Genomic DNA, 57143 nt, shown 5'->3' on the forward strand with positions numbered 1-57143 from the left:
TCCATGATTGAGGCCCAAGCCGCGGCTCGAGGCTTGAAACTTCAAACTTGTTCGATCGAGGTAGAGTTTAACCTGCCTCGGAATATCATTGATTCTCCTGTCTGCTCGGATGGCGAAAACGGGTTTAGGTGCTGGCTGACGATCGTGGATGATCGGGGGAGGGTTTGGAGCCATATGATCTCGGGGTGTTCCCACCCTCACGATCCGAAAAGAGAGTCACGCAGCTTACGAGCTTCATAAGGCGACTATGTCCGATGTGACATCCTTTGGGTTGCAATCACACGGGTCCCGACCTCGTTATGAAGGCGTTGGCAAGGCCTTGGCCGCCCACGGCCTCATCCTGCGCGGCGGCTTCAATTTTGCAGGCGGCGAGCAAGCACCTTCCGGTCTCTCCGGCGCTGCCGCCAGATCCGTCCTGCTGGTGGGGCAGGCGGGCGCCGCGCCATGGCCGCATTTCCTACGCTGGCGGGAAAATCAATCACGGAACATCGGCGACCCGCTCGATACATGGTCGCGCGAAGTGATCGGTGCGGTGGCGAACGACTTCGGCGCGCGTGCCGTGTCACCGTCCGACAAGCCATATCTGCCGTTCCAGCAATGGGCGATGCGGGCGGAGGGCTTGCGGCCGTCGCCGCTCGGCATCCTCATGCATCCGCAATACGGGCTCTGGCACGCCTATCGCGGCGCGCTGCTGTTCGACCACGAGATTGCGCTTCACGAACCTCGCGGCGTGGTTCACCTTTGCGATGCATGTGTCGACAAACCTTGCCTGAAATCCTGTCCGGTCGATGCGTATTCTGCGGATGGTTTCGCGCATGAAACTTGTCTGGCGCATGTGCGTGGGCAAAACGGCGCGCCTTGCCGAACCGGCGGCTGTCTCGACCGAAACGCCTGTCCCTATGGCACGGACTACCGCTATCCCCCAGAGGCTCAAGCTTTTCACATGGCGGCGTTTGCGCGTCTGTAGCGTCGCCGAATGCCGCACGGAATCTTGAATGCGGTTGCCTCATTACGACTTGCCCTGACGGACTGCGCGGATATCTATCGCACGACAAGTCAAAGGAGTGGTGATGGCGAAGCGGGACATTCAGATCAAAACCATTGACGGCTTGGCAAAAGCCGGTCTGTTCCGCTCGGCAGCCCCGGCCAAGGCCGCTGTCATCCTCTATATGGACGCTTTTGGCCCGCGGCCGGCGCTCGACCAAATGGCGGAACGGCTTGCAGGCGACAATTACGCGGTATTGGTCCCGGACCTTTTCTACCGCAACGCGCCCTACGGCCCTTTCGAGGCCAAGACTGCATTCAGCGACGAGAAGAGCAAGGCCGTCATCACGGGTCTTCTCAGCGGCACGACCCAGGACATGACCATCCGCGACAGCGGCGCTTTCCTCGATGCGCTCGATGCCGAGGGCGTGACCGGACCGGTCGGCACCGTCGGCTATTGCATGGGCGGAGCGCGGGCGCTGAATGCCGCCGCGGCCTATCCCGGCCGCATCGTTGCCGCCGACAGCCCGCATCGGAAGGCTGCGTCGATCCAGGCGCGGGTCTATGTCGGCACGGCTGGTGTGGACCGCAGCTTCCCACCCGAACAGTCGGCGCGGCTGGCCGAAGCGCTGCGCACGGCCGAGGTCGACCACGTCATCGAAAACTATGCCGGCATGGCGCATGGCTGGTGCGTGCCGGACCACGGCGCCTTCGATGCAACCGGCGCCGAGCGCCACTGGAAGCGGCTGACGACGCTGTTCGCGGAGACGCTCGGGTAGGGCGCAGATGGTCTTCAAGTGACCGCCTCCCAAAAAATTTCTTCCATCACTCCAAGGAATCGCCATTAGCCTTCGTCCAACAGGCAATGATGGCGATGATGCTGGATGAAAGCGAAGCCTCCGACGCCGAATTGATCGGGCGGGCGAAGGGCGGAGACAGGGGGGCTTTCGGCAAATTGCTCGAAAGGCACTATGACTTCGTCTATCGCGCCGCCTATCGCTGGTGCGGGAAAAAGGCCGATGCCGAGGATGTCGCCCAGGAAGTCTGCGTCCGGCTTGGCCGGGCGATCCGCGATTATCATGGCAGCGGCGCCTTCACCACCTGGCTCTACACCATGACGCTGAATGCGGCACGCGACGTGATGCGCAAGACCGCCCGCGAGACGGTCAAGATCGACGCCTACGGCGCTTACGCACTGATCTCGGGAGAAGCCGAGCCTGAAGATCCGACCGAGGCGCTTTGGGCGGCAGTGCGGATGCTGCCGGGCAAGCAGCGCGACGCGGTGCTGCTCGTCTATGGTGAAGGGCTGAGTCACGCAGCCGCTGCCGAGGCGATGGGGATCTCGGAGACGACGGTTTCCTGGCACATCCATGAAGCGAAGAAACGGTTGAAGACGCTCATGCGTTCAGCCGGGGAAGTGTGATCATGGTCGACGATAACGAACTCAACAGGCTGCGCGACATCGCAACACCGGCACCGGGTGCCGAGGCGAAGGCGCGTGCCTTCGAGGCTGCCATGCGCGCCTACGACCTGGACGAAAAAACTTCACCTGCCACCCAAGGATCGGCGAACGGGCTTCGTCTCACAGAGCGAGCACAAAAGCTCTGGAGCGAAATCATGCAAAAGAAACTCTTCGCCACGCCGGCCATTGCCGGGCTCGTCGCCCTGCCGATCGCCGGATACGCCACCATCTATATGCTGCAGCAGCAGCCGTTCCATTCCGGCGGGGACGAGAAGATCACCGAAACGCTGGCCGACAAACCAGCGGCTAAAGCGCCGGCCACGGTGAGGCCGCTCACCGTGGCCGAGGCCGACAAACAGAAGAAAGCTGATGTCGACGCCGAAAGCCGCGCCGCGGCCGAGGCGCTTGCGCCGGCATCGCCGCCGAAGCCCGAGTCGAATGCGCTTGGTGGCCTGGTGCAACAGGATATGCTGGCTCGCAATGCGCCCGAGCCCTCGCCTCGCGAGGCGCTGGCTGGCGGTTCAAGTGCCACGGCTCCTGCAGTCGATGGCGCCGCGCAGATTGGCCGTGTGCCCGGTACTGTCGCCCAATCCAGGTTGATGGCTCAGCCTTCGACCGCACCAGCCGATCAGATGCTGCTGCCGGAGCAAAACCGCGACCGCGTCGAGGATTTTAAGACCAATCCGGTGCGTGCCGCGCTCGAAGACCCGGTCTCGACCTTTTCGATCGATGTCGATACGGCCTCCTATTCCTTCGTGCGGCGTTCGCTCAGGGAAGGTGTTGTGCCGCGGGCCGACACGGTCCGCGTCGAGGAGATGATCAACTACTTCCCCTATGACTGGAAAGGACCGGACACTGCCTCGACGCCGTTCAACTCGACCGTCAGCGTCATGCCGACGCCATGGAACGAGCATACCAGGCTGATGCATGTCGCCATCAAGGGTTTCGACGCCAAGCCGGCCGAGCAGCCCAAGGCCAATCTGGTGTTCCTGATCGACGTGTCGGGCTCGATGAACGAGCAGGACAAGCTGCCGCTCCTGCAGTCGGCCTTCCGGCTTCTGGTCAGCAAGTTGAGGCCCGACGACACAGTCTCGATCGTCACTTACGCGGGTGATGCCGGCACTGTCCTGGAGCCGACCAAGGTCTCGGAGAAGGACAAGATCCTCAATGCCATCGACACATTGACGCCCGGCGGCTCGACGGCCGGCGAGGCGGGCATCAAGGAAGCTTACCGGCTGGCGCAGAAATCCTTCGTCAAGGACGGGGTCAACCGAGTGATGCTGGCCACGGACGGCGACTTCAATGTCGGCCAGACCGACGATGACGATTTGAAGCGGCTGATCGAGCAGGAACGCAAGACCGGCGTGTTCCTGTCGGTGTTCGGTTTTGGCCGCGGCAATCTCAACGACCAAATGATGCAGACCATTGCCCAGAACGGCAATGGCACCGCTGCCTATATCGACACTTTGGCGGAGGCCGAGAAGGTGCTGGTCGAGGATGCGTCCTCGACGCTGTTCACCATCGCCAAGGACGTGAAGATCCAGGTCGAGTTCAACCCGAACAAGGTCTCGGAATACCGGCTGATCGGCTATGAGACGCGGGCCTTGAACCGCGAGGACTTCAACAACGACCGCGTCGATGCCGGCGAGATCGGGTCCGGCCATTCGGTCACCGCGATTTACGAGATCACGCCGAAGGGCAGCGGCGGCGAGAAGATCGATCCGCTGCGCTACGGCCAGGCGTCGGTGAACAATGGCGGCGTCGCCAACGCCGACGAATATGCCTTCGTGAAGATCCGCTACAAGCTGCCGAACGAGGATGCCTCGAAGCTGATCACCACGCCGGTGACATCAGCCAACGAAGTGGCTGATTTCAACCAGGCCAGCACCGACCAGCGGTTCTCGGTTGCCGTCGCGGCGTTCGGCCAGAAGCTGCGCGACGAGGATGCGACCGCGAAGTTCGGCTACGACAAGATCGTGGAGATTGCCACTGCCGCCCGGGGAGCAGACCCGTTTGGGTACCGCTCCGAGTTCCTCTCGCTTGTGCGCCTTGCCTCGGCGCTGGGCGGCAATCGGTAGTGGCGATGATGGCCGGTTTTCTTCAGATGGATCGTTCTGATAGGGGAAGCCGACCCACGGGCGGGTGAGGCGGGCCGGCAGGGGAAACCTTGCCGGCCTTTTTCAGCATTGTAATTCCGACATTGGTCGTGACGCCTCGACGAAAGTGCCGGGTAGCCGAAAGCGTCAGGCGCGGCTGCGCCGACGCTCGCGGCGGGCTTCGCTGGTCTCGGTGGCGTTGACCGTCGCCTGCTTGTTGCGCATCGGGCCGATGCGCTCGACGATTTTCTCGACGGTCGGGCGATCCGACTTGGTGTGTGCGTCGAGCGCCTTGCGCATGGCGGCCAGGTGGGCGAACGAGGTGCCGCAGCAGCCGCCGACGATCTTTGCGCCGGCATCGACGGCCAGCCTGACATAGTCGGCCATCAGTTCGGGCGTGCCGGAATAGTGGATTTCGGCGCCACGGAATTCCGGAATGCCACAATTGCCCTTGACGATCACCGTCGCCTCCGGCTTCGCCTCGGTCATGTCGAGCAGCGAAGCGAGGATGTCGGAGGCGCCGACACCGCAATTGGCGCCGACACCGAGCGGCGCCTGCGACAGTCCATCGGCGACGCCATGGATGTCCTTCGGCAACAGCCCCATCATGGTGCGGCCGGCGGTGTCGAAGGAGCCGGTATAGGTATAGGGCAGGCCGACGCGGATCGCGGCTTCGGCGGCGGCGCGGATTTCGTCCGGCGCCGACATTGTCTCGATCCAGGCGACTTCGGCGCCGCCGGCCTTCAGGCCCTCGATCTGTTCGGCAAAGGCCTCGACCGCCTCGTCATAGGTCATGGCGCCGAGCGGCACCAGCAACTCGCCGGTCGGGCCGACCGAGCCCGCCACGATGACCTTGCGGCCGGCTTTATCGGCGACAGCGCGGGCGATCTCGGCGGCGCGCTTGTTCAGCGCATGCACGCGGTCCTGCGCATGGTGCAGCTTCAGCCGGTGACGGGTGCCGCCGAAGGAGTTGGTGAGGATGATGTCGGCGCCGGCATCGACAAAGTTCTGGTGCAGGCTGGTGATGGTGTCCGCCGCGGTCTCGTTCAGCAACTCTGGAGCCTCGCCGGCCTCGAGCCCCATGGCGAACAGATTGGTGCCGGTGGCGCCATCGGCGAGCAGAACGCCCTTTTCGGCAAGCAGCGCGTCAATCGGGTTGGTCATTGGAAATACGCCTTCCGGGGAACTCTTTGTCGAGATAAGGATATAAAGAACTCTTTATATGGCGTCAATGTCGACGCAGGAAACAGGCCATCAAAATCGCATTTCCGCCAGCCTTTGTGTGAAGCTGGCCGCCTCATGCGCGTTGATGTCGGCGGCGCGGATCAGATTGTCGAAATGGCTGGTCAGCGTGCGGACCGGCTGGGTCGCATTCAGCACCAGATACATGTCGCCGACATAGATGGCGGCGCGATAGGGTCCGAAGATGGTGTAGGGGATCGAATAGCGCATCCGCCCATCATAGAGAAACAGGCGGAAAGTGGGATAGAGATCGTCGAGCAGCGTCGCCATGTGGAGAAGCTGCTGGTGGCGGTCGGCCTCCGGGAAACGGTCCCACACGCCTAGGCCCCGCGCAAAGATCTCCAGCGTGTGGCGCGGCATGCAGACCTCCATGTCGGTTTCCGGCCGCCGGTTGTAGTCGATACGGTACTGCGTCTCACCGGCCTGCGCCTCGCGGCTCTTGTTGGCGATGCCCGCCTCGTAGTCGACAAGCGCCTCGGTGCGCAGAAGATCGGGAATGCCGGCCGGCACGTAACGGATTTTCGTGCCTGCGGCCTCGGCATGCCACCTTGCCAGCAGCGTGCGGTCAAAGCCATCGGGCGCTTCTTCGATCTCCAGGCTCTCGCGGATTTCACCGGTGACGCCTTCGTCCTGGCTGAGGCCGAGCAGCCAGTCGAGCGATACCTTGAATTCGGCGGCGATGTTGAGCAGCGTTTCGGCGCGAGGAAGGCGTGTCGAGGCGCCGGACAGCAACTGCGAAAGCGCCGAACGGTCGATGCCCACCGCCGTCGCGAAGGCGGACTGGTTCAAGTCGGACCGTGTCAAGAGCATTTTCAGGCGCTCCCGAAAGATCGTCGACAGGTCGCGTTTGTCCATATCGTCATTCCGGCCATTGGGAGGAAAAAAATCCGCCGAAGCCACCGAAGCGGCACCTTAGGCGTAAATGAATCCTCCAGCTTGTTTACAAAATATAACATATGCGGCTGAAAATGCGCAATCGCAACATCTTGTGCGCTTTGTCGCGTTGCAGCGATTCAACGCTCCTGACACAATGCTGTCAGGAATCAAAAATGATTCCGGCGACTGGAAGGGCAGTGGTCGATCCATGACGAGCACGAATAACAGACGACGCAATGCACCGGCCATCGAATGGCCGACCGTGTTTCTGGCGTTTTTCTGTTACGGCACCTGGCTCGTCGCCGGCTCGCTCTTCTGGCCATCGTACCCGCTGTTGGCGCTCGCCGTTCTGGCGTTGGTCGCCGCACTGCAATCCTCGTTGGCTCACGAAGTCCTGCACGGCCATCCGACCCGCAATGCACAGCTCAACGAAGTTTTCGTCTTCCTGCCGATAGGCCTCGTCTGGCCGTTCCGCCGGTTCAAGACCATTCACCTGCACCACCATGCCGACGAACGGCTGACCGATCCGCTGGACGACCCCGAAAGCTACTACAAGGCGCTGTGGCACCATGACGAGTTGCCGCCGGCGATGAAATTTCTGCTGAAGATCAACAACACCATGGTCGGCCGCTTCGTGCTTGGCCCGTGGCTCTCCTGCATCGGCTTCTTCATCGACGATGCCAAGCAGATGCTTGCCGGCGACAAGGTGATCCGCAAGGCGTGGTTGCTGCACGCGATCGGCCTAGCCGTCGTGTTGCCGGTCGTGCAGTTCGGCTTCGGCATCCCGTTGTGGCTCTACATCCTGGTGCCGGTGTGGCTCGGCCAGTCGCTGATTTCGATCCGCACTTTCGCCGAGCACCAGTGGTCGGAGCATCCGGAAGGCCGCACGGTGATCGTCGAGCGTTCGCCGCTGTCCTTCCTGTTCCTCAACAACAATCTGCATTTCGTCCATCACAAGAGCCCGACGGTGGCCTGGTACCGGTTGCCGAAGCTGTTTGCCGACCGCCGTGACGAGTGGCTGCGGATGAACAATGGCTATGCCTATCCGAACTATTTCGCGCTGCTCAAGGCTTATGCGTTCAAGGCTAAGGAGCCAATCGTCCACCCCGTGCTGCGGCGCGCGCCGGAACCAGGCCGGGCGTTCAAGCCGCGCGTCAGGGCGCGCAGCCTCAATGGCCTTGGCAGCGCGCCGGTGCCGGCCGAGCCGCCGAAAGAATGAATTTTGCGGCATCGCCGCGGCGATAGCCAGGTGCGCGTCAATGGTCTCGTCAGTTTCTCAGCGTAACGATCAAAGTCCCGGCATGAGCGATTTCGTTGCCGCCTTGCCGATGTATGACTGGCCCGAAATGCGGAGCGAGGTCGATGCCCAATGGGCACGGCTGCGTGATGCCTTTCGGCAAAATGGCATCGACGCGCCGCAGACGATCGCTCGCGTCAATGCCGATCTGCGGCCTGTCGAAGGCGGCATCCGCGACGCCGCCGGAAAGGTCATCGCGCCCGATCCGGCGACGCTGCCGCCGGACGAACTGGATTTTCACGGCCTCTGGCTGCATCCGGCGCTGCTGTTCGCGCAGACCTGCTGGGGGCCGATGGAACTCGGCCTGTCGACGCATGTCCAGGTGATCGGCCAGCCGAGCTACGACGCATACGAGGGCGGGCAGGGGGAACTCTATTCGAGCGCGCTCGTGATGCGGGCAGGTGAGGCGCCATCGGTTGGTTCACCGTCCGATGGCAGCCCTCTCATCCCGCTCGATGTCCTGCGTGGCAAGCACTTTACCTTCAACAGCCTCGATTCGATGTCCGGCTTCGTCGGGCTAACGCGCGACCTGGAAGCAATGGGCGAAAGCCTGGACATCTTTACGGCGCGCAGCGAAAGCGGCGGCCACCGCGCATCGATCGTCGCGATTGCCGAGGGCAGGGCCGATGTCGCGGCCATCGACTGCAGGAGCTGGGCGCTGGCGCAACGCTTCGAGCCAGCGGCGCAAGCGGTGAAGGTCGTTGGCTGGACGGGAAGGCGCAAAGGCCTGCCCTTCATCACCGCCAGATCGACGCCGGAAAAGATCGTCGCCGCGTTGCGCGAAGCTCTCGCGGCAGTTGGCTGAAATCCGATCCGGAAGCGATTATCTGCCGAGCAGTCGCTCATCCAGCGGGTAGCTTGAAAGCTGCTCGTTGCCGGTTTCGGTGATCAGGATCTGGTCCTCGATCTTGACGCCTTCGCGTCCGCCGAGCCGGCCGATGTAGCTCTCGACGCAAAGCACCATGCCTGACACAAGCACGCCGTCGGGCGTGTCGTCGGTCCAGTCGATCGCATGCGGCAGCGTCGGGTATTCGTCGGCCAGGCCGACGCCGTGATAGAGCACGCCGTAGCGCGTCGGGAAGCAATCACCAGGCGGCACCGCCGATCGCTCGACTAGGTCGCGGAACGAAGTGCCCGGCTGCATCAGGCCAATGTTGTGGGCGATCTGGTCGGCGGCGGTGCGAAACAGGTCGCCTTGCTCGGTGGACGGCTCGGTTTCGCCGCAGAGCCAGGTGCGCGACAGGTCGGCGCAGAAGCCGTAAGGGCCGATCAGATCGGTATCGAAAGCGACGAGATCGCCGGCTTCGATCATTCGCGAGGAGCATTCCTGGAACCACGGATTGGTGCGCGGGCCGGACGTCAAGAGCCGGGTCTCGACCCATTCGCCGCCACGCGCAATGTTGCCGCGGTGGAGTTCGGCCCATAATTCGTTCTCGGAAATTCCTGGCCGCAACGCTGTTTCCATCTCGCCCATCGCCGCCTCGCAAGCGACGATCGACCGGCGCATGGCCAGGATTTCGTCGGGCGATTTGATCAGGCGCGCATTTTCCATCAGCGCTTCTCCATTGCCGATGGAGATGCCGAGGCGGGCGAGTTCCTCGACGCCCTCAGGATTGATGTGATCGACGGCGATGCGGCTGATACCGCCGCCATGCTCCCTCACCAGATCGGCTATGCCGGCCGCCCAGCGGCGGGTCTTTTGCTCGGTCAGCTCGCCGCTATAGAGATACATCCACGACACAGCCGGCCGCACCTCGTCGACGACGCCGGAATGGTCGGAAAGGTGCTCGCAGGAAAAATAGTCGAACAGCACCACAGGGCCTTCGGTGGCGACGAAACAATGCCTTGTCGGATTGTGCGCGACCCAGAGCTGCATGTTGGTCGAGTCGGTCGCATAGCGGATGTTGATCGGATCGTAGAGCAGGGCTCCCGCATAGTCGCGGCGCTTCAGCTCGGCGCGGATGCGGTCGAGCCGGTACTGACGCATGGTGGGTAGGTCGGGAGCAGCAACGCCGGCGGCTTGCCACTCGGCTTCCGCCAGTGCGCCGTAGCCAAGCACATGCTGGTTGAGTTCAGCGGCCTTCTGCCGCGACTTCAGGCGCAACGCGTCGATAGAGCCCGCGTCGTCCGGCTCGAACGGCATGATCTTGCGGTGGCGACCGAACCGTCGCTCGACGCCTGGCTCGCTCACTTTCCTATCCTCCCGATCTCAATCGGCCGCAGGAGCATTGGCATTTCGCTTTTTCAACTTGACGACGGTCACAAGCCTGCCTTCGCTCGAACCCAAAAATTCGGGAACCCTGAGGCTGCGGCTTTCACTATCCAGGACGAAACCCGCCTGGTTGATGCGGTCCAGGATTTCCGGTTCCGGGCTGGGCCTGTCGAGCCAGATCAGAACGGCGGGTTCCTGCAGCAACGCGGCGAAACCCGGCACCTCTTCTCCGAGGACGACAAGGTCGGGATCGACGAGCCTGAGATTGCCCACCCAGTGCCAGTCCGACATGACCGTCTTGACTGCGCCATCCGCGGTCAGATCATGATACAGCGTCGGGTAGTCCAGACGGACGACGCGCCCCTGGCCCTTTCCGCCATAGACCTGATAGGCCCACGTCGCCGGCAAGATCAGTATGACCAGTGTGGCTGCAACGGTGATGGTGAGGTTTTGCGCCGTCCTGCCTTTGTCGCCGAGGGAGTCCATGCGGGCGGCGAAGGCGGCAGGCAGAAAAAGCAGGACCGGCAACAACCAGCGCGCCTTGAACGTGGTGGCGCCGCTGGCGATCACCAGGACAATGGTGATGCAGAGCCCGAAGCCGAGAATGCGCCACAATAGTTTTTCCGAATCTGGAAGCCGTAGGCGGAGCGTCGATGGACTGACCCGTCCCGCCAGCATCGCCACTGCGAAAATCACGACCGGCAAGATGGCAAAATTCATTACGGCATCGCCAAAGCCGATGATGCCTTTCAACGCGACGAGGAAAGCACCGTCGCCTTCATTGATGCCGAACTTATAGCTGCGCGCCAGCAATTCGCTCGGATGCGTGGCGGTCCAATATAATGTCGGCAGGCAGACCAGCAGCGCCACGGCCATGCTGATCATGATTTGCGGACGCAGGATGACCTGGCGGGTCTCGCGCAGCGATAAGGTCGCCGCCAGCATCGCGGCAATCAGGATGAAAAGATTGTATTTCGCCAGCACAGCCGTACCGATCGCCAGGCCGAACAAGGCATAGGTCAGCAGCGACTTGCGCTGCAGAAGCTCGACGAGCGCAAGCAGCAGCAGCCCCGAAAAACAAAAGGCGGCAACGGTATGCGATAAGGTGTGCTGCATTTCCCAGACCAGCTGAGGAAACAGCAACAGACCTAGAATGGAGGCAACTGCGGTGCGCTGGGAATAGCTGAGTTTGCGCACCGCGACGAAGACCGACGTCAAGGCCACGAAAATCAGGGAATACTTCAGTAGTTTAAGCGCGAAGATGTTGGTTCCGAAAACCGACGACGTCAACCAGCCGAGCCAGGAGTAAAGCGGCGGCTGCGAGCCGCCATAGCCGGCCCACAAAAACCGCATATACATCAGCTGTTCGGAGTCATCGACACCGACCCCGGTTCCCGCCCACAGGCTCGCCAGCGACAGCACGACGACCTGTGTGCAGCAATAAAGCGCGACCAACACGATCGCCGCGGGGAAAGGGCCGATCCTGCCCTCGGCAAGCCATTCGGCCCATTTCATCGAATACTTCAAGGAGTTCTCATCGCCCGTGCCGGTTGCACCGGCTGCGCTAGCATGAGACCGGGTCTTGCACAACGTTGTAGCAGCCTTGGGATGGGCGGCGGCCTTGGGCAGCAACCCTGACCGCCTATGCCCGCATCTTCTCGCCACTCGGATCGAAAGGCGGCTCGACATTGATGCGGGCCGGCCGCCGGTGTCCGAGGATTTCAATCTCGAACAGTCCGGCGCTCTCGTTCTCGGCCAAGGCGGCCGGCACATAGCCCTGCGCCATCGATTTCTGGACGTAATGCGCATAGCCGCCGGAGGTGATCCAGCCGACCACGCGCCAGTCGCCGTCGACGATGCCGCGCACGGCCGAGGCGCCTTCCGCGGCCCTGGAGCCGCGCACTTCCTTGCCTGATATATCGAAGCGTGGCGCGCCATAGCCATGCAGCTTTTCCACCGTGCCAAAATCCTTGCCGCCGACCTTGGCCCAGATCGGCTCGTCGCCCATCACGTCAGCATCCGCGGCATCTACGATGAAGGAGACACGGCGCAGTTTCGGCCCTTCTGTCTGTTCCTTTGCCGCCGCTTCGCGCCCGATGAAGTCGTTCTTCTCGAGCTTGATGAAACGATCCATTGCCCCTTCGAACGGCCCGTAGATCGGGCGCAGCTCGCGGAACCACGTCGGAAAATTCTTTTCCAGGCGCATCGAGAGCAAGGCGCGCATGCCGAAATCGACAAGACCAAACTCTTCGCCGGCATCCTTGATCGCCTTGTAGACCAGGCGCTGGTAGGCCGGCGCCATCCAGATCTCGTAGCCGAGATCGCCGGAATAGGTGATGCGATTGACCATGCAGGGCGCGCCGCCGACCGCCATCTCGCGGAAATCCATGAAGCGGAAAGCCTTGGTCGAGACATCCACGTCAACAAGCTTCTGCAGCAGATCGCGCGATCTCGGCCCGGCGATCGAGAGGCCGACAAGCGTCTGGTCGAAGCGGTGGATGCGGACGCTACCATCCCTCGGCAGGTGCTTCTCGAACCAGCGCATATGATATTTCTGCGCCGCCGACGAACTCCAGATCATGAAGCGCTCTTCACCAGCCTTGGCGATGGTGAAGTCGCCGATCAGCCTGCCGAACTCGTTCAGCATCGGGGTCAGCACGATGCGGCCGATCTTCGGCATGCGGTTGGTCATCAGCCGGTTGAGGAAATCTTCCGATCCCGGCCCGGACACTTCGTATTTGGCGAAGTTGGCGATCTCGGTGACGCCGACCCTTTCGCGGGTCGCACGCACTTCCTCGCCGATCGGCCCGAAATCGTTGGAACGGTGGAACGAAACGATATCCTTCGGCTCCGTGCCTTTCGGCGCGAACCAGAGTGGCGTTTCGAGGCCCCACGAATCGCCCATGACGGCGTTGTTGGCCAGCATCGTGTCGTAAAGTGGCGTCGTCTGCGCCGGTCTGGCGGCCGGCAATTCCTCGTTGGGAAAGCGGATGGAAAAGCGGCGCGAATAGTTTTCGCGCACCTTGGCATTGGTGTAGCGCAGGCTCGCCCATTCGCCGAAGCGAGCGACGTCCATGCCCCAGACGTCGAAGCCGGGGTCGCCATTGACCATCCAGTTCGACAGCGCCAGCCCGACGCCGCCGCCCTGCGAGAAACCGGCCATGACGGCGCAGGCGCACCAGAAGTTGGTCAGGCCCTGCACCGGGCCGACCAGCGGGTTGCCGTCCAGCGCGAAGGTGAAGGGGCCATTGATGATCTGCTTGATGCCGGCCTTCTCGATGCCGGGGAAATGCTTGAAGCCGATTTCGAGCGACGGCGCGATGCGGTCGATGTCGGGCTGCAGCAGCTCGTGGCCGAAATCCCATGGCGTGTTGACCGGCGACCACGGCTTGCAGGCCTTTTCATAGGTGCCGAGCAGGATGCCGTTGCGTTCCTGGCGGGTGTAGATCTCGCCCTTGAAGTCCATCACGCCGATCATCTCGCGGCCGGTCGACTTGTTGAATTCCTCGACCTCCGGCATCGGCTCGGTCAAAAGGTACATATGCTCCATGGCCAGCAGCGGCAGCTCGACACCGACCATGCGGCCGATCTCGCGCGCCCACAGGCCGCCGCAATTGACGACATGCTCGGCCTTGACCGTGCCTTGCTCGGTGACGACGTTCCAGGTGCCGTCGACTTCCTGCGTCAGCTCGACGACCCGGTTGCGCAGCACGATCTCAGCGCCGAGCTTCCTGGCCGCCTTGGCATAGGCGTGGGTGGTTCCGGAAGGATCGAGATGGCCTTCGACCGGATCCCACATGGCGCCGACGAAATTCGTCTCGTCCATCAGCGGGAACATCGCCTTGGCCTCCGACGGCGTGATCAGCTCGGTGTCCATTCCGAGATAGCGGCCCTTGGCGTGGGCAAGGCGCAAAAAGTCCATGCGCTCGGGGGTGTCGGCCATCATCACGCCGCCGGTCAGGTGCAACGAGCAGGACTGGCCGGAAAGCTCTTCGATCTCCCTGTAGAGCTGCACCGTATAGGCCTGCAGCTTGGCGACGTTGGGATCGCCATTGAGCGTATGGAAGCCGCCCGCTGCGTGCCAGGACGAGCCGGAGGTGAGCTCCGAACGCTCGATCAGCATGATGTCGGTCCAGCCGGCCTTGGCCAGATGATAGAGCACCGAGCAGCCGACGACGCCGCCGCCGATGACAACCGCTTTTGCATGAGATTTCATGAAGATAGTTCCGTTTTTGAAGAGATTGAATCGAGTGAGCGGGGCGTGAAAACAAGGCGGAGGTCGGATACAGCGATGTCTTCGGCCAGCCTGCCATCAAGCGCGGCAAGGATGGTTTCACAGACGGAAGTACGATGTTTCAGGACGTCATGGTTCCAAACACGCAGGATCGAATAGCCTTGGGCGCGCATGAAATCGTCACGGCGGCGGTCATATGAACTGCCGGCATGTTGGTGTCCATCGACTTCAACGACAAGCCATTTTTCGCGGCAAGCAAAGTCTGCAAAAAAGGGGCCGATGGAGAACTGACGCGTAAAGTGGTAGCCGCCAAGCTTGCGCGCCTTTAGTTCAAGCCAAAGCAGTGCTTCCGCCTGATTGCCCGCTTGCCGAAGGCTACGCGCTCGCTTCGTTGTCCCTGTTTTGCGGCGACTGCGCGTTTCATGAACGGCTTCCCCCACTCCGTCGCCGCTTCGCGGCGCCACCTCTCCCCCCTCCGGAGGGAGAGGAAGGGTGCCAGCCGGAATCGCTTCGCGCCCTTCCTCTCCCCCGTCGATCGGGGGAGAGGTGTCGAGCGTAGCTCGACGGAGTGGGGATCGACCGTTCATCAAATCCATACAAATGATCAGTTCATCAACGACACAATCATCAAAAATCGGTCGGCGCGCCGCCTTCGGACCGGCGTTTCTCGACGAAGGCGTTGAGTTCCTCTCGGATAGCCGGATCCATATACGGCTCTTCATAAGAGGCCAGCCGCTCCTTCCAGACCCGATTGGCTTTTTCGATAGCCGTCGGCGATCCGGCTTCCGCCCAGGTCTCGAAATTGCGCCAGTCGGAGATGATAGGCGAATAGAAGGCGGTCTTGTAGCGGTCCTGGGTGTGCTGGGTGCCGAAGAAATGGCCGCCCGGACCGACGGACTGGATAGCGTCGAAGCCGAGAGCCTCCTCGGAGAGGTCGAGCGGGGTCAGGAATTCCGCCATCATCTGCAGCAGATCGATGTCCAGAATGGTCTTCTCGTAGGAGCAGCGCAGGCCGCCTTCCAGCCAGCCGGCCGCATGCATAATCAGATTGCCGCCGCCCTGGATGGCGCCCCATAGCGAAAACACGCTCTCATAGGCGGCCTGCGCGTCGACCGTGTTGGCGGCGCAGGTGTTGGAGGTGCGGTAGGGGATGTTGTAGCGGCGGGCGAGCTGGCCGCCGACCAATTGCGCCTTCATGTATTCCGGCGTGCCGAAGGCCGGCGCGCCGGACTTCATGTCGACATTCGAGGTGAAGCCGCCATAGCCGACGGGCGCGCCTTTGCGCACCATCTGGGCGAATGCAATGCCGGACAGCGCTTCGGCATTCTGCTGCACCAGCGCGCCGGCTATCGTCACCGGCGCCATGGCGCCCGACAGGGTGAACGGCGTCACGATGACGACCTGGCCCTTGCTCGACATCTGGATAATGCCTTCCATCATCGGCACATCGAGCTTGAGCGGCGAATTGGTGTTGATGATGGTGAACACCGACGGCTCTTCGAGCAGTTGCTCGTGGCTGATGCCGCGCGCGATCCTGGTGATCTCGATGCCGTCGACATTGCGCTCCTTGCCGAGCGAATAGATGTGGAACACCTTGTCGGTGAGCACGCTCAGATCGCGGATGCATTCGAGGTGCCGGACGGACGGATGGATGTCGATCGGCTCGACCGGATAACCGCCTGTGCAGTTCAGGATGTTGTGCATCTGCGCGAGCTTGAGGAAGTTGCGGTAGTCCTGCTGGTTGCCCGGCCGGCGGCCGCGGTCGACGTCGGAACAATTGGGCGCCGACGCCATCATCGAGATGATCAGATTGTCGCCGCCGAAGCGGACATTGTGCGCCGGATTGCGGGCGTGGATGGTGAACTCCGACGGACAATGCGAAACCAGTTCGAGGATCATGTCGCTGTCGAAGCGCACTCGCTCGCTGCCTTCGCGGACATCCGCGCCATGTGCCTTCATGATGCGCCTTGCTTCGTCGTGCAGCACGTCGACGCCGATTTCCCGCAGCACGCGCAACGAGGCGAGGTGGATCGATTCCAACTCGTCGTCCGAGACCAGCTTCGTCGGCGTCAGCGGGATTTTCAGCTGACGGAAAGGCGGCTGCTCGAACGCCGCCGCTGCGCCGGCACGTTTGCCCGCGCGGCCGCCGCGACGGGCGCGATCGTTTGCCAATGCCGGTTCGGCGGGATGAAGGGCGGCGGTCATGACAAGCCTCGTACGCTGCGACAGTGCGGCGGCATAATGGACCGCCGGCTGTCCCGCCATTGCGGAGGCGGCGACCACTAGGACGAGGGAAGCGACATGTCGGAAGGGCAGCTGACCGATCGTTGGGCACACGCACGGAGCGGATGACGTGGCGCAGCAGATTTGCCCGGGCGGCCCTTCCTTTTCCCAAACCGAACCGCTAGCCGGGTAGCTTGCCGACCCCCCGAGGGTGGGCGATTCACAGGGATGGCGGATGGTCGCGACCGGTTCGAGCGATGGCGAGGCGGCAACGCAGTGGGCAGCGCTTGCCGGCGTCACTGCCGCTTTGGCCATGTTCGGCGCCGCGCAGGGGCTTAGCTATCCGCTGTTTACGCTGTTGATGCAGCGGCAAGGCATGTCTCCGGCGCTGATCGGTCTTTCCGCGGCGATGATGCCGGTTGGCCTCATCCTGTCGGCTGCGTTCGTGCCGGCGGCCGTCCGCCTGGTCGGCGCGCGCAACCTCGCCGTCGGCTGTTCGCTGGCCGGCGCGCTCTGCTTCCTGACGATCGGCTATCTGCAGGATTGGGTGGCGTGGTTCATCATCCGCTTTCTCGTCGGCGTGGTCATCAATCCGCTCTATGTGCTTGGTGAGGTGTGGGCGCTGTCGCTGGCGCCGCCGACGCGCCGCGGCCGGGTGATGGGGGTGTTCAATACGCTGCTGGGCGCCGGCTACGCGGCGGGGCCGCTGATCCTGATCACGGTCGGCACATCGGGATGGCCTCCCTTCGTCGCGGCGATATCAGGCTTTGCGCTCTGTGCGCTGATCCTGCGCGCCGTCTCGTCCAAATTGACCGGTTTCGAGGATGACGGCCAGGTCTCGGGCGGCATCGTAGGCTTCGCCAAGCTGGCGCCGGCGCTGCTGCTGGCGGTCCTGGTTGCGGCCGCGGTCCAGCAGAGCACCTATGCGCTGATGCCAGTCTTCGGCACCGGCTACGGCTTGCCGGAAGCGACGCTGGCGGCTCTGGTGACGGCGCTGTCGGCCGGCAATATCCTGCTGCAGATTCCGCTTGGGCTGATGGCCGAGCGCTTCGGCGGCCGGGCGATGATCGTCTTTTGCGCGCTGGCGACGGCCGCTTGCGCGCTCTCGCTGCCGCTCCTGATCACGACGCCGTTGGTCTGGCCCGTGCTGGTGGTGATGGGCGCAGTCGGCTACGGCGTCTATACAATGGCGCTGGTCGAGCTAGGCAGCCGGTTCAAGGGAACCGCACTCGTCGCCGGCAATGCAGCCTTCGCGCTGATGTGGGGCGCTGGCGGCATTGTCGGCCCGCCCGGCGCCGGCGCGCTGATGCAGGGGATCGGTCCGCTCGGCCTGCCGGCGGTGATCGCCGGCCTCGATGCGCTGCTGATCGCGTTCGCGCTCTACAGGTCGTCCGGACGCCGGAACCGTTGAGCCGGCGATCCGTTGGCGCAAATGGTTTTTGCTGGCCGGCCCTTTCTTTCGCGGAACCGGACCGGTAGCTGGGTGACTCGCCGAGCAGATCTCCAATGCAGGGATGGCAGAATGATTGCGACCGGCGCCAGCGGCAACGAAACGGGAATGCAGTGGGCGGCGCTCACCGGGGTGATCGCGACCGTCTCGGTGTTCGCCATCGCGCAGGGGCTCTCCTATCCGCTGCTGAGCTTCATCCTGCAGCGACAAGGCATCTCGCCGGCCATGATCGGGCTGTCTGCGGCGATGACGCCGGTCGGCTTCATCGTCTCGTCGCCGCTCATCCCAGCGCTGGCGCGCCGGTTCGGGGCAGGGCGCACGGCGCTCACCTGCGCTGCACTTTCCGCGATCATGCTGGCGCTGATCGGCTGGACGCAAAATGTCTATTTATGGTTTCCGCTGCGCTTTCTGATCGGCGTGGTAACCAATCCGCTCTACGTGCTGAGCGAGATCTGGGTGATCGCACTGGCGCCGCCGGCGCGCCGCGGTCGCGTGATGGGGATCTATTCCACAGTCATTTCGGCAGGTTTCGCGGCCGGCCCGCTGTGCCTGCTTGCCGTCGGCACCGAAGGATGGCCGCCGTTTCTCGTCGGCATCGCCGCATTCGTTTTTTGCGGCGCCTGCCTGGCGCTGGTGCTGCGACGGCTTCCGAAGGTCGATGAGGCCGGGCACCGGGTTTCGGTGATGGGGTTCATGCCGATGGCATGGCTGCTGCTGTCGGCGGTCGTCGTCGCCGCCGGCTTTGAGCAGGCGGTGCTGGCGCTGCTGCCGGTCTACGGGACCTATTACGGCATCGCCGAAGCCCGCATGTCGGCGCTGCTGTCGGTGATGATCGCCGGCAACATCGCCATGCAGGTGCCGCTCGGCCTGCTGGCGGAACGGCTGACGGCGCGTCTGGTGCGGTTTATCTGCGTGTCACTGACCGTGCTCGGATGCGTGCTGTTGCCGGTTCTCATCGAGACGCGGCTGATCTGGCCATGCGTCTTTATCTGGGGCGCGGTTTCCTACGGCATCTATACGATGTCGATCATCGAGCTCGGCGAGCGCTTCACCGGCTCGGCGCTGGTCGCCGGCAACGCCGCCTTCTCGCTGATGTGGGGCGTCGGCGGTATCGCCATGCCGCCGCTGGCGGGAGGTGCCATGGATATTCTTGGTGCGGACGGCCTGCCGATCACGCTTGGCGCCATGTGCCTGGCGCTGGCGGTTACAACGGTCATTCGAAGGCGGATAGTGTGACTTCGAAAAGCAGCGGGCGTCTTGAATATCGGAGCCGCTATGTCGATGTTGGCGAGGCCCGACGTCTGATTCAACCGGAGACCACATGACCAAATCAGCCACAAGCAGGCAGCTAAATTCGGCGACCGAGGATCCCTTTCTCTGGCTGGAGGACAGGACAGGCAAGGAAGCACTCGACTGGGTCCACCGTCAGAACGCGGTTACAACAGGTGAATTGCAGGGCGATCCGTCCTATCAGGCCGCCTTCCAGACCGCGCTGGACCTGATGACGGCCGAAGACAACATTGCGGTCGGGGCCGCGCTCAATGGCCACGTCTATAATTTCTGGCAGGACAAGACCAACGTGCTCGGCCTGTGGCGGCGCACGACGGTCGCTTCCTACAAGACCGAGAAGCCGGATTGGGAGACGATCATCGACTTCGATAGTCTGTCCGCCAAGGAGGGCGTGAAATGGGTGTTCAGCGGCGCCAGCCGGCTTTACCCCGACTTCAGCCGCTGCCTGCTCAGCCTGTCGCCGGATGGTGGCGACGCCAGTGAGATGCGTGAATTCGACATCGACACCAAGTCTTTTGTCGAGGGCGGTTTTCGCGCGCCCGCCTCGAAGTCGGGCTTCAGCTGGCTGGACAAGGACACGGTCATCGTTTCGGCTGCCTTCGAGGAGGACGAAAAAACCCAGTCCGGTTATCCACGCGTGGTCAAGCTTTGGCAGCGCGGCACCAAGCTGGAGGATGCGACGCCGATCTTCGAGGCGCAGAAGCAGGATCTCGCCGCCGGCGGTTCCCTCGAGTTCGACGGCGACAAGCGGCATCTGTTCCTGACCCGGACGCTCGACTTCTTTGCCTCGCACAGTTTTCTGCGTCTGCCTTCCGGCGAGAACAGGCGCTTCCCGCTGCCGGACGACGTCACCGACACGGCGCTGTTCCGGGATCAGTTCGTCTTCGGGGTGCGCAGCCCGTGGACGGCGCCGGATGGCACGTTGTGCCAGCCTGACGGCCTTTATTCGCTGGATTTCGCCCGCTGGATCGAAACCGATGCGTTGGGACCCATCGATACCGTGCTCGAGCCGGCGCATAGGGTTTCGATCGCCGGCATCGCCCGCACGCAGGACCGGTTGTTCATCAACCTAATGGATAATGTGCGCGGCAAGGTCGTCGTCTGCGAGCGTGATGACGGCGGCTGGTCGCTGAAGCCTGTCGCGTTGCCGGAGAATGGCAATGTCGGCATCGCCCATGCTGAACATTTCGGCTCCAGCGTCTCCTTCTCCTTCACCGATTTCCTGACGCCGAGCTCGATCATCTGGTCGGACGACGATGCTGCGACGCTGACAACAGTGAAATCGCAGCCGGCGCGTTTCGATGCTTCGTCCCTTGTGTCGGAACAGTTCGAGGCACGCTCGAAAGACGGCACCATGATCCCTTACTTCGTCGTCAGGCAACGCGACCAGGACGGTCCGGTGCCGACATTGCTTTATGGCTATGGCGGCTTTGAAGTGCCGCTGCTGCCCGGCTATGCTGGCGTGCGCGGCAGGCTGTGGCTGGAAAAGGGCAATGCCTATGTGCAGGCCAATATCCGCGGCGGCGGCGAGTTCGGTCCGAACTGGCACCAGGCCGCGCTCAAGGCCAATCGCCAGAAGGCCTTCGACGATTTCGCCGCGGTCGCGCAAGACATCGTGAAACGCGGCATCGCCACGCCGGCCATGCTCGGCATCCAAGGCGGCTCGAATGGCGGCCTGCTGGCCGGCGTTTCGCTGACCCAGCATCCCGAGCTTTTCGGTGCGGTGATCATCGACGTGCCGCTGCTCGACATGCTGCGCTACACAGAGCTGCCGCCTGGCGCCTCCTGGATGGCCGAGTATGGCGATCCGGCGAAGCCGGAAGACGCCGCGTGGCTGGCCGCTTACTCACCCTATCAGCATGTGAAGACCGACGCTGCCTATCCGCCGGTGCTGCTGACGACATCGACCGCCGACGACCGCGTCCATCCCGGCCACGCGCGCAAGATGGCCGGGCGGCTGCAGGCTGCCGGCCATGCGAAGACGCTGTTCTTCGAGGAGACCGAGGGCGGCCATGGCGGGCGCGGTGATCGCCGGCCGCAAGCGGCACAGGCCGCAATGAAGTATGTCTTCCTGCAACGGGCGCTGACCGGTGTCGCTTGAACGGAACGGCTTGAACTGATCGCATCAGGCGACATAAGGTGCTGCATGGCTCGGATGGGGACATGTTGCGCGTTTGGGGTGGCGGTGACGCCGTCGCCGCGCACGCTTCGCGCCGAGCTTTTGCGGCTTTGCGCTCGCATCGGCTATTCGCCACCCGCGCTCCTCTGACGAATCCGCCCCGGCTGCAAAACGCCGGATTGGTTCAAGAGGAAAGATCAGACATGACTTATCAAAATTATTCGCTGAAGCAGCTTCAGCAGATCGATGCTGCTCATCACCTTCATCCGTTCACCGACCATAAGGAGATGCGTGAGGCCGGCTCACGCATCATCACCCACGCCAATGGTCCGTTCATCTACGATTCCGAAGGTATGGAAATCCTCGACGGCATGGCCGGGCTATGGTGTGTCAATGTCGGTTACGGACGCGACGAGTTGGCCGACGCGGCTTACGCCCAGATGAAGGAACTGCCCTACTACAACTCCTTCTTCAAATGCTCGACACCGACCCCGGTGCTGCTGGCCAAAAAGCTGGCGGAACTGGCGCCGAAGCACGTCAACCAGGTGATCTACGGCTCGTCTGGTTCGGAGGCCAACGACACGGCGCTGCGCCTTGTCCGCCACTATTGGGCACTGGAAGGCAAGCCGGAGAAGAACCGCATCATCTCGCGCAAGACCGCCTATCACGGCTCGACCATCGCCGGCGCCTCGCTGGGCGGCATGGAGCCGATGCACAAGCAGCTCAACGGCGCGGTTCCCAACATCGTCCATGTGATGATGCCCTATGCCTACGAGCTGGCTCTGCCCGGCGAAAGCGACCATGATTTCGGTCTGCGCGCGGCCAAGGCCGTCGAGGACGCCATCCTCGAAGCCGGCGCCGACAAGGTCGCCGCCTTCATCGGCGAGCCGGTGATGGGGGCAGGCGGCGTGAAGATACCGCCGATGAGCTATTGGCCGGAAGTGCAGCGCATCTGCCGCAAATACGATGTCCTGCTGATGCTGGACGAGGTCATCACCGGATATGGCCGCACCGGCGAGTGGTTCGCGGCTCAGACCTTCGGCATAGAGCCCGATACCATCACCACCGCCAAGGCGCTGACCTCCGGTTATCAGCCGCTGTCGGCGCTGCTGGTCGGTGACCGCATCGCCGCGACGCTGGTCGAGAAGGGCGGGGAGTTCAATCACGGCTATACTTATGCCGGCCACCCCGTGGCCTGCGCCGTGGCGCTGAAGAACCTCGAGATCATCGAGCGGGAAGGTTTGGTCGATCGGGTCAAGAACGACACCGGACCCTATTTCGCCAAGGCGCTGCAGGAGCACATCGGCGGTCACGATCTGGTCGGCGAGGTGCGCTCGATCGGGCTGATGGGGGCGATCGAGATCGTCAGGGACAAGGCGACCAAGGAGCGCTTCCTGCCGGCCGGGAGTGCGGCCGTGCTTGTCCGCGATCACGCAATTGCCCAAGGCATGATGCTGCGCGCCACCGGCGACACGATGATCCTGTCGCCGCCGCTGATCTGGACGCGCGAGACAATCGACATGGCTTGCGGCCGCATCGCCAAGGCGCTTGATCTGGCCCAAGCGGATTTGCGCAAGCGGTAGGGTAAAACGATCGCCGGGCGTCCTGCAGCCAGACGCCCGGCGTTTGAATACTGCCGAAGATCTTGCCAGGCGAGGATCGGCCGTGAGGTCGGCAATCAGGTCTCCTACACCCTGAGCACGAACCCCAAGAAGGTCAGCTTCCAGAAGCATTCGATGGGTCATCGACCGCAACATCAATCTGATGCGCGCCATGTCGGTCCTGCCCCAAGGCCGACGGGCTGTCCTGCGAGTATCAACCGGAGGAGCCGCTCACCAAGGGTCGCTACGAGGAATGCGGCCGCGACGCGCCGTATTTACCTTAACGTGCGAGAAGTAGAGAGACATCGACACGAGGCGCGAAAAAGCAACGCCAATACAGCTGATTGGTTACGACGTAGGTATTCTCGCAGATATGGTATTGGCCGTCCGGGGATTCCTGTACACGGTCCCGTGGGATGGTGAAATTGTGCGGCAAATAAGTGTAACCACCGTCTATCCTGGACCGCACCGAAGACCGAGGTATGGCGCGGCAATCAGAACCACCGCAACACCTGAATTTCGTCTGTGGATCAATCTTGTCTTCGTACCAATCATGGGCGTTAGCGGCCGTTGCGGCGGCGATACACATTGCCGTGAAGATGAACCTTCGCATGGCATTCCCTCAGGGATTTGGCAGGCGCTGCTCGTTCGAACGTCCTTTTATATTAGCGTTCCGTTAAAAACGCCATTAGCCTCCGACTGACTAACGCAGCTCCAGCAAGCGACGCTCGCAAGGTGTGCGGACCGTCCTAACGATCTGCTCTGTATCCTTGTTTCTATCGCCCGGTTGCTCTGTGACAGATAGGCGCTTTATGATGGCTGCTTGAAGCGCCGATTGGGCCCGTTGTCGGAGCGGCTCATTGTGCGGGAGGGACGCTATGGCCCGGCAGGAGCAATGGCAGCTGGAAGGTAGCGCCGCGGAACTCTACGAGCGCTACCTGGTTCCGGCAATCACAGCCCTGTGGGCTGCCGACCTGGTGGATCGTGCTGCGCCTCGATCTGGTGAGCGGGTTCTGGACGTAGCTTGCGGCACAGGCGTGGTGGCACGCTCGGCGGCCGAGCGTATGGGAAGTGGGCAGGTCGTCGGCCTCGACATCAACACGGGCATGCTTGCCGTTGCTCGATCGCTCCCTAGCGGCGCTGGACCGCGTATTGACTGGCACGAGGGAAGCGCGCTCGAAATGCCGTTCCCTGACTCCACCTTCGATCTGGTTCTTTGCCAGCTCGGACTGCAGTTTTTTCCGGACCGATCGAGTGCGCTGCGTGAGATGTTCCGGGTTCTGCTGCCTGACGGCCGGCTGGCCTTAAGCGTTTTCAGCGCTATTGAGCATACTCCTGCGGCAAAGGCGCTGGCGGATGCCCTGGATCGGCATCTCGGTCCAGGCGCTTCGGCGACGAAACGGTCCGAGCATTCACTCGCCGACGCGGACGAGCTTTACCGATTGGTGACCGGGGCGGGATTTCGTCAGGTGACCATCCACACGACGACACAGAACATCCGATTCCCCTCGTCAAAGGAATATGTGCGACTACAGCTGGCAGCGACTCCGCAGGCTGGGCTGGTCAGCGGAATGGATGCCGGACAACGGGACGTAGTCATCGCAGCGATCATGGGGGATGTAAGTTCCTCGCTGGCAATCTATTCAACTGGAGGGGAGCTGACATTCCCCCAAGAGGCTCACGTCGTGCTCGCACGCAAATAGTGCAGCTGACGCGGTGGTCGTCGACGTAGGTCAGGACCGCCGCCACCAGGCCGACGATCATCTGCCATCGGGGCCGGCGATGCGCCCGAAGTTGTCGGCCAAGCCGCCATCGCCAAGCCATCGAGCAGACGTCGGACTTAGTTCGCAGTGCGCGCGGCGCGGGCTGCTTTCTTGCTGCCCTTGACCCAGGCCCGCCCGGCGGACTTCACTTTTTGTCTCGGGCAGCGCCGCTTTGCTCAATGTCGTGCTGCGTTTCGGTAGGCGCGCCGGCGCCCGAGAAATCGCACAAGCAAGTTCCGTCTGCTCTTACGCTGGACAAGATCGACGTCGCTGACAAGCTTTGCGCCGCCCTCGCGCCGCTCCAATGTGATCTTGCGGCTATGGAAGGCTTCCAACTCGGCGCGATGCGCTACGCTTATGATGGTGACCTTCGGCAATTCGTGAATGATCATCTCCATCATCTTGTCCTGACTCTTTTCATCGAGTGCTGACGTTGCTTCATCCAGCACGATGATATCGGGGCTGTGCAGCAGAAGACGTGCGAAGGCGAGCCGCTGCTTTTCGCCACCCGACAAGGTCTGGTCCCATGGCGCGTCGTCCTCGATCTTGTCGTTCAGATAATCGAGTCCGACCTTGTTGAGGGCAGCCTTGATCTTACCCAGCGTCCAGCGATCGGCGGCGCCTGGATAGGCGACTGCGCGGCGAAGCGTCCCGGTAGGTACGTAAGGCCTTTGCGGCAGCATGAACAGCCGTCTGTCGGCGCGGATGTTGACGCTGCCGCCACCCCACGGCCACAGACCTGCGATGGCCCGCACCAACGTACTCTTGCCTGAGCCGGATTCGCCGGAAACGAGCACCCGCTCGCCTGGTTCGATCACGACCCTAGTTTCCTTGACCACGGCGGTGCCGTCGTCGAGCGACACGGACAGATTGTTCAGGCTGAGCATCGCATCGCCTGCAGTTTCGCCGCGCTTTATGCGTCCCAGTGTGTTGCTCTGTTCCGCGCGCTCGAGTCCGTCGAGTGACATCATCAGTGAGGCGATGCGCCGTGCGCAGGCGTTCCAATCGGCGAGACGGGGGTAGTTGTCGACCAGCCATCCGAACGCGCCCTGCACGATGGCAAAGGCAGAGGCAGCCTGCATTACCTGTCCAAGTGTCATGCTGCCTTCGAGAAACTTTGGAGCGCAAAGCAAAACGGGCACGACAGGCGCAAACAAACTTGCCCCCTGCGACACCAGCGCTGTGCGCATGTGCTGGCCTGTAAGAAGCGCCCATTGCTTGAGCACATGGGCGAACGTCTTGTCGATGCCGCTACGCTCCTCCTCCTCGCCACCGAGCAATGCTATACTCTCGCCGTTTTCCCGCACCCGCGTCAGCGTGTAGCGGAATTCGGCTTCCGCCTGATTTTTTTCCTCGGAGAGGCGGACGAAGTGGCGGCCAATGACCGCCATCGAGGTGGATGTGATCGCGGCATAGGTTACCGCGGTGATGACGAGAAAGCCGGGAATGGTCACGGTCGAACCTGCGATCGTCAGGGTCAAGGCCCCACCGATCGTCCAGAGCACCACGATGAAGGTCGAGGCCGACAGAAACGCGTTGATGACGCCGGCGATGAAATCGACCGGAGATTCGGTGGCAATCCGCAAATCCTCGGTGATGCGGGCTTCGGGATTCTGGTGATCGCCGCCGACGAGGTTCAACTGAAAGTAGCGGCCGCTTGCAAGCCAACGCGCGATGACCGCGGTGGCGAGCCAGGAACGCCAGCGGCGCTGAATCGTCATACGAAGGAAGACTTGCGCAACGACAAGGCTGCCGCTTCCGAGCACGAGCGGCACGAAAACGGCGCTCAGGATATAAACGGTGCGGGCATTGCGTTGCTCAAGGGCGTCGAAAATTGCGCGGTTCCAGACATTGATCCCATACTGGAAGCCGACATTGATGATGATCAGGACCAAGAGCCCGATCGTGAACGGCCATGCGAGCCTATCGCCTCCGCGGCCCCAATAACCGCGCGCGCTGATCCAGAAACGCCTCAGCAAGTATCTCTTGCGTGCCTGCTCGGCCTCCTCAGGAGTGAGCTCTGGATCGGGTTCGATGAAGTCCGGCGGCGGGGCCGCGCCGGCGACCTCAGACGCGACTTCGACAGTCGATTGCTTCTCCTGGCGCGACTTCTCGGCATCGCGCGATTTGGAGATCGATTTCGGCTTGAATTTAGCCTCGGACATACCGGCGATAACGGCTTAAAAATGAGAAGGTTTCATGATGTTCGATCCAATGAGCTTCAGGAGCTAGGTCATCTCAGATCGTGCTCACGGCGGCGGGGGGATTCGATCGCGAGGCCATGGAACGAACATGACGAGCGACCGGAACCCTCGCGCTCCACCTGTGGGTCGACGTAGCTCAGGATCGCCGCCACCAGGCCGACGATCATCTGGAGGCGCGCCGGGGCGATCGTGTCACTGTCCTTGAAGAATACGAAATGCAAAAACCGCGCTCCATCGGGAACGCGGCTTTGCCAGATACGCATGGCGCTTCGCTAACGGAACACTTGCGAAACTTACGGGCTCCGGTACGCGAGACCTGATCCGGAGCGCCGGGCGGATGCGATATGCCGCCTCGCATTCCGTTTTACAGGCACATCGTTACCGGGGGGTTATCGAGAGTTTAAGCAAATCTAAATTTGCGATGTTTCTTTTGCCGGGAAATCGAAAAGCCTCGTCGAGTTCGAGGCTTACGCCGGGGTACCGCGCAAAAAGTTTATGATGCCGGAAAAATCGGCACCGGCGTGTCCTTGGGCGTTGAACAGCGCATAAAGCTGGGCGGCTCCGGCGCCGAGCGGCGTCACCGCGCCGGCACTTTGCGCGGCTTCCTGTGACAGTTTCAGGTCCTTCAGCATCAATGCTGCGGCAAACCCAGGCCTGTAGCCATTGTTGGCCGGCGATGTCGGCACCGGACCAGGCACCGGGCAGTAGGTGGTCAGCGACCAGCATTGGCCGGAGGAGGTCGAGGCGACGTCGAACAGCGCCTGATGCGACAGGCCGAGCTTTTCCGCCAGAACGAAGGCTTCGGCGACGCCGATCATCGAAATTCCGAGGATCATGTTGTTGCAGATCTTTGCCGCCTGTCCGGCGCCGTCATCGCCGCAATGGACGATACGGCCGGCCATTGGCTTGAGGACTGGCTCGGCTTTGGCGAAGGCGTCCTTCGAGCCACCGGCCATGAAGGTCAGCGTGCCGGCGGTGGCGCCGCCGGTGCCGCCGGAAACCGGCGCGTCGATCGACAGAAGCTTATGTCTTGCGGCGATCGCGTGGGCCTTTCGGGCCGATTCGACGTCGATGGTCGAGGAATCGATGAGCAGCGCGCCTTTTTTCGCCTTGGGCGCGATGTCTTCGTAGACCGACAGGACGTGCTTGCCGGCCGGCAGCATGGTGATGACCACATCGGCGCCCTTCACCGCGGCAATGGCATTGGCCATGACGACGACGCCATGATCCCTGGCGATGACGAGGTTTTCCGGCATCAGATCGAAGCCGTGCACGGTATGTCCTGCCTTGACGAGGTTGGCGGCCATCGGATTACCCATGTTGCCGAGGCCGATAAAGGCGATGGTGGTCATCGTTTTCTCCCGGTTTTGTCGTCAGCGGCCGATCAGGGCGCGTGCGATGATGACGCGCATGATTTCGTTGGTGCCTTCGAGAATCTGGTGGACGCGTAAATCCCGGACCAGCTTCTCGATGCCGTAGTCGTGCAAATAGCCGTAGCCGCCATGCAGTTGCAGGGCGTCATTGGCGACGTTGAAGCCGATGTCGGTGACGAAGCGCTTGGCCATCGCCGACCATTTCGAGGCATCGGGCGCGTTGCGGTCGAGCTTCGAGGCGGCGGCGTAGAGGAAGATGCGCGCTGCTTGCAGCTCGGTCTCCATGTCGGCGAGCTTGAATTGCAGCGCCTGGAACTGGTTGATCTTGGATCCGAAGGCCTTGCGCTCGGCGGTGTAGGCCAGCGCCTTGTCGAGCGCCGATTGGGCGCCGCCCAGCGAACAGGCGGCGATGTTGAGCCGGCCGCCGTCGAGCCCGGCCATGGCGATGCCGAAGCCAGCGCCTTCGGCTGATAGCAGGTTTTGCGCCGGCACCTTGCAGTCCTCGAAGACGACCTGGCGGGTCGACTGCATGTGCCAGCCCATCTTGTGCTCGTTGGCGCCGAAGGAGAGGCCGGGCGCGTCCTTTGGCACGACGAAGGTGGAAATGCCCTTCGGCCCGTCGGCGCCGGTGCGCGCCATGACGATGTAGATGTCGCTGTCGCCGGCGCCCGAGATGAACTGCTTGACGCCGTTCAGCATATAGTCGCCGCGGCTTTTCACCGCGCGCGTCTTCAGCGCCGCGGCATCCGACCCCGAGTCCGGCTCGGTCAGGCAATAGCTGGCCAGCCATTCCATCGAGGTCAGCTTCGGCAGGAAGCGCCGGCGCTGCTCGTTGCTGCCGAAGCGGTCGATCATCGACGCCACCATGTTGTGGATCGAGATGAAGGACGAAAATGCCGGATCGGCGCGCGAAAGCGCCTCGAAGATCAGGACGGCGTCGAGCCGGCCGAGCGCCGAGCCGCCGACATCGTCGCTGATATAGATGCCGCCAAGGCCGAGCGGGCCCGTCTCGCGGATCACATCTGCCGGAAAACGCTTGTTGCGGTCCCAGTCGAGCGCATTCGGCGCGACCCGATCGGCGGCGAAGGCCTCGGCCATCTCCTGGATGGCGCGCTGGTCCTCGTTGAGCTCGAACTGGCTGGTGCTCGCATCGACAGCGGCGTCCATAGCGTGCTCCCTGATGTTTCCGGCCTGCTGGCCTGTCGTTTTTGGCTTTGCGCGCCGCTCAATCTAGACCAATGATGCCGCCGCGCAAGCCGACCATCTGTGAAGCGGGTGTGCGCTAATGCGTGTCTGGAGCAAGGCGTGACGACAAATTTCGATGAGCTGCTCAAACGTTCCCATGCCACTCTCGAAACGTTCGATGATGCGCTGGTGCGCGATGCCGTGGCCCGGATCGGCTGGGCCATGCCGGCGCGTCCGCTCGAGCCGCATCCGCTCGCTTGCCTGCGCCAGCTCGACCGAATCGTCGAGCTCGCTGCAGCGAACGCCCAGCCATTGGTGCGGCTGGTTGCCGAGCGTCGCGGGGAGTTGCACTGGGGGCAGACCTACGGCGAGGCGGATTTCGGCAAGACGTTCATCGACAATTACGGGTGGCTGGAAGTATTCGGCACGCGCGGCCATTTCGTCAACGACGAGGTTGCGGCTGGCCTGCTGATCCTCGGGCCTGATATCGTCTATCCCGACCATCATCACGTCGCCGAGGAGATCTACATTCCGCTGACCGGCGGCGCCGAATGGCGCATGGGCGGAGGCGAATTTCGCAGGCGCGAGGCGGGTGAGGTGATCCACCATGCCTCCGATGTCAGCCACGCCATGCGCACCGGCAAGGAGCCTCTCTTGGCGCTCTACATCTGGCGCGGCGGCCCGCTGGCGGCCAAGTCGACGATCACCGGAACGACGGCACAGGGCAAGGACTGATGGCCAGAGCGATCATGCTGCAAGGCACGGGCTCCGATGTCGGCAAGACGGTGCTGGTCGCGGGGCTATGCCGCGCAGCGAAAAAACGTGGGCTGAAAGTGCGGCCGTTCAAGCCGCAGAACATGTCGAACAACGCAGCCGTCGCCGACATTCCGGGTGCCGGCGGCGGCGAGATCGGCCGCGCCCAATGGCTGCAGGCGATCGCCTGTGGCGCGGCGCCCTCCGTCCACATGAACCCGGTGCTGCTCAAGCCGCAGACCGATACCGGTGCGCAAGTGGTGGTGCAGGGCAAGGTGTTCGGCGAGGCGCGGGCGCGCGACTACCAGGCGCTGAAGGGTCAACTGATGGATGCGGTGCTGGACTCCTGGGCGAAGGTCGGCGAAGGCGCCGATCTCGTCATCGTCGAGGGCGCCGGCTCGCCGGCCGAGATCAATCTCAGGAGCCGCGACATTGCCAATATGGGCTTTGCCACGCGCGCCAACGTGCCGGTGATCCTCGTCGGCGACATCGACCGCGGCGGCGTCATCGCCTCGATCGCCGGCACCCATCTGATCCTGCCGGAAGAGGACCGGCGCATGATCGTCGGCTACCTCATCAACAAGTTCCGCGGCGATGTCTCGCTGTTCGATGACGGCATCAAGGCGATCGAGAGGTTCACCGGCTGGCACTGTTTTGGCGTCGTGCCGTGGCTGAAGGCGGCGGCGCGGTTGCCCTCGGAGGATTCGGTTGTGCTCGAACGGCTCGCGTCCGGCGAGAAGCGGGCGCTGAAGGTCGCCGTTCCGATGCTTTCGCGCATCGCCAATTTCGACGATCTCGACCCGCTCAAGGCCGAACGCGAAGTCGAGGTGGTCTTCGTGCCGCCCGGCCAGCGCTTGCCGGAGGACTCTGGGCTGGTGGTCATTCCCGGCTCGAAGTCGACGATCGGCGATCTCCTGAGATTTCGCGAGAATGGCTGGGACCGTGATCTTGTCGCCCATCGCAAGCGCGGCGGGCATGTGGTCGGCATCTGCGGCGGCTTTCAGATGCTCGGCCGTATCGTGCGCGACCCCGACGGCATCGAGGGCAGCGTTACCGAGACCGAAGGGCTTGGCCTGCTCGACGTCGAAACGGTGATGGAGCCGGAAAAGACGGTGCGCAATGTCAGCGCGCGCTCGGTGCAATTCGACCTGCCGCTCGAAGGCTACGAGATCCATCTCGGCCGCACCACCGGTCCGGACACGCTGCGTCCATCCGCGGTGATCAACGGCGTTGACGACGGCGCCATCTCGGCCGACGGCAAGGTGTCAGGCACCTATCTGCACGGGCTGTTTTCCGCCGATGCTTTTCGGGCGAAATTCCTGGAAAACCTCGGCGTCAAAGGCGGCGGCATCGATTATCGCGCCGAGGTCGAACGGGCGCTGGACGAGGTCGCAGCGGAGCTGGAGATCCACCTCGACTGCGACGCCACTTTTGGTTTGGCGCGGTAGAGCTCATGTCCCTTAGCGCAGAAGCTTGGGTAGGCCGAATGTGCCCATGGCTTCGTCATCCTGGGGCGTAGCAAGGAGCGAAGCGACGCGGCGCAGACCCCAGGATCCATGCCGTGACATTCGAGCGCTGCTACAGTGCAGAATTTTCTCCGCTGTACTCTTCGGCTAAGGTCACGGCATGGATCCCAGGGTCTCCGCGACGGAGCTTCGCTCCTGCTTCGCCCAGGGATGACGAAGTTGGGGAGCACTGCCAATTCAGGCCTTTTCACCGGCCTTCGGCCAGTAGGTGCCGAAGGACCAGACATTGCCCTCCGGATCGCGGCAGATGAACTCGCGGCTGCCATAGTCGCGGTCAGTCAGCTCTTCCAGTATTTCGGCGCCGGCCTTCTTGGCTTTGGCATAGGTGGCATCGGCATCGTCGACGGCAACATAGATCGATCTGCCGCCACCTGGCCCCGGTGCGCCGATCATCTGGCCGAACTTGTCGTCGCGTGCAGTGCCCAGCATGATCATCGAGGAGCCGAAAGTCAGTTCGGCGTGATGGACGATATCGCCTTCGCCGTAGCGGGCATGAACGACAAAGCCGAAGGCCTCGCCCAGCCAGTCGATCATCTTCGCGGCATTGCGGTAGCGCAAGGTGGGATAGAGTCTGGGCGGTTCGACGGACATGGTCATGGCGATTTCCTTCAGTTGGGTTGGTGATAACCCAGTCTGGGCGAAGCCTGTTGCGGCGTCTTGAAGAAATGTTACCTGAGTGTCCTGCAAAGGACCTGGGCGGTTTATGCCTGGGCGGCAAGCGTCGTCGGCGTTTCGCCGGCAAGATCGCGGAATTCGCGAACCAGATGCGCCTGGTCGGCATAGCCGCAATCGGCGGCGATATCAGCCCAACCGGATTGGTCCTGTCTTGACAGCCCGAGCGCCCGGTTGAAGCGGACGATGCGCGACAGCGTCTTAGGGCCGACGCCGATCGCGTTGGAGAATTTTCCTGCGAGATGCTTGCGGCTCCAGCCCAGCCCGTCCGCGAGCGATGAGACACGAATGCGGCCGCCCGAAACGATGATCCGGTCATAGGCCCAGACGATTTCGGCCTGCGTTTCCCGGGTCTCAGTCAGCCGTGTCGCGACGAATGCCTCGACGATGGCAAAGCGTGCGCTCCAGTCGCGCGCGTTTCCAAGCCTTTCGCACAGCGCGATGCCTTCAAGGCCGAGCACATCGTCGAGGCCGACCATGCGATCGGTCAGTTCGCTCATCGGAAGGCCGAAGAAGCGGCGGGCGCCAAGCGGCGTGAAATTGACCTGGACGCAGCAGGCACCGCCGAAGGATTCGATCACCACCGGACCGGCATAGAGGCCGGCGGCGAAACTGGCGAAGCGATCATTGTCGCCGGGGTTCTTGCCGAGCCCGATGGCGAAGGGTTCGGCAAAGCTGATAACCAGTGGGACGATCAGCGATGCATATTCGACGTTGCGGAAACGGCCCGGTGCCGTTTCGCGATAACCGCAGATGTCGGTAACTGCGCCGTGAAGCCCAGGGCCAGGCGCACGCCGCACCATCTCGAACCGGTCGAGGCCGGGATTTTCATGGCGGCTGCCGTCTTCGCTCTCGGCGGGCATGAGCTTTCCTTCCGCCCGTGGAGTCTAACAGACCATCCCTCAAAATCAAAAGCGCCCGGCTTGTGGCCGGGCGCTCCGAGTTGCCTGAGATCTGAGTGCTTAAGCGCCGCGCATCAAGCAGCCACCGGCAAGCACGATATAAGCGATGAGGGCAATCCAAACCGCGGGTATGGGAATAAACGCAAGGACGCCAAAAGCGGCAAGAAGGCCGAGAATGGCGATAACAAGGGATATGATGAAAATAAGCTGTGTAGGCGCACTGAGATTCATGTGTGGCTCCTCCAACATGATTCGTACAACCGCATACTATCAGGCGCGCCGTCACACACCAATCAGCGCGCGCAGCGGGTTCGCCGGATCGGCCAGCAGCTTGGTGGGAAGTGGACAGAAGGATGCGGCGCGTTCGATCACGAGGGGCAATCCCTTCAGACGGATGACAGTTTCCAAATTGTGGCGGAGACCACCAATTGTCGATCTTGGCGCCGCCCCTCATCGCCCTGCCGGGCAGGAGAAGGGGCTGGCCGCAGCTTCGGCGCCCTTCCTGCGACGCTGGTGATTGGCGAAACCGGTGACGAGAGCGCCCCTCTCCCCGTCGCTATACGGGGAGAGGATGCCGGCAGGCAGGTGAAGGGCAGCGCCAATGCCCGGAAAAGGATGAGGAGGCGAATTAAAAACCTGAAGCGATTGCCCCGTTCGAACCCAGCCGACCCGTTTGCGCAAGGCCGATTCCGCGCTACCTATGCCAAGCGCGCCGCGACGCGCTTGGCTCTTTTGTTTTATGCATGTCGTTATCTCAAAACCGCTGCGCACTTTTGAGCGACATGCATTTGACGAATCGGAAAGGGACGCTGATGGCATTCGCTTTACTGGACCAGATACGCTTGATCTTCGACGGCGACCCCGGCGTGCGCAAGGTTGCGGACGATCCTGTGCTGTCGGCGGAACTGCTCATGCTGTTTCGTATGATTCTCGCCGACGGCTCGGTCAGCGAGAGCGAAATGGTCGCGCTCAGGCGCATCTGCCGGGAAGCCTTCGGCATTCCGGAAGCCAGCATCGACAGCGTCATCGAATATCTCAACGAGTTCGGCTACGAGACCAACAGCTCGCAAGCCATCGCGCAGTTCCGTGACCTCGACGTCGAGCGGCGCAAGCTGCTTGCCCGCCACATGGCCGAGATCGCCAAGGCCGATTCACAACTTGCCGGGAACGAGATGAAGCTCTTGCGCCGCACGCTCGACCTGCTCGACATCAGCCCTGCCGATGCGGTGAAGCCGCAAACGCAAGCCTGAAGCGGCCCGCCGCTCACCCTTGTTCCTGTAACCGGCGCGCTATTGCCCTGTGCAAATCGGGCGCCGCGGCGACCAGCGCCTTGGCGGCTTCGGATTGCGGATGGTCGAGAACCTCGCTCGTCCTACCGCGCTCGACGATCTTGCCCTCATGCATGACCATCACCGCGTCGGTGATGGCGCGGGCGACGGTCAGATCGTGGGTGATGAACAGATAGGCGATGCCGAGCTTCTGGTTGAGCTCGGCGAACAAGTCGAGCACCTGGGCGCGGATCGAGACGTCGAGGGCCGAGACCGGCTCGTCGGCGACAACCAGTTTGGGGCGGGTGATGATGGCGCGGGCGATCGACAGGCGCTGGCGCTGACCGCCTGAAAATTCGTGCGGATATTTGTCCATGTCGCGTGGGCTGAGGCCGACCTCGTGCAAGGCCTTTGCCACCATCTCGCGCCGCTCCGCATTCGTCGGCTTCTTCTCCAGGACATGCAGTGGCTCGGCCACCAGCTTTTCGACCTTCAGGCGCGGGTCGAAAGAGCCGTAAGGGTCCTGGAACACCACCTGCATGTCGCGGCGCGCCGGCTTGAGCTCAGCCTCGCTCTTGCCGGTGATGACCTGCCCCCGAAACCGGATCGTTCCCGATGTCGGCCCGTCCAGCGCCAGGACCATGCGGGCAAGCGTGGACTTGCCGCAGCCCGAACGTCCGACCAGAGCCACTGACTGGCCGGGATCAATCGAGAACGAGACATCGTCGACGGCGCGGATCGGGGCCGCCCGCTTCAGCAGCGATTTTCGACGTCCCGGATAGTCCCGCGTCACGCTGTCTACCTGAAGCAGGGGTTTGGCACCCTGGAGCAGGGGGGTGTCCGGGCCGACCTCATGTGTCCTGGCGCGCGCCGGGACATGCATAGAGGCCTGCGCCAGTTGTCGCGTATAGGGATGGAGCTGCTCCGACAAAGTGCGCGCCGTGTCGCCGGCCTCCATCACTTCGCCATGGCGCAGGATGGTGATGCGATCCGCCATCTCGGTCACCACCGCAAGGTCGTGCGAGATCAAGAGCAGGCCCATGCGGTTTTCCGCGACCAGGTCGCGCAACAGGTCGAGGATCTGCGCCTGCAGCACGACGTCGAGCGCCGTCGTCGGCTCGTCGGCGATCAGCAGCTTGGGTTTCAGCGCGCAGGCAATGGCGATGACGACGCGCTGGCGCTGGCCGCCGGAAAGCTCGTGCGGATAGCGTGACAAAGGAAATTGCGCCGCCGGCAGGCCGACCCGGTCGAGCATTTTTCGCGCGTGGTCCTCGGCGTCGGCTCGGCTTGCCCTGGTGTGCCAGCGGATGCCTTCGGCGACTTGCTCGCCAATGGTCTTGACCGGATTCAGTGCCGTCATCGGCTCCTGGAAAACCATGCCGATATCGTCGCCGCGCAGCGCGCACATCTGATCTTCGCTGGCCGCAAGGATGTCGATGCCGTCGAAGATGACACGCCCCGTGGCGCGCGCCGCCCAGGGCAGAAGCTGCATCACCGTCAGCGCCGTTATCGACTTGCCCGAGCCGGATTCGCCGACCAGCCCCATCACCTCGCCGGGGGCGACTGAGAGCTCGACATCCCTCAGGATCGGTGTGTTGCCGATGCTCAGCGACAGTTTCTCGATTTCGAGCAGGCTCATCGCTGCCGCCGCGACTTGGGATCGAGGATGTCGGCAATACCGTCGCCGAGCAGGTTCAGGCCAAGCACGGTGACGACGATCGCCATGCCTGGAAAGATCGCCATCCACGGCGCCACCACCATGCGGGTCTGCGCGTCGAACAGCATCCGCCCCCAGCTCGGCATTGGCGGCTGTGTGCCCAGCCCGACATAGGAAAGCCCGGCTTCGGCCAGGATGCCGAGCGCGAACTGAATGGTGCCTTGAACCAGGAGCAATGTGACGATGTTGGGCAGCACATGTTCCAGCGTGATCAGCGTTTTGCCTTTGCCGGCGGCGCGCGCGGCAAGGATGAATTCGCGCGGCCAGATCGCCAGCGCACCGGCCCGGGCGACGCGGGCAAAGACCGGGATATTGAAGATGCCGATGGCGATGATGGCGTTGAGCGCGCCCGGCCCGAAAATGGCGGTGATCATGATCGCCGAGAGCAGGGCAGGGAAGGCGAAGACGAGATCGTTCAGCCGCATCACCGCTTCGTCGACGATGCCGCCGCGCGCCGCGGCAAAGGCGCCGAGCGGCACGCCGATGCCCATGCCAATGCCGACCGCCACCGACGCCACGGCGATCGAATTGCGCGCGCCGACCATGATCATGGAAAGAATGTCGCGGCCGAAATGGTCGGTGCCGAACCAGTGCGCCGGCGAGGGTGCTTGGGTCTTGTCGGCGATGATCAGCCTGGTGACGTCAAAAGGCGTCCAGAAAAACGAGACAATGGCGACCGCTGCTACCAGTGCGGTGATGACGAAGCCGGCGAGGAACGAGCGGTTGGTGAAGGCCTTGACGAGGATGTCGGCAAAATTTTCTTCCGGAATGTCGAAGCGCAGCGTCATTGGCGGCTTCTCAGGCGCGGATCGACGACCGCATAGGAGAGATCGACAAGCAGGTTGACGGCGATGACGGCGGTGACCAACAGCATGACGACGCTTTCGACGACGATCAGGTCGCGCTGGGTGATCGCCTGGAACACCAGCCGGCCAAGGCCGGGCAGGTAAAAGACATTCTCGATAATGATGGTGCCGGCAAGCAGGAAGGCGAACTGCAGGCCGAGAATGGTGAGAACCGGGATCATGGCGTTGCGCAGCGCGTGCCGCCACAGCACCGCGCGATAGGGCAGGCCCTTGGCGCGGGCGGTGCGGATGTAGTCCTCGTTCAGCACTTCGATCAGCGCCGAGCGGGTGACGCGGGCGAGGATCGCCGCTTGCGGCAGAGCGAGCGCGATCGCCGGCAGGACCAGCGATTTCAGCGCCGGCCAGACGCCCGCGCTCCACCCTGGAAAACCGCCGGCCGGCACCAGCCGCAGCCAGACGGCAAAGAGATAGATCAGCATCAGCGCAAACCAGAAGTTCGGCACGGCGACGCCAAGCTGTGCGGCACCCATTGCAATCGTGTCGCCGGCCCGTCCGTGCCGGCCGGCGGAAAACAGCCCGACCGGAATGGCAATGATGGTGGACAGCGCCAGCGCGATCAGCGCCAGCGGCAGCGAGACGACGAGACGCTCGCGGACCAGGTCGATGACCGGCACGGAATAGGTGTAGGAACGGCCGAAATCGAGACTCAGCAAGCCGCCGGCCCAGTGCAGATAGCGCAGAGCAAGAGGCGCGTTGAGACCCATCTGGTTGCGCAGCAGCTCGACCTGGTCAGCGCTGGCGTTCATGCCAAGCATCAGCCGCGCCGGGTCGCCGGGAATGATCTCCAGCACGGCAAAGACCACCATCGAGGCCAGAACCAGGGTGATGAGGGCGATGGCGAGACGTTTGAGGAGATAGGCGGTCATGGGGGCGGAACGGAAGCGATCGAGCGGTCGGGCTGTCGCGCCGGACCCCCCTCTGTCCTGCCGGACATCTCCCCCTCAAGGGGGGAGATTGGCAGTTTCCATGCCGGCGCTGGCCTTGCAACGCTGATGGTTAGCGAAAGCCGCGATGATGGCTCGATCTCCCCGCTTGAGGGGGAGATGTCCGGCAGGACAGAGGGGGGTGCGACGGAGTGCAAGTTTCGCCTTTCTGTCAGCTGCCTCACTCTGTCCACTTCACCTTGGTCAGGTCGTTGGCCTGGATCGGCGCGTTTTCCCAAAAACCTTCCAGCTTGGCGTCCCAGACGCCGGCTTTCGGCAGTTCGTAGAGGAAGCCGACCACGGCGTCGTCGGCCAGTATCTTCTGCGCCTCGCCGAGCAGCGTCATGCGCTTGGCCTCATCGGAGGTGAGGTTCAGATCGGCGATGATCTTGTCGAAGGTCGGATTGTCGTAGTTGAAGTAATAATCCTTGCGCGAATAGATATCGATGTCGTTGGGCTCGGTGTGGGACACGATGGTCAGGTCATAGTCCTTTTTGGTGAAGACCTGGTCCAGCCACTGCGCCCATTCCACGGGCACGATCTGCAGATCGATGCCGACATCGCGAAGCTGCGACGCGATGATCTCGCCGCCAAGCCGCGCATAGGAAGGCGGCGGCAGTTTCAGCGTCGCCTTGAAGCCGCTCTCCAGGCCGGCTTCCTTCAGCAGTTCCCTGGCCTTGTCGACATTGTGCGGATAGAGGCCGGTGAGGTCGACATAGGCCTTGTTGGCGGGCGACATGTGCGAGCCGATCGGCACGCCAAGGCCGGCCGAGGCGCCGTCGATGATCGCCTTGCGGTCGAGCGCAAACGAAATCGCCTGCCTGACCTGCAGCTTGTCGAACGGCGACTTCTTGTTGTTCATCGAAAGGATGGTCTCACCCTCGGTCGCGCCGATCACCACCTTGAAGCGCGGGTCGCCCTGGATCTGCGCGACGCTGTCGGGATCGAAGAAAGGGAAGGCCTGAACATCGCCGGAAAGCAGCGCCGGCACGGCGGCTGCGGCATCCGTGACGATACGGAATTCGGCTTTGTCGAGAGCAACCGGGGCACCCCAGTAAGTGTCGGATTTGATCAGCGTGATCGATGAGCCTTTGGCCCAGCTCTGGAACTTGAACGGTCCGGTGCCAACAGGCTTTTCCTTGTTGGTGTCGGCTGTCTCAGGCGCGACGATAACCGCGTCGCCCCAGCCCATATTGTAGAGGAAGGAGCTTTGCGGGTTCTTCAGCGTGATCTTGACCGTCGCCGGATCAACCACCTCGACCGTATCGATGGCGGCGAACAGGCCCTTTTGCGCGTTGACGGAGTTGTCGGCACTGGCGCGGTCGAGCGAGAATTTCACGTCGTCGGCGTTGAAATCGGTGCCGTCATGGAATTTCACGCCGGTGTGGAGCTTGAAGGTGTAGGCCTTGCCGTCATCGGAAATGGTCCAGCTGTCGGCGAGATCCGGCAGCACCTCGCCGTTCGAGCCGATGCGGGTCAACCCCTCGAACACGTTGGCGTAAAGCACTTCATCGATCGCCGCCGCGGCACCCGCTGTCGGATCGAGATGCGGGGGTTCGAGCGGAATGCCGATGACCAGATCGGTCCGCGCGGCAAATGCCGATGTTCCGGCGGCCAGAACCAGGCCCGCAGCGGTGAGAATGGTTTTCCATAATTTCATCGTGCAGCTCCCGATATGCTCAAAAAAATGTTCAAAACCCGGTGGATAGAAGCGTGATTTCGCCGAGGAGTAAATTGCGTTTCGTGCTTTCCGGCGGCGCCAGCAGGAATGTTTTTCCGTTAGCCGCCGACTCAAGCAATTGAAGCTTGCCCCGTCGCTGCCGGATTACCGTGCGCTCCTGAGCAGTATGTTCAGCCCGATCGCCATCACCTTGGCGGATTCTACCATGTCTGATATCCCGACCCATTCGTCGGGCCTATGGGCGAGGTCGAGAATGCCCGGGCCATAGGCGATACAGTCATAGATGTGGCCGATGCGGGCAATGTGCTTCTGGTCGTAGGTGCCGGGCGAAATCACGTAGTCGGGCTCGCGGTCGAATATCTCCATGATGCCTTGCGCCACCGCCTTGACCACCGGCGCATCGCGCTCGGTCATCAGCGGCAGCACCTCCATCAGGTCGCGGATTTCGTAGTCGAATTTTTTCCGCTCGCGCTTCAGCCGGTCGAGGATATTGGTCACCTCGCTTTTGACCGTGCCCAAATCCTCTTCGAGCAGGAAGCGGCGGTCGATGGTCAGCCGGCACGAATCGGGCACGTTGGGCGAGGGCAGGCCGGGCCGGAAATCCTCCGTCTGGCCGCCATGGATCGAGTTGATGTTCATGGTCGAGCGCTTTGCGCCGTCGGGCACGACCGGCATGCTTGTCACCTTGCGGTCGAGCGCCGGGAACAGCTCGTCCTCGAAAGCCCCCAGCACGGCGCCCATATGGCGCACCGCATTATCACCGAGGAACGGCATCGAGCCGTGCGCGATCTCGCCCTTGGTTTCGATCTCCGCCCACCACACCCCGCGATGGCCAAGGCAGATGCGATCCTTGTTCAACGGCTCGGGGATTATGACGTGATCGACCTTCGGCTTGGAGAAATAGCCGAGCCTGGCCAGATGGGCGACGCCGCCAAAGCCGCCGGACTCCTCATCGACCGTGCCTGATATTTCGATGGCGCCTGGAAAGTCGGGGAAGACCTCCATGAAGGCTTCGACGGCGATGATCGAGGCGGCCAAGCCCCCCTTCATGTCGCAGGCGCCGCGGCCATAGACCTTGCCGTCCCTGACGATGCCGGCGAAGGGATCGAGGCTCCAGCCGTCGCCGGCTTCGACCACGTCGATATGCGAGTTGAAATGCACGCAGGCGCCGGGCGAGCGGCCATCGAAGCGGGCGACGACATTGACGCGCGGATAGCGGTCAGTGTCGCCGGGCGTGCCTTCGGCGCGGATGAATTCGACTTCGAAACCGCGCTTCTTCAGCCGCGCACCAACGTATTCGGCGCATGGCCGGTAGGCTTCGCCAGGCGGATTGATGGTTGGAAAGCGGATCAGGTCGGCGGTCAGTGCGACCAGGTCGTCGATCCGATCATCGACCGCTTTCAGGAGAAGCTCGTTCATTCGGCGAATTGAGCAGCCAACGATGCGCTTTGGCAAGCCTGTTGGTGGGTGCGCCCTGGTTGCGTGTCGTTGCGGCAACTATCGCGGGAAATCGTTCAAATTTGCTGCTTTGGATTGGTGAATTCGTCAGAGGTGTGTGGTTACCTCATTCACTTGCCAAAAGAAGAAGAATAGCATGAAGGCAGGCAGGCAAGGGCAATCAAAGGGGTTTGATCGCATGAAAAAGACCGTTCTCATGGCAGCGTTACTGGTAACGATGCTGTTCGGTTCTTCGGTCGAGGGCTGGGCAGCCAAGCTGGTTGCAAGGATCGACGTGTCATCGCAGACGATGACTGTAAGATACGGTCAGGCGGTTTACCGATGGCGCGTATCCACGGCGCGCCAAGGTTATATCACGCCGCGCGGCACCTACCGGCCGCAACGAACGGCACGGATGTGGTATTCGCGCAAATACGACATGTCGCCGATGCCTCATTCGGTATTCTACCGCGGCGGCTATGCCATCCATGGCACGGGAGCGGTGAAGTCTCTCGGGCGCCCGGCGTCGCATGGCTGCGTGCGGCTGCATCCCTCCAATGCCGCCGCCTTCTATTCGATGGTGCGGCAAGCCGGCTTCCGCAACACACGGATCGTCGTGACCAACTAACTGGCTGCACGCTCGCGGCCCTACAAGAACTCAGAGAGGGCGCTTCTTGTGAAGCGACGCCTGCTTTCCGCGCTGAACCAATTCGTCGGGGAAAGTGGGAGCCTATTTACGCGGGCAAGCTTTGGGCAGAATATACGGGGTGGGAGGAAGCATTCGGAATCTCCTGAATAAATGCGCCTGAACGGCTTCCGACCGTTGGTTGCAAGGGAGGATAATCATGAAACGTATTTTCTCGCTCGCGGCGTGTGCCGCGGCGTTATCGCTCGGCGTATCGAACGCCTACGCACAATCGGGCGGTGTCGATAAGGCGGTCGGCGGCTACAGTTTCGAAGAAGCCGCAAAGGAGGCCCCCGGTACCAAGGACTTCCATTCGGCCGATGGCCACCTCACTTTCGCTATCGTGACACACACTGCCGGCAATGGCTTCTTCGATCCGGTCTACGTCGGCGCCACCGTCGCCGGCAATCTGATCGGCGCCAAGGTCCTGCTGCTCGGCTCGGAATCGCCGACCGACGACCCTGCCCGCGAGATCGAAATCCTGAACCAGATCGTGCAGGACCCGACGATCGACGGGCTGATCATGACAACGCCCCAGGTCGGCGCCTATAACGACATCGTCAAGGCCGCAGAGGCGAAGGGCATACCGATCGCCACGACCAATTCCTTTGACGGCACGATCCTCAACCGCAGCAGCATCGGCCACACCGGCCAGGACGCCTCGGCTGCAGCAATCGCCGGCGAGGCGCTCGTCAAGTGCCTCGCGGACAAGGGTATCGAGAAGGGTTCGATCGTCCTGCCGTCGTCGACCGCAATGGGCAACATCGAGGTGAACAATCGCGTCACTTCGGCTTTCAACGCCATCGTCAAGGGCTTGCAGGATGCCGGCAAGCTTGATGCCTTCAAGGTCGACGCGGGTCCGGAGAACACCGGTATCGACACCAATCCGAACGACCCGGTGAACGGCATCGTGACGCTGTTCGAATCGCGCGGCGACGTCGTTGGCGCGTTCGCCGGCAACAACGTGTTCACGCCGGCGCTTGCCAAGGCCGTTGCTCAGACCGGAATGACCGGCAAGATCTGCGCCTACGGTTTCGACCTCGGCCCGGCCCAGCAGGATGCGATGAAGAGCGGCGATCTGACCGGCGCGCTCGGGCAGCAGCCTTTCTTGCAGGGCTTCTGGCCGGTCATGCAGCTCTATCTGGAGATCGATCGCGGCATCGCGGCGGCCAACCTCGACACACGCGCCCAACTGGTGACGAAAGAGACCGTCGAGGACGTCGGCAAGCGCTTCGAGAACTGAGTCCGCTCGGAACGTCTGAAATCACTGCGGGAGGGCGCAAGCTCTCCCGCAATGCGGCAGCAGGGAAATCGACCAGAAGAGACCATGGCGTTTACCGCGACCACATCGCTCGGCCGTGCGCCGTCCCAGATTGTCGGCGGCTGGGAGGTGGGGCTCGTTGCCTTGCTTTTGCTGCTCTATCTCGGCGGCGCTCTCGTCAATCCCGCGTTCTTCGGGTCAACGGGGGCGTTTCACTCGCTGCTCCGCGACACCTCGCGCGTTGCCATCATCGCAGTCGGCGTGACCTTCGTCATCGTCAACAAGGACCTCGATCTTTCGGTCGGCTCCACCTACGGCCTCGTCGCCGTCGTCTTCGCCAGGCTGTTCGCGCCGAGCTTTCTTGATCTCGGCGTCGTCACGTCGGTGATCCTCTGCCTGCTGCTCGGCACGCTGATCGGGCTGGTCAACGGCGTGCTCGTCACCATCCTGAAGGTGCCGGCGTTCATCGCCACGCTGACTATCCTCTTCATCGGCCGCGGCTTCGTGCTGGCGCTGACCCACGGCCAGGCGATCTACTATCCCGCCAAGGCGACCGGCTATCCGGGTTTTTTTCACCTCGGCGAGACCAACCTCCTCGGCTTCAACAACCAGATCGTGATCTTCGTCGTTGTCGCCGTGATCGGCGCCTATGTGCTCGCCAAGACGCGCTGGGGCTACGAGACCTTCGCCACCGGCGGCAACGAGCAGGCGGCGTCCTATGCCGGCATCCCGACCAACTGGGTGCGCATCCGAGCCTACCTGATCTCCTCGCTCTGCGCGGCGCTTGCCGGCCTGCTGTCGGCAGCCCAGGACAAAGGCGTGACGCCCCTGTATGGCGTCAGCGGTGAGCTAATCGTCATTGCCGCCGTGATCATCGGCGGCGCCTCGATCCTCGGTGGCCGCGGCCGGGTCGCCGGATCCTGCCTTGGCGCGCTGCTGGTGGTGCTGCTCGACAAGGTGTTGCGCGAGGGCTGGCCGATCACGCGCATCATCAAGATCGGCGACGAGGAGATCACGGTCAACGCCGTCTTCTCGCTGCCGGTCGGCGCGGTGCCGGTGTTCCTCGGGCTGCTGCTCATCGTCGCGGTGCTCATCGAGCCCTATCTGATCCGGCGCCAGGTGGCAGGGCGCCTCTGGGCCTGGCTCCGCGGCCGGCCGCCGCCACCGGCCTACGAGATCGGCAGCATCGCGATCGAGGGGGTGCAGACCAAGGGCGCGATGGCGACCGACATGGCGCTGTCGGCCACCGGGTTCGGCAAGGTCCTCGCCCGGCGCGACGCGCTCGCCGTCATCCTGGCCGTGCTCCTGTGGCTGACCGGCCTCGCGCTCCGGCCGGACTACTGGTGGAACCTGTCCAATAGCTTCGCGATCCTGCTCAACTACACCGAGCTTGCGCTGATCACCATCGGGCTCACCTACGTCATCGCCGCCGGCGATATCGACCTCTCCGTCGGGGCGGTGCTTGCCCTCGCCGGCAGCACCGCCGCCTATTTTCTCAAGGTCCTCGGCGCCGACCCCGTGACCGCCGTGGCGATGGGCCTGCTCGCGGGCATGTGCGCCGGCCTCGTCAACGCGATCGTCACCGTCGGCTTCAAGCTGCCGGCCTTCATCGCCACGCTCGGCATGTTCTACATCGCCCGCGGCCTCGCCGCCTGGTTCGTCGCCGGGCAGCAGCTCACCGGCTGGCCCGAGGGCTACAACCTGCTTGGCCGCAAGGTGAACGACATCCTGCTGCACTACCGCATCTCGCTGTCGGACGGACTCCTGCGCTCGGTCGCCGAGGTGGTGAGCGTCCAGACCATCTGGATGCTGTTCGTCGCCCTCGTTGCCGGCGTCGTGCTCGCCTACATGCCGTTCGGGCAGAAGGTCTATGCGACCGGCGGCAACATTCGCGCCGCCGCTTATGCCGGGATCAACACCAACCGGGTGCGGTTCCTCGCGCTCATGCTGGCGGCGCTCTGCGCGACAATGGCCGGGATCATCAACGTCGCCTACTTCCGCAGCTTCAACCCGGTGGCCGGCCAGTTCCGCGAGCTCGACGCCATCGCCTCGGTGATCATCGGCGGCGGTTCGATCTTCGGCGGCTACGGCACCGTGATCGGGGCGCTCGCCGGGGCGGCAGTGATCACCCTGATCCGGGCGCTGCTGCAGCTCAACGTCCAGGGCTTCGCCATGCCGCAGCACTGGATCAACGTCTTCATCGGCGGCATCCTGATCGTGGCGGTGCTGATCGACATCTGGGTGCGCCAGGCCAACATCTTCGGCCGCCTGCGGGCGCGCCTCGCGCGGCGCACAAGAACGGCGGAGACCACCCATGCGTGACCCGACTAGGCCTGCACCGATCGTAGAAATGCGGGGCATCGAAAAAGCCTTCGGTGCGGTGCAGGCGCTCCGCAACGTCGACCTCGTGCTCTATCCCGGCGAGATACTGGGCCTCGTCGGCGACAACTCGGCCGGCAAGTCGACGCTGATGAAGATCCTGACCGGCGCCTACCAGCGCGACGCCGGCGAGGTCTTCGTCGCCGGGCAGCCGGTGCACTTCAAGAGCCCGCACGAAAGCCGCGACGCCGGCATTGAGATGATCTACCAGGATTTCGCTCTTTGCGGGAATATGGATGTCGGTCAGAACATCTTTCTTGGCCGTTGGCCGCTCAAGGGCCTTTTCGTCAATCGGCGGAAAATGTACGCGGAAGCCGACAGTGTGCTGAAGCGGCTCAAGGTCGACGTGAACTCCGTCTATCAAAAGGTCGAGAGCCTGTCGGGCGGCCGCCAGCAATCTGTGGCGATTGCCCGCGCTATCTCCTTCCAGCCGCGCGTGGTGATCCTCGACGAGCCGACCGCCAATCTCTCGGTGATGGCGACTGAGCGGCTGCTCGAGACCATGCTGGAACTGAAAAAGCAGGGCGTTGCCCAGATCATCATCTCCCACCGCCTCGTTGACATCTTCGCTGTGGGCGACCGCGTGATGGTGCTGAAGCGCGGCGAAAACGTCGGCGATCGCTACGTCAGGAACACCGACGAGCATGAGGTCCTGGAGATCATCGTCTCCGGCACGCGAGAGCACGCGCTTACGGCCGATGAGGCGATCAAAACTTGAAACGAGCTGTCAGGCGACCAACGAGCGGTCGATGGCCAAAACAAAAAAACCCGCCTCGGGAGCCGGGCGGGTCGTTGGCGCAAATCAGCACCATGCCCCAGTCACTAGCATAACTGCCGTCACAAAGCAATGTTGCGGCTTCCGCTCAGGCGGCTTTGCCGCACTGTCTCGCCTGTTGACGCTTTCGGCGCCGGCCGCTGATTTCCCACCTTTTGTGGAACCACATCCACTGGCCGGGATCCTCGCGCACCCAACGCTCGACCACGTCGTTGAGCAGCTGGGTGGTGCCATGGACGTCGACACTGCCGCCGGCAGTGCGCGGCAAGGTCAGTCTGTCCTCGATCTCGAGCCGGAAGCGGTTGCCCGGCAGGCGCACGCAGCGCGCCGGATAGACATCGCAGTCATAGTGCCGAGCCAGAGTGCCCAGAACCCGGTTGCTCTCGCATGGGCGGCCGAAGAAGGTCGTTTCGAGCCCGCCCGAGAATTTCTGGTCGACCAGCACACCGATATTGCCGCCTTTCTCCAGGATGGCGGCAAGCGCGAAGGAAGCGCCGGTCGAGGAGGGCAGAAGCGATCCCATGGTCGAGCGGCGCGTCGAGAGGATGTAGTCGGCAAGGTAAGGGTTGTTGGGCGGGCGAAACAGCGCCGTGATGTTCATGCCGAAAGTGGCTGCCGCCACCGGAAGCAGCTCGAAATTGCCGAGATGCCCGGTGAAGATGATATGCGGTTTTTGCTCGCCGGCGATCTCGACGAAATGATCGACGCCGCGGACCTCGACGCGGCCCGGCTTCGTCGCTTTCGGGTCGTAATCGAAGAGCGCATCGAGAAAGATGTATTCCGCGGCGAGGCGAGCCATGTTGCCCCACATGTCGGAAGCGATGGCCTGGATCTCGCTGTCGCTCTTTTCCGGATATGCCTTGCGCAGATTGGCGATGGCGACGTTGTGGCGCCCAACCCAAGGCCCAACGCGGCGCGCGACGCGGTCGGCGAAATTGAGCGCGCTGTCGACCGGCAGCAGGCGCAGCACCCAAATCATCGTCATCGCGGCGCGCGCCAGCAGCCAATAGTTGAACTGGCGCAACCGCCTGCCATGGCGGAACGCCAGGTCCCTGCGGAGCTTCCTGAAGGCGTCGCCGATCATTCCTAGACCACGATGTTTTTAGGCAGCAACATCAGGGTCTAACCGACGCGCAGGATGATCTTGCCGAACACGTCGCGGCCTTCCATGCGCTTCAGCGCGGCCTCGATGTCGCCGAAGCCGACTTCTGTGTCGATAACCGGAGAAACCAGCCCCGCCGCCATTTTCTGCATGGCGTCCGCCATGTTTTCCATGCGGCAGCCAAAGGAGCCGAGCAGCTTCAGCTGCTGCTGGAACAATTGCATCAGATTGATCTGGGTCGAAACGCCCGAGGTCGAGCCGCAGGTCACCAGGCGACCACCGCGTTTCAGGCACAGCATCGAGGCAGCAAAGGTGTCGGCGCCGACATGCTCGAAGACGACATCGACGCCCTTCTTCTTCGTCAGCTTGCGCACCACGCCTTCGAAACGGTCCTCGCGATAGTTGATGACATGGTCGGCGCCAAGCGCCTTCGCCTTGTCGATCTTATCGTTTGAGCCGACCGTGGTGATCACGGTGCAGCCCATTTTCCTGGCAAGCTGGATCGCGGCGGAACCGATGCCCGAGCCGCCGGCATGGATGAGGATGGTTTCGCCAGCTTGCAGCTTGGCATTATCGAACAGCATGTGCTCGACCGTGCCGAAGGTGACGGGCGCGACGGCCGCGCCGATGTCCGTCACGCCGGGCGGGGCAGGGACCAGCAGGCGCGCCGGTAGGTTTATCTTTTCTTGCGCAAAGCCGTCGAGATGGAAGCCGTGAACGCCCGAAACATGCTCGCAAAGATTGTCGCGGCCTTCGCGGCAGGCGCGGCAAAGCCCGCAGGTGCGCGCGCCATAGATCGACACAAGCTGCCCGGGCACAAGGCTGGAGACGCCGGGGCCGACCGCCTCGACCTCGCCGGAGGCTTCGGCGCCGACGACCAGCGGCAGCTTGCGCTTGGCGAAGGCCATGCCGCGCCAGCCCCAGACGTCGATATGGTTGAGCGCCACGGCCTTGATGCGCAGCGTCACTTCGCCCAGCGCAGGCTGCGCCGGAGGCGGCAGGTCCACCGTTTCAAGGCGGCGGTCCTCGATAAGTTGCAATGCGCGCATTAGGCCTGTCGGTTCTGTTGAGCGGAAAGCGCTCGCTTAGACCGGTTCCCGCGCCATGACAAGGCAGGTGTTCTGGCCGCCGAAGCCGAAGGAGTTCGACAGCACCGTGCCGACCTCGGCGTTGCGCTTCATGTTCGGCACCACGTCGAGCACGATCGCCGGATCGGGATTGTCGTAATTGATGGTCGGCGGAATGACGCTTTCGCGCATGGTCATCAGCGAAAACGCGGCCTCGACGGCGCCGGCCGCCGACAGCGTGTGGCCGATCATCGACTTGTTCGACGAGATCGGCATCGAGCCGATCCGCTCGCCGAACACGGTCGACAGCGACAGATGCTCCATCTTGTCGTTTTCCGGCGTCGAGGTGCCATGGGCGTTGACATAATCGATCTCGTCTTCGCCCAGGCCGGCATCGGCGAGGGCGGCGCGAACCGCAGCGATCGCCGGCGAACCGTCCGGCTTCGAGCGGGTGCGATGGAAATCGTCGGCCTTCTCGCCGCAGCCGCGCAGGATGCCGAGAATGGTCGCGCCGCGAGCCAGTGCGGCCTCCAGCGATTCCAATACCAGCGCGCCAGAACCCTCAGCGAGGACAAAACCGTCCCGGTCCTTGGAGAACGGCTTGGACGCCTTTTCGGGGATGTCGTTATGGGTGGAGAGCGCGGAAAGCAGCGAGAAACGGATCAGCGCCTCGGCGGTCGCCGAACCGTCGGCGCCGATCGACAGCGCCCTGTCGCATTCGCCGCGGCGGATCGCCTCGACGCCGAGCTGGATCGAGGTGGCGCCCGAGGCGCAAGCCGTCGACAGCGTGATCGGCAGGCCGCGCGTCCCAAAACGGTCGGCGAGCCGGTCGGCGATCGAACCGAACTGGGTGGTCTCGAAAACATCGAGCTCTTTTAAGCCGCGCGCCACGCGAAGCAGCCTCTCGGCGCCGATGTCGTGCTTGTCGGAATTGTAGAGCGAGAAGCGCTCGCTCCAGTCGAGTTCAACCGGCGGCGAGGCGAGGAAAAGCGGCCCGCCGAAATCGCCCGGATTAAGGCCGGCTTCGGCCACGGCTTCCTGCGCGGCGGTCTCGGCCAATTCATAGGTGAGGAGACTGGCGCCCTTGGAGCTCGACGGCAGGAAATCGACCATGCCGGAGATGCGGGTGTTCAGATGGTCGACCGGAAAGCGGGTGATCGGATGAATGCCGGACTTGCCCGCTGTGAGCGCTGCCCAATTGTCGGCCTTACCGACGCCCAGCGACGTTACCACGCCGATACCGGTGACGGCGACGATCGGCCTGCCCATGTGATCGTTCAGATTGGCCATGTTGTTGTCCTGAGACCTTTAATCGGCGGTGTTGACCAACGCCATGCCCTCGAATTGGTGATAGCCGATCGCCGTTGCAAGGACGGTCCTGGGAACGCCGTTGAACGGCTTCTCAGTGGCGGCGTCAAAAGCCGGGTAGGCGGCCTTGCGCTCGACAGCCAGTGCCGCCAGCGCCACGGCGAAGGGAAACTGCGCTTCCTTCATGTGACCGGTCAGCGTCGAAAAGCCGCGTGCGGCAATCGCCGGGTTGGCGCCGAACACCGATTTCTCGGCGGCAGTAGCGGCATGGGCGCCCGAAGCGCCTGAAATCGTCAGCAACTCGCCGTTCGGCAATGCAGCCTGCCTGAGCAGCGCGGCAATCTCGCCATCGAGCTCGCCCTGCCGGCGTTTGGCGCGCCCGGATACCACCGGGCCGAGTTCGGCATAGATCTTTCGCCCGCGGCTGATCGCGTGCTCGCGCTGTTCCAGGACGAGAAACGCGCCGCCGGATCCGGTCACCACGCCGCCGCCTTCGGCGCCTTGCCTCTGCCAGACCGGTCTCCAGGGACCGCGATGCAGGTAGCCGGCCAGTTCATAGCCAAGCAGCATGTCGGAGTGTTCGGTCTGGAAGGCGCCGCCGACCAGTATGTGCGTCGATTGCCCGGAGCGGATGCGCGCGGCGGCTGTCTCGACGGCGGCGACGCCTGCACCTTCCTCGCCCATGAAGGTGCGCGACGATCCCGTCACCTTGTGGACGATCGAGATGTTGCCGGCGAGCAGGTTGGAAAGCTGCGCCAGAAAGAGCGTCGGCCGCAATTCGGTGGTCAGTTTCTCGTTGAGCAGCACGTCGCGGTCGTTGCGGCTTTCCGAAGCGACGAGAATATCGGCGTCGACCGCCTCGTCGCGCTCGCCGCCGCCGGCAGCCACCACCATGTCCATGGTCGCGCAGAGTTCGTCATTGCCCTTGATGCCGGCGTCGTCCAGCGCCATGCCGGCGGCGTAGGTGCCGAGCCTCTGCCAGGTTTCCATCTGCCGCTGGTCGCCGCGCTTGGCGATCTGCAGGTTCCAGTCGATCTCGGGCAGCGGGTGGACGGTGTAGGGCGAGAAGCGCGCGGCTTCGAGCACAGGCTCCAGGCCCGGCTGGGCAAGTTTGCGCCAATGCGCATCCGGACCCTCGCCCAGCGAAGAGACAAGGCCGATGCCTGATATGACGACGTGGTGAGGGCTCATGGGCGGCTGTTTTGGGTCAGGCTTGAAGACGAACCATTTTAGGCGTTCTTGGCCGCGACCAGGGCGTCGATCTTGGCGCACAGGTTCTTCATGACGAAGTAATCGTCGGTCGAGGCCTTGCCGTCATTGACCTCTTGCGTCCACTTTTCCAGCGGCACCTTGATGCCGAATTCCTTGTCGATGGCAAAGACGATGTCGAGGAAGTCGAGGCTGTCGATGCCGAGGTCGTCGATAGTGTGGCTTTCAGGGGTGATCGTGTCGATATCGATCTCACTGGTGTCGGCGATGATCTTGGCGACTTTGGCGAACGTGGTGGACAAGGGCTTTTCCTTCGGTTGCGGGCGGAATCTGTCCGCATGTGTTTGCGCGCTGTCTAATCGGTTTTTCCGGGCAGGAAAAGGGCCTGATGCGCCGGGCGCAGATGGGGTGGCTGTTCTGCCAGGGCAATAGGGTCGCCGGAACCTCCCGGCGATGTTCCGCAACCATCCGATCGGATTGTCGTCGGCGCCTTCGTTCCAAGCTCAGCGTACATGCCGTAGAACAGCCCTCCGGCCACAATAAACCGCGCTCAAAGGCCTAGGGAGCGCGCAGCCAAGGTTCGGACCGCGAAATCCCATGGCCAACGAAAACGAGGTAAGTTGTCGGGAGCCGCGCCGGTCGTTCGTCCTCTGCACGCAAAGCGCAAGAACCGAATACCTAGCCATGAGAAAGATCGTCGTAATCACGCACATCACTCTCGACAGCCTCATGCAATCACCCGGAGCTTCCAATGACCCCCACCATCACAGCCTTTGAACGGTCGCCCGACCGCGGCAGGGGACAGGCACGTGACATGCGTGTTCGTTGGGCGCTCGAAGAAGTGGATCAACCTTACGACGTTCGTCTTGTTTCGTTCAGCGAGATGAAGAAACCCGCGCATCGTGCGCTTCATCCTTTCGGGCAGATTCCGACCTATGAAGAAGGCAATCTCGCCTTGTTCGAGTCGGGGGCGATCGTGTTCCACATCGCGGAGCGCCATGGTGGCCTGTTGCCAGACGATGCGAATGCCCGGGCGCGCGCGATCACATGGATGTTTGCCGCGGTTAGCACGCTGGAGCCGCCGATCCTTGAACGGGAAACAGCCGTGCTGCTGGAGCGCGACGAGACCTGGCACGAAAAGCGTCTGCCTAGGGTTGAGGATCGCATCCGTAAGCGGCTAGCCGATCTTTCCGCTCACCTGGGCGATGCCGACTGGCTCGATGGTGCGTTCAGCGCCGGCGACCTCATGATGGTGGGGGTCCTGCGCAGGTTGAACGGATCGGGGATACTGGACGAATATCCGAACCTCTCCGCCTATTTAGCCCGCGGCGAAGCGCGGCCGGCCTTCAAGCGTGCTTTCGACGCTCAATTGGCGGTTTTCACTGCCGCATCGACCAGCTGACGAGGCCGCTCTGGTCATTTGAGCCTATCGGCGCGGATGTGCAGCTTTAGGCGGTAGATGTGTGTGAGAATGGTCGGAACCGGTATTCCAGTTAGCGTACCAAGCGTTAGATTTTCACCACTAGCGAACGCTTCAACCAGCTCCAGCGCGGATTAGAAGGTGACGCGACCGAGCACGCGCAGGCCGTCGCCTTGCGGCTCGACGATCACGGCTTCGCCTTCGCGCGGCGAGATGCCGGTGAGGGCCATTATGTTTTCCAGATGGGTGACCATGACCACATTGTCGGAGCCGGAATAATTGCGAATCTCGGTCATGACCGCCTCGAGCTGGGCGGCTTTCTCGCTCGGGTCGGTCTTAAGCAGGTCAAGCGGCGCGAACGGCTCGGGCTCCGCTCTGAACGCGATGCGGGCGGTGTCGAGGCTGCGGCAATAGCGGCTGGACAGCATGCGCTCTATGGGCGCGGCGCGGGCGGCGAACAGCGCGCCGATCTTGCGTGCCTGCTGCTTGCCACGCACCGAGAGGTTGACCTGGGTCGCGCATTTCTCGATGTCGAAATTCGCCGGATCGGTAGTGCCGGTGACCATGGCATGGCGAAGCAGCACCACATGTCCGCCGTCGCGCAACAGCGCCCAGCCGGCTTCAGTCGCATGGACCGCGGCGGGAACGACGAGCAGCAGTAGAGCCAGCACAAATCGAAGCATCAGACGTCCTTTTCCGGTCACCGCGGGTGGGTTCCGGTGACCTGATATAGGGACGGCAAAGCCGGCTGAAAGACAAGGCGCGACCAATCCCGGCTGTTTGCGAGGACAGAACGCTTCGGAAGGTGGGGGCGATTGCACTGCGATCGCGGCTCGCCTATCAGGAGAAAAATGTCTCCACTCATCGAAACCGTCCTTTTTGTCTTCGGTCTTGTCGCGCTCGGCTATCTCGCCGGGCTCACCGGCTATTTGAAGGCCGAGGCGGGCGAGGCCATCGCCGAATTCGCTGTCGGGGTGGCGATGCCGCTGCTTCTGTTCCGCACCATGGTGAATGCCGATTTCCATGGCGCCGCGCCATGGTCGTTCTGGGGAGCCTATTTCACAGCGGCGGCAGTCACGTGGGCTGCAGGCCATCTGGTCACCACGCGGGTGTTCGGGCGCGATGCGCGCGCCGGGGTCGTCGGCGGCGTGTCGTCGGCTTTTTCCAATCTCGTCCTGCTCGGCATCCCGTTCGTCCTCGGCACATTCGGGCCAAGTGGATTCGAAGTGCTGTCGCTGCTGATTTCCGTGCATCTGCCGACGATGATCATGGCATCGATCATCCTGTTTGAAATCTTTGGCCGCGGTGACGAGCATGTGCATCCGTTGCGCATCATCCGGCGCTTCTTTCGAAAGATGCTCTCCAATCCGCTGATCATCGGCATCCTGGCCGGGTGGGTGTGGCGTATCGCCGATCTGCCGCTGCCGGCGTTGGCCGTCCGGCTGGTCGACGCGTTGGCCAACATCGCCGGACCGGTCGCGCTGTTTGCCATGGGGCTTGGCCTGTGCCGTTTCGGCATCTCCGGCAATGTGCGGCCGGCGCTTGCGCTGTCGGCGCTGAAGCTGCTGCTGATGCCGGCCGTCGCGCTCGGCCTGGTCTGGCTACTTGGGCTGCCGCCGCTGTCGGCGAAGGTGGCGGTGGTGGCGGCCGCGCTGCCATCCGGGGTCAATTCCTACCTGATTGCGACGCAATTCAACACCGGCCAGGCATTGGCATCGAACCAGATGACCATCGCCACCGCCTGCGCCGTCGTCACCACGGCGTTCTGGCTGACGGTGGTGGTTCACGTATTTGGCTAGGTAATCTCAACACCCTCGAGCAACATCGAAGCGCAAGTCGGCCTCGCCTTGCGCTGGCCCAAACCCTATATGCCATCTTGCGATTGATTGCGGGGCTTGCCCTAGGTAAAGAGCAGTGGCTCCGGGCGTGCCGGCATCGATGCCATTGCGCACGCCCACCAAAGAAATCCAGATACCGGCCCGTCAGCGCGCCGAACGGAGGCTAGACCATGCTTCAGAAAACCAGCCATTTCATGCGCCAGGCCAATCTCATCAATGGCGAGTGGGTGCAGGCCGACAGCGGCCAGACAGTCGACGTCAACAATCCGGCCACAGGCCTCAAGATTGGCACTGTGCCGAAGTCGGGCAAGGTCGAGACGCGCCGCGCCATCGAAGCTGCCGACGCCGCCTTCAAGACATGGCGCAAGACCACCGCGCTCGAGCGTTCGAAGCTGTTGCGCAAGCTGCATGACGCGATGATGGACAATCAGGATGTGCTGGCCGAGCTCTTGACCATCGAGCAGGGCAAGTCGCTGTTCGAATCGAAGGGCGAGATCGGTTCGGCAGCCTCCTACATATTGTGGTTCGCCGAAGAAGGCCGCCGCACCTATGGCGATGTCGTGCCGTCGCCCTGGGCGGACCGCCGCATCCTGGTGACCAAGGAGCCGGTCGGCGTCATCGCCGCCATCACGCCGTGGAATTTCCCGTCCTCGATGCTGGCCCGCAAGCTCGGCCCGGCGCTTGCAGCCGGCTGCACCGCGGTCGTCAAGCCGGCGTCGCAGACGCCTTATTCCGGCCTTGCCTGGGGTGCTCTCGCCGAGGAAGTCGGCTTCCCCAAAGGCGTCATCAACATCCTGACCGGCGCCGCCGGCGAGATCGGCGACGAGATCTGCGCCAACCCGCTGGTCAAGAAGATCACCTTCACCGGCTCGACCGAGGTCGGCAAGATCCTGATCCAGAAATCGTCCGTCACGGTCAAGAAGGTGTCGATGGAGCTCGGCGGCAACGCACCGTTCGTCGTCTTCGACGACGCCGACATCGAGCGTGCCGTCGCCGGCGCGATCACCGCCAAATACCGCAATTCCGGCCAGACCTGCGTCTGCACCAACCGCTTCCTGGTTCAGGCTGGCGTCTATGACAAGTTCGTCGAAAAACTCGCCGCCGCCAGCAACGGGCTGAAGGTCGGTTCCGGCCTCGAGGACGGCGTGCAGCAGGGGCCGCTGATCGACGAGAAAGCGGTCGAAAAAGTTGAGGAACTGATCGCCGATGCCACCGCCAAGGGCGGCAAGGTCGTCGCCGGCGGCAAGCGCCATGCGCTGGGCGGTTCGTTCTTCCAGCCGACGGTGATCGCCGATGCGACGCCGAAGATGCGCTTCATGAAAGAAGAGATCTTTGGCCCGGTAGCACCGGTGTTCAAGTTCGAAACCGAAGAGGAAGCCGTGGCACTCGCCAACGACACCGAATTCGGCCTCGCCTGCTATTTCTACACGGGCGATCTCGGCCGCGCCTTCCGGGTCATGGAAGGGCTGAAATACGGCATGGTCGGGGTCAATGAAGGCCTCATCACCACGCCTGAGGCGCCGTTCGGCGGCGTCAAGGAATCGGGCCTCGGCAAGGAAGGCGGACATCAGGGCATCGAGGATTATCTCGACACCAAATATGTCTGCATCGGCGGCCTCGGCCTGTAGCGGCCGAACCTGGCTGGAAGCGCGGCCGGCTTGGCAGGCGCTATGACCCTTGCGGGTGGCGCAGCCCTTTCCTCGATCACAGGGGCCGTCCTGACGGAGGGCAACGCAACCTATGCGCTGTTCTCCATCATGCTTATTTCCGCCGGGCTGTTGGCTGTGCTCGCGGCGCTCGTGCCAGGCGATTCTCAGTCCTGCCGGATGTGGTGCCGTCCCTGATAAACACGCGCTCTTTGCGCTTGAATAAAGCAGTGCGTGCGGCGGCGTGGCGGCTTGATCACGACCTTCCAGCAGCAGCAATTAAGGGCAGCACAGGGTCGCGGGCGGCAACCGAAAGCTCCCATGCTAAACGACCGAGTTGCAGACAGACCAGACGTTGGTGAGGTTCTTTCAGCCTGTTCGTTCAGTTCTGGGCTGCCTTCCTCAACCAGTCGCGCATTTGTCGCGCGGGCCGTGACAGGTGCGTCGTGTCAGGGGTCAGCAGATGATACTGTTCCCGTCCTGGCAGCACCGGGCCGGGAAGCTGAACAAGACGCCCGGACTGCAGATGCTGGCCGCAGGAGAGATGGTCGCCGATGGCAATGCCAAGACCGCGCAGCGCCGCGTCGATGCACAGATGGGTGCGGTTGAAGAACAGGTGGTTGTCGAGATCGTCCAGCATGACGCCTGCCGCTTCGCAATAGCGTCGCCACCAGTAGAGCCCGCGCTCGTGGATCAGCCTGTGCGCGGCGTAGAAGCCTGGTGAGGCCGGATCGGGGCCTTTCGCGATCAATGCGGGCGACGCGACCGGGAACGCGTTGAGATCAAGGAAGGGCTCGGAGCGAAAGCCGATCAGCGCCGCCGGTCCCCAGGTCAGCACCAGGTCGACATCGCCGGGCAGGCTGCGCGGCGGGTCCGGGCGGACGCGGAGATCGACGTTGAGCCGCAGCGCGTCCAGCGCCTGCGCCGTCAGGCGCGGCATGAGCCACACGACCGCCAGATCGGTCTCCACATCCAGAACCACTGTTCCCTTGGCGGTGCCGCGTTTCAGACGCCCGACGCCGAGCGCCAGATCGGCGAAGGACCGGGCGACGGTGCGAGCGAAGAGACTGCCTTCGCCGGTCAGCACGACATGGCGG

At 62.9% G+C, this 57143-nt stretch carries 46 protein-coding genes and 1 pseudogene; 21 read left to right on the forward strand and 26 right to left on the reverse strand.

Annotated elements, in window-relative coordinates; genetic code table 11:
* Positions 1-319: 319 nt before the first annotated feature.
* The 4 genes from EOC94_RS26445 to EOC94_RS26460 all read left to right on the forward strand — a co-directional run bounded on the left by EOC94_RS26445 (position 320) and on the right by EOC94_RS26460 (position 4524).
* Positions 320-967, forward strand: coding sequence for a hypothetical protein (locus EOC94_RS26445; RefSeq protein ID WP_245465660.1), 648 nt, complete (start codon positions 320-322; stop codon positions 965-967).
* A 103-nt stretch (positions 968-1070) separates the two neighbouring features.
* Positions 1071-1763 carry a dienelactone hydrolase family protein gene (locus tag EOC94_RS26450; protein ID WP_127294396.1) on the forward strand — a complete coding sequence of 231 codons (693 nt, stop codon included), beginning with the start codon at positions 1071-1073 and terminating at the stop codon, positions 1761-1763.
* 89 nt (positions 1764-1852) lie between these two features.
* Positions 1853-2407, forward strand: a complete 555-nt coding sequence (locus tag EOC94_RS26455) for an RNA polymerase sigma factor (RefSeq protein ID WP_127294398.1) — start codon at positions 1853-1855, stop codon at positions 2405-2407.
* Between the two features lie 2 nt (positions 2408-2409).
* On the forward strand, positions 2410-4524 hold the full coding sequence (locus EOC94_RS26460) for a VWA domain-containing protein (protein WP_127294400.1): 2115 nt from the start codon (positions 2410-2412) through the stop codon (positions 4522-4524).
* Between the two features lie 165 nt (positions 4525-4689).
* Here EOC94_RS26460 and bmt read toward each other — a convergent pair whose 3' ends face one another.
* Both bmt and EOC94_RS26470 read right to left on the reverse strand, forming a co-directional pair.
* Positions 4690-5706, reverse strand: coding sequence for a betaine--homocysteine S-methyltransferase (bmt, locus tag EOC94_RS26465; protein WP_127294402.1), 1017 nt, complete (start codon positions 5704-5706; stop codon positions 4690-4692).
* A gap of 90 nt (positions 5707-5796) precedes the next feature.
* The gene (locus EOC94_RS26470; RefSeq protein WP_029351899.1) at positions 5797-6639 is read right to left on the reverse strand and encodes a helix-turn-helix transcriptional regulator; all 843 of its coding nucleotides are present in this window, start codon (positions 6637-6639) and stop codon (positions 5797-5799) included.
* Between the two features lie 229 nt (positions 6640-6868).
* Here EOC94_RS26470 and EOC94_RS26475 point away from each other — a divergent pair, with 229 nt between their 5' ends.
* A complete protein-coding gene (locus EOC94_RS26475; RefSeq protein WP_185928329.1) occupies positions 6869-7879 on the forward strand; it encodes a fatty acid desaturase in 1011 nt (336 codons plus the stop codon).
* Between the two features lie 82 nt (positions 7880-7961).
* On the forward strand, positions 7962-8762 hold the full coding sequence (locus EOC94_RS26480; RefSeq protein WP_127294404.1) for a PhnD/SsuA/transferrin family substrate-binding protein: 801 nt from the start codon (positions 7962-7964) through the stop codon (positions 8760-8762).
* 18 nt (positions 8763-8780) lie between these two features.
* On the opposite strand, the gene EOC94_RS26485 is transcribed toward EOC94_RS26480, so the two are convergent.
* The 5 genes from EOC94_RS26485 to EOC94_RS26505 form a co-directional block, all read right to left on the reverse strand.
* Positions 8781-10100: a Xaa-Pro peptidase family protein gene (locus EOC94_RS26485; RefSeq protein WP_127294468.1), complete on the reverse strand. Its 1320-nt coding sequence runs from the start codon at positions 10098-10100 to the stop codon at positions 8781-8783.
* A gap of 66 nt (positions 10101-10166) precedes the next feature.
* On the reverse strand, positions 10167-11696 hold the full coding sequence (locus tag EOC94_RS26490; protein ID WP_245465661.1) for a glycosyltransferase family 39 protein: 1530 nt from the start codon (positions 11694-11696) through the stop codon (positions 10167-10169).
* Between the two features lie 115 nt (positions 11697-11811).
* On the reverse strand, positions 11812-14385 hold the full coding sequence (locus EOC94_RS26495; protein WP_127294406.1) for an FAD-dependent oxidoreductase: 2574 nt from the start codon (positions 14383-14385) through the stop codon (positions 11812-11814).
* On the reverse strand, positions 14382-14843 hold the full coding sequence (locus EOC94_RS26500; RefSeq protein ID WP_245465662.1) for a DUF559 domain-containing protein: 462 nt from the start codon (positions 14841-14843) through the stop codon (positions 14382-14384). Before EOC94_RS26500 ends, EOC94_RS26495 begins: the two co-directional genes overlap by 4 nt.
* Before the next feature lie 187 nt (positions 14844-15030).
* Positions 15031-16608, reverse strand: a complete 1578-nt coding sequence (locus tag EOC94_RS26505; protein ID WP_127294410.1) for a trimethylamine methyltransferase family protein — start codon at positions 16606-16608, stop codon at positions 15031-15033.
* A gap of 253 nt (positions 16609-16861) precedes the next feature.
* Between EOC94_RS26505 and EOC94_RS26510 the strand changes: the two genes are divergently transcribed.
* The 5 genes from EOC94_RS26510 (at position 16862) to EOC94_RS26535 (ending at position 24789) form a co-directional block, all read left to right on the forward strand.
* Entirely contained in the window at positions 16862-18037 is a 1176-nt protein-coding gene (locus tag EOC94_RS26510) for an MFS transporter (protein WP_126106119.1), read from the forward strand.
* Between the two features lie 111 nt (positions 18038-18148).
* Positions 18149-19312 carry an MFS transporter gene (locus EOC94_RS26515; protein ID WP_127294412.1) on the forward strand — a complete coding sequence of 388 codons (1164 nt, stop codon included), beginning with the start codon at positions 18149-18151 and terminating at the stop codon, positions 19310-19312.
* Between the two features lie 85 nt (positions 19313-19397).
* On the forward strand, positions 19398-21467 hold the full coding sequence (locus tag EOC94_RS26520) for a prolyl oligopeptidase family protein (RefSeq protein WP_127294414.1): 2070 nt from the start codon (positions 19398-19400) through the stop codon (positions 21465-21467).
* Between the two features lie 221 nt (positions 21468-21688).
* The gene (locus EOC94_RS26530) at positions 21689-23068 is read left to right on the forward strand and encodes an aspartate aminotransferase family protein (protein WP_127294416.1); all 1380 of its coding nucleotides are present in this window, start codon (positions 21689-21691) and stop codon (positions 23066-23068) included.
* A gap of 896 nt (positions 23069-23964) precedes the next feature.
* Entirely contained in the window at positions 23965-24789 is an 825-nt protein-coding gene (locus EOC94_RS26535) for a methyltransferase domain-containing protein (RefSeq protein ID WP_127294418.1), read from the forward strand.
* 216 nt (positions 24790-25005) lie between these two features.
* Here EOC94_RS26535 and EOC94_RS26540 read toward each other — a convergent pair.
* The 4 genes and pseudogenes from EOC94_RS26540 to EOC94_RS26560 form a co-directional block, all read right to left on the reverse strand.
* Positions 25006-27014 (reverse strand): annotated as a pseudogene (locus EOC94_RS26540) (ABC transporter ATP-binding protein/permease); the annotation flags it as partial.
* Between the two features lie 68 nt (positions 27015-27082).
* On the reverse strand, positions 27083-27316 hold the full coding sequence (locus tag EOC94_RS26545) for a hypothetical protein (protein WP_126106126.1): 234 nt from the start codon (positions 27314-27316) through the stop codon (positions 27083-27085).
* Positions 27317-27520: 204 nt separating this feature from the next.
* On the reverse strand, positions 27521-28405 hold the full coding sequence (gene mmsB / locus EOC94_RS26555; RefSeq protein ID WP_127294420.1) for a 3-hydroxyisobutyrate dehydrogenase: 885 nt from the start codon (positions 28403-28405) through the stop codon (positions 27521-27523).
* A gap of 21 nt (positions 28406-28426) precedes the next feature.
* Complete coding sequence (locus tag EOC94_RS26560) at positions 28427-29593, reverse strand: isobutyryl-CoA dehydrogenase (protein WP_127294422.1); 1167 nt, start codon at positions 29591-29593, stop codon at positions 28427-28429.
* A 138-nt stretch (positions 29594-29731) separates the two neighbouring features.
* On the opposite strand from EOC94_RS26560, the gene EOC94_RS26565 reads away from it, so the two are divergent.
* Together EOC94_RS26565 and EOC94_RS26570 are read left to right on the forward strand one after the other, a co-directional pair.
* Positions 29732-30346: a dimethylsulfonioproprionate lyase family protein gene (locus EOC94_RS26565; protein ID WP_127294424.1), complete on the forward strand. Its 615-nt coding sequence runs from the start codon at positions 29732-29734 to the stop codon at positions 30344-30346.
* Positions 30346-31812, forward strand: a complete 1467-nt coding sequence (locus EOC94_RS26570; RefSeq protein ID WP_127294426.1) for a cobyric acid synthase — start codon at positions 30346-30348, stop codon at positions 31810-31812. Before EOC94_RS26565 ends, EOC94_RS26570 begins: the two co-directional genes overlap by 1 nt.
* Before the next feature lie 255 nt (positions 31813-32067).
* On the opposite strand, the gene EOC94_RS26575 is transcribed toward EOC94_RS26570, so the two are convergent.
* The 3 genes from EOC94_RS26575 to EOC94_RS26585 all read right to left on the reverse strand — a co-directional run bounded on the left by EOC94_RS26575 (position 32068) and on the right by EOC94_RS26585 (position 33695).
* Positions 32068-32487, reverse strand: coding sequence for a VOC family protein (locus EOC94_RS26575; RefSeq protein WP_127294428.1), 420 nt, complete (start codon positions 32485-32487; stop codon positions 32068-32070).
* 104 nt (positions 32488-32591) lie between these two features.
* Positions 32592-33425 (reverse strand): AraC family transcriptional regulator, encoded by an 834-nt coding sequence (locus EOC94_RS26580; protein ID WP_127294430.1) that lies wholly within the window; start codon positions 33423-33425, stop codon positions 32592-32594.
* A 99-nt stretch (positions 33426-33524) separates the two neighbouring features.
* Positions 33525-33695, reverse strand: coding sequence for a hypothetical protein (locus EOC94_RS26585; RefSeq protein WP_095486751.1), 171 nt, complete (start codon positions 33693-33695; stop codon positions 33525-33527).
* 581 nt (positions 33696-34276) lie between these two features.
* Here EOC94_RS26585 and EOC94_RS26590 point away from each other — a divergent pair.
* Complete coding sequence (locus tag EOC94_RS26590; RefSeq protein ID WP_095486750.1) at positions 34277-34714, forward strand: TerB family tellurite resistance protein; 438 nt, start codon at positions 34277-34279, stop codon at positions 34712-34714.
* Positions 34715-34727: 13 nt separating this feature from the next.
* Here EOC94_RS26590 and EOC94_RS26595 read toward each other — a convergent pair whose 3' ends face one another.
* From EOC94_RS26595 to EOC94_RS26620, 5 genes are all read right to left on the reverse strand, one after another.
* Entirely contained in the window at positions 34728-36371 is a 1644-nt protein-coding gene (locus tag EOC94_RS26595; RefSeq protein WP_127294432.1) for a dipeptide ABC transporter ATP-binding protein, read from the reverse strand.
* Positions 36368-37237, reverse strand: a complete 870-nt coding sequence (locus EOC94_RS26600; RefSeq protein WP_127294434.1) for an ABC transporter permease — start codon at positions 37235-37237, stop codon at positions 36368-36370. Before EOC94_RS26600 ends, EOC94_RS26595 begins: the two co-directional genes overlap by 4 nt.
* Positions 37234-38181, reverse strand: coding sequence for an ABC transporter permease (locus EOC94_RS26605; protein ID WP_127294436.1), 948 nt, complete (start codon positions 38179-38181; stop codon positions 37234-37236). Before EOC94_RS26605 ends, EOC94_RS26600 begins: the two co-directional genes overlap by 4 nt.
* Positions 38182-38419: 238 nt before the next feature.
* Positions 38420-39898: an ABC transporter substrate-binding protein gene (locus EOC94_RS26615; RefSeq protein ID WP_126106136.1), complete on the reverse strand. Its 1479-nt coding sequence runs from the start codon at positions 39896-39898 to the stop codon at positions 38420-38422.
* A gap of 165 nt (positions 39899-40063) precedes the next feature.
* Positions 40064-41338 (reverse strand): acetylornithine deacetylase/succinyl-diaminopimelate desuccinylase family protein, encoded by a 1275-nt coding sequence (locus EOC94_RS26620; RefSeq protein ID WP_126106137.1) that lies wholly within the window; start codon positions 41336-41338, stop codon positions 40064-40066.
* A gap of 217 nt (positions 41339-41555) precedes the next feature.
* On the opposite strand from EOC94_RS26620, the gene EOC94_RS26625 reads away from it, so the two are divergent.
* The 4 genes from EOC94_RS26625 (at position 41556) to EOC94_RS26640 (ending at position 46399) form a co-directional block, all read left to right on the forward strand.
* Positions 41556-41984, forward strand: coding sequence for a L,D-transpeptidase (locus tag EOC94_RS26625; protein WP_126106138.1), 429 nt, complete (start codon positions 41556-41558; stop codon positions 41982-41984).
* Positions 41985-42201: 217 nt separating this feature from the next.
* A complete protein-coding gene (locus tag EOC94_RS26630; RefSeq protein ID WP_095486666.1) occupies positions 42202-43284 on the forward strand; it encodes a substrate-binding domain-containing protein in 1083 nt (360 codons plus the stop codon).
* An 84-nt stretch (positions 43285-43368) separates the two neighbouring features.
* Entirely contained in the window at positions 43369-45624 is a 2256-nt protein-coding gene (locus tag EOC94_RS26635; RefSeq protein ID WP_095486665.1) for a sugar ABC transporter permease, read from the forward strand.
* Positions 45617-46399 (forward strand): ATP-binding cassette domain-containing protein, encoded by a 783-nt coding sequence (locus EOC94_RS26640; RefSeq protein WP_095486664.1) that lies wholly within the window; start codon positions 45617-45619, stop codon positions 46397-46399. Before EOC94_RS26635 ends, EOC94_RS26640 begins: the two co-directional genes overlap by 8 nt.
* A gap of 145 nt (positions 46400-46544) precedes the next feature.
* Here the strand turns inward: EOC94_RS26640 and EOC94_RS26645 are convergent, their stop codons facing one another.
* From EOC94_RS26645 to EOC94_RS26665, 5 genes are read right to left on the reverse strand one after another with little or no spacing between them, the layout of a single operon-like run.
* Positions 46545-47540 carry a lipid A biosynthesis lauroyl acyltransferase gene (locus EOC94_RS26645; RefSeq protein WP_185928330.1) on the reverse strand — a complete coding sequence of 332 codons (996 nt, stop codon included), beginning with the start codon at positions 47538-47540 and terminating at the stop codon, positions 46545-46547.
* Positions 47541-47578: 38 nt separating this feature from the next.
* Positions 47579-48607 carry a zinc-binding dehydrogenase gene (locus EOC94_RS26650; protein WP_127294440.1) on the reverse strand — a complete coding sequence of 343 codons (1029 nt, stop codon included), beginning with the start codon at positions 48605-48607 and terminating at the stop codon, positions 47579-47581.
* Between the two features lie 36 nt (positions 48608-48643).
* A complete protein-coding gene (locus EOC94_RS26655; protein ID WP_127294442.1) occupies positions 48644-49915 on the reverse strand; it encodes a beta-ketoacyl-ACP synthase in 1272 nt (423 codons plus the stop codon).
* An 18-nt stretch (positions 49916-49933) separates the two neighbouring features.
* Positions 49934-51124: a beta-ketoacyl-ACP synthase gene (locus EOC94_RS26660; protein ID WP_127294444.1), complete on the reverse strand. Its 1191-nt coding sequence runs from the start codon at positions 51122-51124 to the stop codon at positions 49934-49936.
* A 38-nt stretch (positions 51125-51162) separates the two neighbouring features.
* A complete protein-coding gene (locus EOC94_RS26665) occupies positions 51163-51444 on the reverse strand; it encodes an acyl carrier protein (protein ID WP_095486660.1) in 282 nt (93 codons plus the stop codon).
* Positions 51445-51893: 449 nt separating this feature from the next.
* Between EOC94_RS26665 and EOC94_RS26670 the strand changes: the two genes are divergently transcribed.
* Positions 51894-52544 carry a glutathione S-transferase family protein gene (locus EOC94_RS26670; protein ID WP_127294446.1) on the forward strand — a complete coding sequence of 217 codons (651 nt, stop codon included), beginning with the start codon at positions 51894-51896 and terminating at the stop codon, positions 52542-52544.
* A 152-nt stretch (positions 52545-52696) separates the two neighbouring features.
* On the opposite strand, the gene EOC94_RS26675 is transcribed toward EOC94_RS26670, so the two are convergent.
* Positions 52697-53245 (reverse strand): histidine phosphatase family protein, encoded by a 549-nt coding sequence (locus EOC94_RS26675; RefSeq protein ID WP_095486748.1) that lies wholly within the window; start codon positions 53243-53245, stop codon positions 52697-52699.
* A gap of 168 nt (positions 53246-53413) precedes the next feature.
* Here EOC94_RS26675 and EOC94_RS26680 point away from each other — a divergent pair, with 168 nt between their 5' ends.
* Both EOC94_RS26680 and EOC94_RS26685 read left to right on the forward strand, forming a co-directional pair.
* Entirely contained in the window at positions 53414-54361 is a 948-nt protein-coding gene (locus tag EOC94_RS26680) for an AEC family transporter (protein ID WP_127294448.1), read from the forward strand.
* A 209-nt stretch (positions 54362-54570) separates the two neighbouring features.
* Positions 54571-56028, forward strand: coding sequence for an NAD-dependent succinate-semialdehyde dehydrogenase (locus EOC94_RS26685; RefSeq protein ID WP_127294450.1), 1458 nt, complete (start codon positions 54571-54573; stop codon positions 56026-56028).
* Between the two features lie 400 nt (positions 56029-56428).
* Here the strand turns inward: EOC94_RS26685 and EOC94_RS26695 are convergent.
* On the reverse strand, positions 56429-57143 hold a 715-nt coding region (locus EOC94_RS26695; RefSeq protein WP_127294452.1), incomplete at its 5' end, for a LysR substrate-binding domain-containing protein.

The sequence above is a fragment of the Mesorhizobium sp. M6A.T.Ce.TU.016.01.1.1 genome, from assembly GCF_003997065.1.
Classification (GTDB): Bacteria; Pseudomonadota; Alphaproteobacteria; order Rhizobiales; family Rhizobiaceae; genus Mesorhizobium; species Mesorhizobium mediterraneum.

Excerpts from the sequence above, each read along its gene's own strand:
- EOC94_RS26450 (WP_127294396.1), top strand. The coding sequence starts at position 1,071 with ATGGCGAAGCGGGACATTCAGATCAAAACCATTGACGGCTTGGCAAAA.
- EOC94_RS26455 (WP_127294398.1), top strand. The coding sequence starts at position 1,853 with ATGGCGATGATGCTGGATGAAAGCGAAGCCTCCGACGCCGAATTGATC.
- EOC94_RS26460 (WP_127294400.1), top strand. The coding sequence starts at position 2,410 with ATGGTCGACGATAACGAACTCAACAGGCTGCGCGACATCGCAACACCG.
- bmt (WP_127294402.1), bottom strand. The coding sequence starts at position 5,706 with ATGACCAACCCGATTGACGCGCTGCTTGCCGAAAAGGGCGTTCTGCTC.
- EOC94_RS26470 (WP_029351899.1), bottom strand. The coding sequence starts at position 6,639 with ATGGACAAACGCGACCTGTCGACGATCTTTCGGGAGCGCCTGAAAATG.
- EOC94_RS26475 (WP_185928329.1), top strand. The coding sequence starts at position 6,869 with ATGACGAGCACGAATAACAGACGACGCAATGCACCGGCCATCGAATGG.
- EOC94_RS26480 (WP_127294404.1), top strand. The coding sequence starts at position 7,962 with ATGAGCGATTTCGTTGCCGCCTTGCCGATGTATGACTGGCCCGAAATG.
- EOC94_RS26485 (WP_127294468.1), bottom strand. The coding sequence starts at position 10,100 with ATGCCGTTCGAGCCGGACGACGCGGGCTCTATCGACGCGTTGCGCCTG.
- EOC94_RS26495 (WP_127294406.1), bottom strand. The coding sequence starts at position 14,385 with ATGAAATCTCATGCAAAAGCGGTTGTCATCGGCGGCGGCGTCGTCGGC.
- EOC94_RS26505 (WP_127294410.1), bottom strand. The coding sequence starts at position 16,608 with ATGACCGCCGCCCTTCATCCCGCCGAACCGGCATTGGCAAACGATCGC.
- EOC94_RS26510 (WP_126106119.1), top strand. The coding sequence starts at position 16,862 with ATGGTCGCGACCGGTTCGAGCGATGGCGAGGCGGCAACGCAGTGGGCA.
- EOC94_RS26515 (WP_127294412.1), top strand. The coding sequence starts at position 18,149 with ATGATTGCGACCGGCGCCAGCGGCAACGAAACGGGAATGCAGTGGGCG.
- EOC94_RS26520 (WP_127294414.1), top strand. The coding sequence starts at position 19,398 with ATGACCAAATCAGCCACAAGCAGGCAGCTAAATTCGGCGACCGAGGAT.
- EOC94_RS26530 (WP_127294416.1), top strand. The coding sequence starts at position 21,689 with ATGACTTATCAAAATTATTCGCTGAAGCAGCTTCAGCAGATCGATGCT.
- EOC94_RS26535 (WP_127294418.1), top strand. The coding sequence starts at position 23,965 with ATGGCCCGGCAGGAGCAATGGCAGCTGGAAGGTAGCGCCGCGGAACTC.
- EOC94_RS26545 (WP_126106126.1), bottom strand. The coding sequence starts at position 27,316 with ATGCGTATCTGGCAAAGCCGCGTTCCCGATGGAGCGCGGTTTTTGCAT.
- mmsB (WP_127294420.1), bottom strand. The coding sequence starts at position 28,405 with ATGACCACCATCGCCTTTATCGGCCTCGGCAACATGGGTAATCCGATG.
- EOC94_RS26560 (WP_127294422.1), bottom strand. The coding sequence starts at position 29,593 with ATGGACGCCGCTGTCGATGCGAGCACCAGCCAGTTCGAGCTCAACGAG.
- EOC94_RS26570 (WP_127294426.1), top strand. The coding sequence starts at position 30,346 with ATGGCCAGAGCGATCATGCTGCAAGGCACGGGCTCCGATGTCGGCAAG.
- EOC94_RS26575 (WP_127294428.1), bottom strand. The coding sequence starts at position 32,487 with ATGACCATGTCCGTCGAACCGCCCAGACTCTATCCCACCTTGCGCTAC.
- EOC94_RS26580 (WP_127294430.1), bottom strand. The coding sequence starts at position 33,425 with ATGCCCGCCGAGAGCGAAGACGGCAGCCGCCATGAAAATCCCGGCCTC.
- EOC94_RS26585 (WP_095486751.1), bottom strand. The coding sequence starts at position 33,695 with ATGAATCTCAGTGCGCCTACACAGCTTATTTTCATCATATCCCTTGTT.
- EOC94_RS26590 (WP_095486750.1), top strand. The coding sequence starts at position 34,277 with ATGGCATTCGCTTTACTGGACCAGATACGCTTGATCTTCGACGGCGAC.
- EOC94_RS26595 (WP_127294432.1), bottom strand. The coding sequence starts at position 36,371 with ATGAGCCTGCTCGAAATCGAGAAACTGTCGCTGAGCATCGGCAACACA.
- EOC94_RS26600 (WP_127294434.1), bottom strand. The coding sequence starts at position 37,237 with ATGACGCTGCGCTTCGACATTCCGGAAGAAAATTTTGCCGACATCCTC.
- EOC94_RS26605 (WP_127294436.1), bottom strand. The coding sequence starts at position 38,181 with ATGACCGCCTATCTCCTCAAACGTCTCGCCATCGCCCTCATCACCCTG.
- EOC94_RS26615 (WP_126106136.1), bottom strand. The coding sequence starts at position 39,898 with ATGAAATTATGGAAAACCATTCTCACCGCTGCGGGCCTGGTTCTGGCC.
- EOC94_RS26620 (WP_126106137.1), bottom strand. The coding sequence starts at position 41,338 with ATGAACGAGCTTCTCCTGAAAGCGGTCGATGATCGGATCGACGACCTG.
- EOC94_RS26625 (WP_126106138.1), top strand. The coding sequence starts at position 41,556 with ATGAAAAAGACCGTTCTCATGGCAGCGTTACTGGTAACGATGCTGTTC.
- EOC94_RS26630 (WP_095486666.1), top strand. The coding sequence starts at position 42,202 with ATGAAACGTATTTTCTCGCTCGCGGCGTGTGCCGCGGCGTTATCGCTC.
- EOC94_RS26635 (WP_095486665.1), top strand. The coding sequence starts at position 43,369 with ATGGCGTTTACCGCGACCACATCGCTCGGCCGTGCGCCGTCCCAGATT.
- EOC94_RS26640 (WP_095486664.1), top strand. The coding sequence starts at position 45,617 with ATGCGTGACCCGACTAGGCCTGCACCGATCGTAGAAATGCGGGGCATC.
- EOC94_RS26645 (WP_185928330.1), bottom strand. The coding sequence starts at position 47,540 with ATGATCGGCGACGCCTTCAGGAAGCTCCGCAGGGACCTGGCGTTCCGC.
- EOC94_RS26650 (WP_127294440.1), bottom strand. The coding sequence starts at position 48,607 with ATGCGCGCATTGCAACTTATCGAGGACCGCCGCCTTGAAACGGTGGAC.
- EOC94_RS26655 (WP_127294442.1), bottom strand. The coding sequence starts at position 49,915 with ATGGCCAATCTGAACGATCACATGGGCAGGCCGATCGTCGCCGTCACC.
- EOC94_RS26660 (WP_127294444.1), bottom strand. The coding sequence starts at position 51,124 with ATGAGCCCTCACCACGTCGTCATATCAGGCATCGGCCTTGTCTCTTCG.
- EOC94_RS26670 (WP_127294446.1), top strand. The coding sequence starts at position 51,894 with ATGACCCCCACCATCACAGCCTTTGAACGGTCGCCCGACCGCGGCAGG.
- EOC94_RS26675 (WP_095486748.1), bottom strand. The coding sequence starts at position 53,245 with ATGCTTCGATTTGTGCTGGCTCTACTGCTGCTCGTCGTTCCCGCCGCG.
- EOC94_RS26680 (WP_127294448.1), top strand. The coding sequence starts at position 53,414 with ATGTCTCCACTCATCGAAACCGTCCTTTTTGTCTTCGGTCTTGTCGCG.
- EOC94_RS26685 (WP_127294450.1), top strand. The coding sequence starts at position 54,571 with ATGCTTCAGAAAACCAGCCATTTCATGCGCCAGGCCAATCTCATCAAT.